The organism is Klebsiella sp. PL-2018 (assembly GCF_019048985.1).
Classification (GTDB): domain Bacteria; phylum Pseudomonadota; class Gammaproteobacteria; order Enterobacterales; family Enterobacteriaceae; genus Klebsiella; species Klebsiella michiganensis.
Window position 1 is genome coordinate 2,590,075 of the sequence record NZ_CP077673.1, and the last position, 56,794, is coordinate 2,646,868.

The window sequence follows — 56,794 nt, forward strand, 5'->3', positions numbered from 1 at the left end:
TTTTGCCGTTTTATCGTCGTCCTGGGTCATACGGTTCAGCTTCGGCGCCGTCATGAGCATCAGGATGGCGATAATGCCGGTGGCGACACCGATATGCAGGAACACGCGACCGTAAACTTCCAGCGACATCAGCGGGTCAGTCACGTTATCCGGCACCGCCATCATGTTCGCCACGTAGCCGCCGATCAGGTTGGCGCCAGCGGTAGTCAGGAACCAGCTACCCATAATGAAGCCCATCAGGCGCTGCGGAACCAGCTGTGCCACCATCGCCAGACCCAGACCGGAAATCATCAGTTCACCGATACTCTGCAGGCCGTAGCTGATCACCAGCCAGCTGACGTTTACGATGCCCGCATCGCTGGCGAACTTAGCGCCCAGCGGCAGGACAAGGAAGGCGCCGGAGCACAGGACCATACCAATAGCAAACTTCATCGGCATCGGCAGGGTATCGCCCATCTTGTTATAAATGGCGGCCAGAATCGGGCTACCGATAATGATCCAGAAAGGGTTCAGCGCCTGGTACTGCTCAGGCTCGAAAGCGATGCCCAGCAGAGAGTGTTCAACGTTGCGAATCGCAAAGAAGTTGAGGGAGGTTGGCATCTGGCTGTACAGAACGAAGAAGATAATCGCCTGCAGCATCAGGATGAAAGCGACGATCATTTTGCGACGGGCCGCGCCCTGCATCGCGAAGGCTTCTTTAGCGAAAATAACGATGATGCCCAGCGCAACCACGCCCAGCGCCATACGTGCAATACCCTGGTTGTGCAGCAGCCAGGTTGCAATCGCGATGAGAACCACCACGCCAACGATAGTCGCCAGCAGCTTGCCTATCTGCAGCGGGGCGAAGTCAGGCTTCGAGCCGTACTGTTTAACCCAGCGCTGGCAGAAAGTGAAGTTGACGATGGTGATCACCAGGCCGACAAAGCTCAGGGCGAAAGCGACGCTCCAGCCGAACTTCGCCGCCAGCCATGGCGTGGCCAGCATAGAGAAGAAAGAACCGATGTTGATGGACATGTAGTACATGGTAAATGCACCGTCCAGACGCGGGTCGTTCTTTTCATAGCAGGTTGAGAGCAGGGAAGAGGGGTTAGCCTTAAACAGGCCGTTACCGACGGCAATCGTCGCCATACCTATATATACGATGCCTGCATCGTGCCCTGACCACGCCACCAGGCCGTAGCCGATAGCCAGAACGATTGCGCCGAGCATGATGACGCGCTTAGTGCCAAGCACCTTGTCGCCCAGCCAGCCGCCAATCGCCACCAGACCGTAGACCAGGGCGCTAAAGGAGGAGAACAGAGTAATAGAGTCCGCTTCTGACATACCCAGCTGTTTAACCAGGTAAACGGCCATGATCCCTTGCAGGCCGTAGAAACCAAAACGTTCCCACAGCTCAATAGAGAAGATGAGATAGAACGAACGTGGTTGTTTGAAAGCGTTTAAACTTACGCTTTCTGTTGGTTTATTGTTTGCAGTCGACACAAATACCTCTTTTTTTACATCCCATATTAACGGGGGGTGTTCGGGGCGCAATCTTCTCAGACCGCCGCCTTTATAGTTATTCTGGAGGGAAAACGGCAGGTAATGTTCACTATCCTGCCCCTTCAGGCAATAGCTTTGCAATAATCTGTTACACATATTCCATGCGGCATAATACACCGCCTACTCAAATGTTATTCAGAGTTAAATTTCAAGGTTTAGCCAAAGGGAGAGTTTTTATCTGTTGGAATCCGAAGTTTTTCGCATAATGGCGATATGTTCGGCTGTATGCGCTTGCATCCAGTGATATAGCCCGTAATCCTAAAAATTGATGGGTTATTGTTTTGGTATTTAACTTAAGGGTATTTGAATCAGCAGGTTTGCACGCAAAAGCGTTAACATTAAATCAACAATAAATTGACCAGGTGATCTCGATCACAAATGTATAGAAATTTTGCCTCTAAAAAAAATGAATAAGCTGGCCGATGATTATATAACCGCATAATCACCCGCAACAGCGCGAAAATGATGGCGTGAATGTCGATGAAGGCGGGGGAAAAGCAGCGTCATCACCCTGATGGATAATGACGCGGTGCGTGTTCAGAGATCGACCTTCTCTTTGTACTCGCAAAGGTCTTCTATCAGGCAGGAGCCGCAGCGCGGTTTGCGGGCAATACAGGTATAACGACCGTGTAGGATTAACCAGTGATGGCAGTCGACTTTAAATTCCGCTGGAACCACCTTTAACAGCTTTTCTTCGACCTGTTCAACGTTCTTACCGGGCGCAAATTGTGTCCGATTGCAAACGCGGAAGATATGCGTATCGACGGCGATTGTCGGCCAGCCGAAGGCGGTGTTGAGTACCACGTTCGCGGTTTTACGGCCGACGCCGGGAAGCGCCTCAAGGGCCGCCCGATCTTCCGGCACTTCACCATTGTGCTGCTCAAGCAGGATACGACAGGTCTTGATGACGTTTTCTGCTTTGCTGTTAAACAGGCCAATAGTCTTGATATACGACTTCACGCCCTCAACGCCCAGCGCCAGCATGGCCGCCGGCGTGTTGGCGACCGGGTAGAGTTTTGCCGTCGCTTTGTTGACGCTGACGTCGGTGGCCTGCGCCGAGAGCAGGACGGCGATCAATAATTCAAACGGCGAGTGAAAATTCAGCTCCGTGGTGGGGTGCGGGTTGTTATCCCTGAGCCTGGTGAGGATCTCCAGGCGTTTACTCTTATTCATTCCAGGCTTTTCCCGTCACATCAGACGGCGCAACGACATCGGCTTGTACCGCTTTAGCTTTGCGCTGTTTGCTACGTTCATCGATAAGGTATTTTACCGCCAACATCATGCCGAGGCCAATAAATGCCCCCGGCGGCAGCATCGCCAGCAGAAACGGCGTATCGGTATGAAATACTTCAATGCGCAGAACTTTAGCCCAGCTGCCGAGCAGGCTATCGGCACCGTCAAACAGGGTACCGTTGCCGAGAATTTCACGCATTGAGCCGAGCACAAACATCGCGCAGGTTGCCCCCATACCGATGGAAAAACCATCCAGCGCCGACAGCGTCGGGCCTTTTTTCGCGGCAAAGGCCTCAGCGCGCCCAACCACGATACAGTTGGTGACAATCAGCGGGATAAAGATCCCCAGAGACTGATAGAGGCCGAACGCGTAGGCGTTGATCAGCATCTGCACGACGCTCACCACCGAAGCGATGATCATGACGTAAATCGGAATACGGATTTCCGCCGGCGTCCAGCGGCGCAGGCTGGAAATAGTCAGGTTCGTCAGGGTGAGCACCAGCGTCGTCGCCAGCCCAAGGCCAAGGGCGTTGGTGGCGGTCGAGGTCACGGCGAGTAGGGGACACATCCCCAGCAGCTGAACCAGCGCGGAGTTGTTTTTCCACAACCCCTGAACAATAACGTCTTTTACTTCGCTCATGATTTAGTCTCCACAGGGAGTGAATGCGGAAATCTGCGCGGGCAGCGTTTGTGCGTACAGGCCGGCGCGCTTGACGGCATTGACCACCGCGCGCGGGGTAATGGTGGCCCCGGTAAACTGGTCGAAGTCGCCGCCGTCTTTTTTCACGGCCCAGTGGCTGTCGTTTTGCCCATGAATCACTTTACCGGCAAAGAGGGTGATCCAGTCGGAAATTCTGAGTTCGATTTTATCGCCCAGCCCCGGCGTCTCATGATGTTCGGTGACGCGGGTACCCAGCACGGTACCTTTAAAATCGGCGGCCACCAGCAGCTGAATGGCCCCGGAATAGCCGTCCGGTGCGGTGGCTTCCATCACCGCAGCCACCGGTTTTTCGCCATCCTGAGCGATCCAAACCTTGTGCTGGCCTTTTCCCAGCGCCGGGGCGGTAACTTGATAACAGCTTTTCAGCAAGTCGTTGTTATAAAGATTAGCCGGCATAACCTGGTCAAATAAGGCTTTTTGCTGCTGGGCAGCCTGGTCTTCAATGGTGCTTTTGGTCAGCTCGTTAATCGCGGCCGTCAGCCCGGTAGACCCCGCCGCAAAGAGGGCCAGCGTGATGCCGTGTTTACGCATGCTTTGTAACATGTTCGGGTCCTCAGCGGTGGCCGTACGCGCGCGGGCGCGTATAGTAATCGATCAAGGGAACGGTAATATTGGCCAGCAGAACGGCAAAGGCCACGCCATCCGGATAGCCGCCAAAGCTGCGAATTAGCCATACCAGTAATCCCGCCAGCGCGCCGAAGATCAGGCGTCCGCGATTGGTGGTGGAGGCGGTTACCGGATCCGTCAGAATAAAGAACGCGCCCAGCATGGTGGCGCCGGACAGCAGATGAATCTGCGGCGAGGCGAGGCTTTCCGGGGAGAACAGCCATCCGAGGGTAGCGCAAACGGCAAGGCTCAGCAGAAAACTGACCGGAATATGCCAGCGAATGGCTTTCTGCCATAACAGGAACAGACCACCCGCCAGATACGCCACGTTAACCCACTGCCAGCCGAGGCCGGCGAGCGCGCCGCCGTAGACAGGATACTGGAGAATCTCTTCAACCGCGTGACCGGCATGAAGCGAGGTTTTGAAGGTATCCAGCGGCGTGGCCTGGCTGATACCGTCAATGCCCATTCGCAGGCTGTTCATGTCTCCACTGCTCGCCGTATGGCCTGTGAAAATCATCCGCAGCGCGTCGCTAAATCCGGGAACATTGGCGGCTATCTCATGCGGCGGGAGCCACGAAGTCATCTGGACCGGGAAGGAGATGAGCAGGACGACATAGCCGATCATCGCCGGGTTAAAAGGATTATGACCCAGACCACCGTAGAGCTGTTTAGCGATGATCACCGCGAACGCGGTCCCCAGCACCACCATCCACCAGGGAGCAAAAGGCGGAATACTGATGGCCAGCAGCAGGCCGGTCAGCAGCGCGGAGTTATCGGCGAGGATCGCGGGAATATTTTGTTTGCGCAGTTTAAGGATGGCCGCTTCGGCTCCCCACGCCGTGATGGCGGCAAGGATAATTTGCAGCACGGTACCCCAGCCGAAAAACCAGGTCTGAACCGCGATGCCGGGCACGGCGGCGAGCAGCACCAGCAGCATAATCCGCGAAGTCTGGCGCTGATTGTGGGTATAAGGGGAACTTGCGATTCTGAAAACCATTTAATCCTCGTTAACTGCCTGCCGGGATGCTTTCCGGGCCTGAACGCGGGCGATTGCTTCAGCGACTGCCGCTTTGCGGGCGTCATCATTGGCTGCCGACGGGGGAACTGCTTGTTGCTGTTGTTCTGCTTTACGCGCTTTAGCCCGGGCGATGGCGGCCTCAACGGCGGCCTTGCGCGGGTCAACGGCGGCGGGCTGCTCCGCTGGGGCGTCTTCTGCCAGAGCGGCCTGCTGTTGGGCTTTACGCGCTTTAGCCCGGGCGATGGCGGCCTCAACGGCGGCCTTGCGCGGGTCAACGGCGGCGGGCTGCTCCGCTGGGGCGTCTTCCGCAGGAACCGCCTGCTGTTGGGCTTTACGCGCTTTGGCCCGGGCGATGGCGGCCTCGACGGCGGCTTTGCGCGGGTCACTGGCGGCGGGCTGCTCTGCTGGGGCGTCTTCCGCAGGAACCGCCTGCTGTTCGACTTTGCGCGCTTTGGCTCGGGCGATGGCGGCCTCGACGGCGGCTTTGCGCGGGTCAACGGCGGCGTCAGATGACGGCCCGGCGACGTTGCTTTGTGCCTGTTGCTGAGCTTTGCGTGCCCGGGCCTCGGCCTTGCGGGCTTCGCGGGCGGCAATGGCTTCGCTGTTATCCGGTTTGGCGCCGGAGAGCACGATAATCGGCTGCGCCGCGTCACGCTGCTTTTCCCGTACCCGGGCAAGGGCGGCGTTAATCGCGTCCTGATCTTTCGCCGCGGGCTGGACCGCGGCCTGCTTATGCCGTTCCAGACGTGCGGCTTTATCGCGCTCAAGACGCGCCTGACGGGCCTCAAAGCGTAATTTCGCCTCCGCCGCGCGTTTCTCTTCCTGAGCAAGCGCGTAAATCTCCGCTTTTTCCTGGCGGAAGTACTGCACCAGCGGGATATTGCTTGGGCAGACCCAGGCGCAGGCGCCGCACTCAATGCAATCCGCCAGGTTATGGCTGGTGGCTTTGTCATGCTGCTGGCCTTTGCTGAACCAATAAAGCTGCTGCGGCAGAAGATCGGCCGGGCAGGCGTCCGCGCAGGCGCTGCAGCGGATGCAGCCTTTTTCCTCTTCCGGCTCGCCCACTTCGCTCGCCGACGGCGCCAGCAAGCAGTTGGTGATTTTCACGACCGGCACGTCGAGCCACGGTAGGGTGAAGCCCATCAGCGGCCCGCCCATAATCACCATAGGATCGCCGCTCGGACAGAAACCGGCATCGTTGAGCAGATGGCTGACCTGAGTGCCGAGGCGCGCCCAGACGTTGCCCGGACGCGAGATCGCTTCCCCGGTCAGGGTGACGACGCGCTCGGTCAGCGGCTCGCCGTCGATTACCGCGCGTTTCACCGCATAGGCGGTGCCGACGTTCTGCATCAGCACGCCGATGTCAGAGGAGCGTCCGCCGTGAGGCACCTGCTTGCCGGTGAGGATCTGCGTCAGCTGTTTCGCGCCGCCGGAGGGATATTTCGTGGGGATCACGCGCAGGGAAATACCGTGCGTGTCGGCTAATACCGCGCGCAGCATCGAAATCGCCTGCGGTTTATTATCCTCGATGCCGATCAGTACCTGAGCTGGCTGCAGAATATGGGCAAGGATGCGAATACCCTCGACGATCTGCGCCGCGCAATCCTGTATCAGACGGTCGTCGGCGGTAATATAGGGTTCGCACTCGGCGGCGTTGATAATGAGTGTGTCGATTTTGTCGCCGCCGCCGCGCAGCTTGGCGCCGGTCGGGAAACCCGCGCCGCCCAGTCCGGCCACGCCAAACTGGTGAATACGCTCAATCAGCGCTTCGCGGGATTTATTCTGGTAATCGTTCCAGCCATCGCGTTCAATCCAGCGGTCTTCGCCATCGGCATCAATAATCACGCTCATTTCCGCCAGCGCGGAAGGGTGGGCGGTAGAGTGGGGAGCAATGGCCGCCACCGTACCGGACGTCGGGGCGTGCACCGGCAGCATTCTGCCCCAGCCGCGCGTTAACGGCTGGCCGCGCAGGACGCGATCGCCAGGCTGAACGCAGAGCTCACCTTCCGCGCCAATATGCTGTTTTAGCGGAATGACAAAACGCTGCGGCAGTGAAACCTGACGCAGCGGGGTACCGTTGGACTGGGTTTTCATTTCTGGCGGATGGATGCCGCCGTTGAAGTCCCAGACTTTATCTTTGCGAAAAGCGGAAAATAACTTAAACATGTTGTTCCACGGGAATAATGCGTACCGGGATGGTCTGAAGATCCCATTTCCAGGTTTCTGTCGTCGGCGCCACCGGGCGCAGTTCAATACATTGCGTCGGACAAGGCGCGACGCAAAGATTACAGCCGGTACAGAGATCGCTCATCACCGTATGCATGGCGCGCGTGGCGCCGACGATGGCATCGACGGGACAGGCCTGAATGCATTTTGTGCAGCCGATGCAGTTCGCCTCGTCGATCACCGCCAGCATTCGCGCCGGTTCGGCTTCCTGCGCATCGCCGTCTGTCGGCTGCGGATCGACGTTCAATAGCTCGGCGATTTTCAGCATCACCGCTTCGCCGCCGGGGGCGCAGCAGTTGATTTTCTCGCCCTGGGTCCCCACCGCTTCAGCGTAGGGACGACAGCCAGGATAGCCGCACTGGCCGCACTGGCTCTGCGGAAGCAGGGCATCAATTTTTTCCACCACCGGGTCATCCTCCACCTCAAAGCGGCGGGAGGCGTACCCCAGAATTAAGCCGAAAATTAGCCCCAGCAGGCTAATGGCGACCACGGCTATCCAGACAGCGTTCATTACAACTTCACCAAACCACTAAAACCCATGAAAGCAAGGGACATTAAACCTGCGGTGACCAGCGCAATCGCGTTACCGCGAAACGGCGCGGGAACATCCGCTACCACCAGTCGCTCGCGAATGGAGGCGAAAAGCACCATAACCAGCGAAAAACCGACCGCGGCGGCAAAACCGTACAGCGCCGATTGCAGGAAATTATGCCCAAGGTTAATGTTGAGCAGCGCCACGCCGAGCACCGCGCAGTTGGTGGTGATCAGCGGCAGGAATATGCCCAGCAGGCGATACAGCGCCGGGCTGGTTTTACGCACGACCATTTCGGTAAACTGCACCACCACGGCGATGACCAGGATAAAGGCCAGCGTACGTAAATAGACCAGATCCAGCGGGATAAGGATCCAGGTATCAATTAACCAGGCGCAAATAGAGGCCAGCGTCATCACAAACGTGGTGGCGAGCCCCATCCCCATAGCGGCTTCCAGCTTTTTGGAAACCCCCATAAACGGGCACAGTCCAAGAAACTTCACCAGCACGAAGTTGTTAACCAGGACAGTGCCAACAAAGAGCAGTAAATAATCAGCCATCATTCGACCTGAAATAGAAAAAGCCGTCTATTATCGAATAAATCGATACCGGCGACAACAGGTTAACTGTGTGGTTATTACGGATTCACAAAGGTCCGCTTAACCCGTTGAGAACGCCTGAAATAGGGCGCAAGCAGCGCTGCGGCGAGGAGAGGGAATAGCAGCTGGCGCAGCGCGAGCGCGTCGGAAATCGGGGAAAAGGCAAAGGCTTTTACCGCCAGCAGAAGCGTGATCAGCAGCCAGATAATGTAGTGCTTCGGTACCCCTTTCCGCCGTTTAAAGAAGGCGATGGTCAACCACAGCGTGTAGTACCACATGGCGATCGCAAAGGCTAAGGAGGCGATCCACAGGGCGAGATGTTCGATACTCATCGCGCTCAGCAATGTGTAAGTCTGGGAAGACATCAGGGCATCAGCAAAAAACAGCAGCGACAATGAGGCGCTAAGCAGGGCTACCAGGAGCCATGCCAGCGGTGCCAGAAGCCATCCGCCAATACGTTCCACAGAGTCAGAAGACATTATTACTCCAAAATTCAACGCCAGTTATAAATAAAAGCAGGGCGGAAGTATAAGCAACTGGCGTGAATGATGACAGTCTTTATTGCACGTAGCGCCAGACGGACTTGGGCACTTCGCCGATGTTGAACAATTTGCCGCCAGAAACCAGCTCCGCCCGGCGATGGTCGGCCGCGCGATACATGTTGACGATCTCTTCGTTATCGGTCAGGGAATAGTTAAGGTGATCAAAAAGTTTTTCCAGACTTTCCAGCGAACTGATTTTACGAAATTTTAATAAGTAGTCCTGAACGGTCATTTGCGTATCCATTTTATAATCGGAATAAATTAAGTTGAATATACCCATACTGAGTAAACCTGTTCTCAACCGGCAGTTCCTTTCTAAGATAAACTGTATGCAATTATTTCGGTTGTAAATACCGGTGACAAGAACAGATGATGTTTCCGGCCTGGTAAAAAGAAATTTAAGAGTATTCCAGAACTGAATCAGGCGCCGGAAGGCGCCTGGGAGAGAAGATTAACGCTGTTCGCCTCGGCTGGCAATAACGTTTTGGTACCAGAAAAAACTCTTTTTCCGTTTACGCGCCAGATTTTGCTGGTGATCGACATAAACGAATCCGTATTGTTTTTTATAACCGTTCAGCCAGCTCAAAAGATCAATAAAGGACCAGGGGTAGTAGCCGCGCACGTCGGCGCCCTGTTCCAGCGCTTTTTCCAGCGCGGTAATATGGCTACTGAGATAGTCAATCCGCGGGTCGTCGACGATTTCGCCATTGATAATCGGGTCTATTGCCCCCAGGCCGTTTTCGGTGATGTAGATCGGAATATCACCGTAGCGCGCTTTAATCATCATGATCCCGTCGGTTAAGCCCTGAGGCCAAATTTCCCAGCCCCATTCGGTATAGGTGCTTTGCGGGTTGCGCACGAAGTGGAAGAGCCCATCCACGCCCGGCTCGCCGCCGGTCGGTACTTCAGGAGGCTGCGCCGACACGGTTTCACGGCGATAGTAGTTCAGGCCGATAAAGTCACAGCGGTTGTCACGCAGCAGCGCGTCGTCTCCCGGTTCAAAGACCGGAACCCCCCACAGCGCCCGGGTCTGCTGCAGTAGCTCTTCGGGATAGCCGCCTTTTAATACCGGATCGTAGAGCCAGTGGGTATGGATGGCGTCCGCCATCTCTGTCGCCCGCTTATCTTCCTCACTGTCGGTTAATGCGGTGTGCGGCTGCAGCACGTTGACAAACCCTATCTCCCCCGCCACGCCCATTTCACGAAACGCTTTCACGGCCAGCGCATGGGCGATAAAGACGTGATGGCAGGCCTGAATGGCGCGCGCCGGATCGCGCACCGCAGGAGGATGGAGGCCGTTAATGTAACCGTGGCCGATAAAGACGATAGTCTCGTTAAAGGTTGCCCACAGTTTGACCCGGGAGCCAAAACGTTGATAGCACAGGCGAGCGTACTCAGCGAAGGCTTCCGCGGTACTGCGCGCCTCCCAGCCGCCTTCATCCTGCAGCGCCTGGGGAAGATCCCAGTGGTACAGGGTAATCATCGGTTCAATGTTATGCGCCAGCAGTTCGTCAATCAGGTCGCTGTAGAATTGGACACCAGCCTCGTTCACTTCACCGCGGCCGCCAGGCAGCAGGCGGGGCCAGGAAATAGAAAAGCGATAGCTTTGCAAACCCATTTCCGCCATCAGCGCTACGTCTTCGCGAAAACGATGGTAGTGGTCAACGGCGACGTCACCGGTCGTCCCCTGATAGGTGGTGCCCGGAAGGTGAGAATAAATATCCCAGATAGAAGGGCCTTTGCCGTCGGCATCGTGACCGCCTTCAACCTGCCAGGCCGCGGTCGCGGCGCCCCATAAAAAGTGTTGCGGGAATTTGGACATGAAGAAACTCCTTATCGATTGATAAAGAGAGTGTAATAAAGGCGTATGCAACTATGCAACCGGTTTCAGAAACCGGTTGCATAGTTGCGAAGCGGGTCACTGTTTATTTCGACAGCGGCTTCGTCTGAACAGCATCAACGGCAGGCGGGGACTGGTAGTTATCAATATGATGAGCGATAACTAAAAGCAGGGCCGAAACGCCCAAAACAATCCAGCCAATAAGTTCTACAATACGGTTAAAAACGTTTTCCATAACTCTACGGCAAATGGTGAAACCAGACTGAAATGGTACTCAACGACTGAAGTAACGCAAGTGTTACATGATCTTAGCTGCGCAAATGGCGTAAAGCTGAGCAACCGGTGCAGGGGCAAACGCGTCGAAGATGCGTTCAGAATCGCGGTGTTAGTGCGGCTGCGACATTTCGTTAAGGGGGCAGAAAAATGAGTGACCCTATCCGGGTAGGTTTAATCGGGTACGGCTATGCGAGCAAAACCTTTCATGCGCCGCTGGTCAGCGGTACGCCGGGGATGACGCTGGCGGCGGTCTCGAGCAGCGATGAAACGAAAGTGCTGGCCGACTGGCCTGCGGTGAAGGTGGTGACCGCACCGCAGGCGCTCTTTAGCGACCCCGATATCGATCTGGTGGTGATCCCCACGCCCAATGATACCCATTTCCCGCTGGCGAAAGCTGCGCTGGAAGCGGGCAAGCATGTAGTGGTGGATAAACCGTTTACCGTGACGCTGTCACAGGCTCGCGAGCTTGAGGCCATTGCCAAAAGCGAGGGGCGACTGCTGTCCGTGTTCCATAACCGCCGCTGGGACAGCGATTTTCTGACGGTGAAGTCGCTGATTAACGAAGGCCTGTTAGGGGAAGTCGGCTATTTTGAGTCGCATTTCGACCGCTATCGACCGCAGGTACGGCAACGCTGGCGCGAGCAAGGTGGGCCGGGCAGCGGCATCTGGTACGATCTTGCCCCGCATCTGCTGGACCAGGTGGTAAATCTCTTCGGTCTGCCGGTGAGTATGCAGGTCGACCGGGCTCAGCTACGGCCTGGCTCCCAGTCCACAGACTATTTTCATGCGGTGTTGGCCTGGCCGCAGCGTCGCGTGGTGCTGCACGGAACCCTGGTGGCCGCGGCGGAAACGGCGCGCTTTATCATCCACGGTTCGCGGGGAAGCTATGTGAAATACGGCCTTGATCCGCAGGAAGAACGGCTGAAAAGCGGCGAGCGCCTGCCGCAGGAGGATTGGGGGTACGATATGCGCGACGGGCTGCTGACGCGTGCCGAAGGCGAGGAAATCACCGAGGAGTCGTGGCTGACGCTACCGGGCAACTATCCGGCCTATTACGCCGCCATTCGCGATGCGCTTAATGGCATCGGCGTTAACCCGGTTCCGGCAAGCCAGGCGATTCAGATTATGGAGCTGATTGAGCTTGGGCTGGAGTCGGCCAGGCATCGGGCGACGCTGTGCCTGTATTAGGCCGACCTGACGAAACGCGCTGGCCAGGCGCTGATTGAGCTTCCCCCCGTGCTGGCACGGGGGAGAAACATCAAGCCTGCTGCACGCGCTGGATCAGCGCCGCTTTTTCCTGGGCGCTTAAAAAGGCGAGCTCCAGACCGTTTCTCTGCGCCTGGCGAATTTGCTCGCGGCTTAAACCGGCAGCCGGGGCGGCGACGGTGTATTCGTGGATAATATCGACGCCCTGAACGGCAGGGTCGTCGGTATTGATGCAGGCCAGCACGCCGTGTTCAAGGAATGTTTTCAGCGGATGCTCGGCCAGGGATGGCACGGTGCTGGTCTGAATATTAGAGGTCAGGCAGGACTCAATCCCGATTCGCTGCGCGGCGAGATAATCCATCAGCGCCGGATCCTGCACCGCCTTCACGCCGTGGCCGATACGCTCGGCGCCCAGTTCGCGAATCGCCTGCCAGATGCTTTCCGGGCCAGCGGCTTCGCCCGCATGTACGGTGATGCGCCAGCCCGCATCGCGCGCGCGGCTGAAGTGATCCATAAACAGATTTCCCGGGAAGCCGAGCTCATCCCCGGCGAGGTCGAGGGCGGTGATGCCATCGCGATGGGCGAGCAGGGCCGCAAGCTCCTCTTCGCAGGCCGCTTCGCCAAAGGTGCGGCTCAGAATGCCGATCAGGCGGGCCTCAACGTTAAAGTCGCGGCTGCCTTCTTTAACGCCGGCGATCACCGCTTCGACTACGCCCGCGACCGGCAGCTGGTGGGTCATCGCCATATAGCGCGGAGAGAAACGCAGTTCAACGTAGTGCAGGCCGTTGCGAGCGGCATCTTCGAGGTTTTCATAAGCGACGCGGCGGCAGGCTTCCAGCGAGGCCAGCACCTTTACGCCCCAGTCAAGCTTAGCGAGGAAGCTGACCAGGTCAGGCTCATTGCTGGTGACCTGTACATGAGGACGTAAGGTGTCGAGGGTGTCTGCCGGAAGGGCGAGGTTGTACTGGCGGCCAAGATCGAGAATGGTTTGGGCCCGGATATTACCATCAAGGTGGCGATGGATGTCGGTTAATGGCAAAGTTAAATCAATCATGGTCGCACTCTTTTTTTAGTTAAAGTGCGCGTCATTGTACATCAGAACGATAAATGGTTAAAAGCGGAGAAAATTACCGAACAATACAAGGGAAAACGGTGAGGGAAGGGAAGATTGCCCTCTCAAAGGGAGCAATGACGAAATCGCTCATAGCAAAACGCTATTAATCATAGACAATCAGTATTTAATTTCGCGCCCGAGATTTTCTATAGTCTCAGGCGCTGGTTTTCCTGCAATGAATGGCAGGCAATTTTAAAAAGGACTCTGGGAATATGATCTTCACGTTAAAAAAAGTCGCGGTACCGCTGGTTGTCGCAGGCTCGCTGCTGCTGGCCGCCTGCAAACCTGGCGAGCAGGACCCCAACCACATCAAAGTGGGCATAAGCGCAGGCGTTGACCAGGAAGTCTGGGCGGTGGCGCAAAAAGTGGCTAAAGAGAAGTACAATCTCGACGTTGAGGTGGTGACGTTTAATGATTTCGTCCTGCCCAACGAGGCGCTGAACAATGGCGATCTTGATGCTAACGCTTTCCAGCATAAGCCCTATCTGGACAAACAGATCCAGGAGCGCGGCTATAAGCTGGTTCAGGTTGGCACCACGTTCGTTTATCCGATAGCGGCCTATTCGAAGAAAATCACGTCGGTCGCTCAGCTGCCCGATGGCGCGCAGGTGGCGGTCCCCAACGATCCAACTAACCTCGGCCGCTCTCTGCTGCTGCTACAAAAGCAGGGGCTGATTACGCTGAAGGACGGCGTGGGTCTGCTGCCCACCTCGCTGGATATTATTAACAACCCGAAAAAGCTAAAAATCGTCGAAATTGAAGCGCCGCAGCTCACCCGCGCGCTGGACGACCAGCAGATAACCATGGCGATTATCAATACCACCTTCTCAAGCCAGGTCGGGCTGTCGCCGTCGCGCAACGGCCTGTTCGTGGAAAGCAAAGATTCTCCTTACGTGAATATTTTCGCCAGTCGTATCGAAAATAAAGACAGCGAAAAGGTGAAAAACCTTGTGAAGGCCTACCAGAGCGATGAGGTGGCCGCGGCAGCAGAGCAGCTTTACAAAGGCGATGCGGTTAAGGGCTGGTAATCGTTGACGTTTTCAGGCCCGTGACGCGCGGGCTAGCGCATGTGATGCGGAAGGCAGCCGGTAGCCCACTACCGGCTTTTTTCTGGCTACTTTTGAATCAAATAGCGGATGGTTGGCCCATCCTGCTGAATGTCGAGCACGGTGTAGCCGTGGTTTTTGGCATCCAGCGGGATATTGTTAATCGACTGCGGACAGTCGCTGACCACTTCAAGTATCTCGCCTTTCTTCAGCGAAGGCATGGCTTCCAGCGTGGCGATGGCCGGATAGGGGCAGGGTTCGCCAACCATATCGAGGCGATAATCGGGGACCAGAGTTTTCATGCGCTTTCCTTAACGGTCGAGGGGGCGAGAGACTGGCGGCGGAAAAACCGTTTTTCCCAGCCAATCACCAGAATCAGCGCGATCAGCAGCAGGAGATAGGTCACCAGCAGGCCGCCGAATGGCCCGAAGGTCGCCAGCAGGTTGATTTTATCCCAGCTTGTGGCCAGCGCCGGAGAGAGCCCGTCCCAGTAGTAGGCGAGGATCGTTGAACCGATAACGTTGCCCAGCCCGACCCACCAGTAGTGCACCTGACCTTCCACCGCGCGGTACATCCAGCCGGTTTCGCAGCCGCCCGCCAGGACGATGCCAAAGCCAAACAGCAGGCCGCCGATAACCGCGTTGGGCCCCGCCCACATGATTTTCGGCTCCATACCCAGCTGCACGTAGCTGAAGATCCCAATAGCGCTGGCGGCCATGCCGAAAATAATCGCCTTCGCCATATTGGTACGTCCGGTGATCCACATATCGCGAAAGGCGGAGGTGAAGCAGATCTGCGCCCGCTCGATGAGCAGGCCAAATCCGACGCCAAACAGCAGCGCCAGGCCGAGCTTCGGCCGATCGGCCGCGGTGAGCAGGCCCCAGGCGATCATGGCGAAAAAGACCACCATGCCGAGACGGAACCGGCGCCGCGCCTGGTCAGGTTTTTGCGTCAGCGGCGAGGCCTGGGACACTTTCTGCATTTTTACCGGAATACGGAAGATGGGCAGTAAGGTAAAGCGCGCGCCGAACCAGGTTCCGATAGCGGTAGCGATGGCAAAGAACCAGGCGTGCAGGGAAAACTGTGGGATACCGGTAAAAAATGCGGCCAGATTGCAGCCCATAGCCAGACGGGCGCCGAAACCGGCGATGATTCCCCCGGCGACGGCCTGCAGAATGCGGATCCGGCTGCGGGGGAAGCGCAGCTTGACGTTATTTGCCCACAGCGCGGCGGCGAAACAGCCGCCGAACATGCCGATGATCATCATGCCGTCGATACGGGTGAGCGGGGTGCCTTCGAGATGAATGAGCTTATAGTAGCCCCACTCTTCGCTGTGCACGCCGACGAGCTGCAGCAATTGCCCACCCCAGCGGGTGAATTCGCCGGTGACGGCCCAGAAGGTGCCGGTAATGCCGAAGTAGTAGGTTGAGAGAATACCCGCGGCGATAACGGCGGGGACGGGCGACCAGAATTTAATCAGCCACGCCTGTTTGAACTGTTGCCATGTCATGAAGATGCCTCTGAACTCAGAAGGTATATTACCCGTAGCGGGTAGAAGAGGGGCGATAATACGCTGCTTATTAATGTAAAACGCTCGATGGGATCAAATTGAACGATAAAGAGAATATCAAAGGCCACGCTTGGGTGGCCTTTTACGCCTGCGGATCCGCGGTCAGATATTGATGACGGATATTGCGATTAATTAAAGCCCAGGCGAATAAGGTTTAGCGGGCAATATAAACCCTGATGTCCGTCTATTTCCACGCAGTCCGCCCGGCGGAGCTGCTCCGCCGTTTTACCCTCGGCGTGGATGGCTTTGATGACGCCCGTCGCGCCGCTGTCGGCCACCATAACCATGCTGCCGGTAGCGATAGCGTTACGGTTACGATCGTAGGTGTTCATATTTTTCCTCCTGGTGAATATTTTGACGGGAATTAAAAACGGCATTTAAATACACCTTTGTGAAATAGCGTTTTTTGAGTCTCGTCAAAATATCGTTTTATTGTACCGGGAGGACGGATGAGTGAGCGGATAGTCAGCGGTAGCTAAAACAGTTAGCGCAGCGAGCCCAGGGCGGCAATTAATCCCTGCATGCCTTTTTCCAGCTTTTCACGTGGGCAGCCGGCATTCAGGCGGACAAAACCCTTACCCTCATCGCCGTAGGTGTCTCCTGGCATAATGGCGACCTTCTGTTCCTCAATAAGTGCTTTTTGCAGGGCGCGATCGTCCACCGCCAGCGGGCGCAGGTCAATCCACGCCAGGTAAGTCGCCTGCGGCGGCTGCCAGTTTAGCTCGGGAAACGCCTGATTCAGTTCGCGTGCGATGTAGCGCATATTCTCCTGCAGATAGCCGCGCAGGGCATCCAGCCAGGCGGCGCCCTCGCGATAGGCGGCGATATGCGCCACCAGCGCCGGTACGGAAGGGGAAGAGAGGCCATCGCGGGCCTTAAGTGCGTGCAAATAGCTTTCGCGCGCCGCGGGATCGTCAATCAGCCCGTATGCGCCGGTAAACGCCGGAATGTTGAAGCTTTTCGATCCGGAGGTGAACAGCGCCCAGGGGCTGCGCGCTACCTCGCACCACGGGGTGTGCTGGTGTTCGTCCCACACCATGTCCATGTGGATCTCGTCGCTAATCACCTTCACGCCGTGCTTCTCGCACAGCCGCGCCATAGTTTCCAGCTCTTCGCGGGTCCATACCTTGCCGGTGGGGTTATGCGGACTGCACAGCAGCAGCACGGTATTACGCGGCTGAGCCAGTACCCGTTCCAGCTGCGCCATATCACAGCGCCACTGATGGTTGTCGAGGGAGAGCGGAACCGCCGCGACGCGCCGCTGGTTGCCTTCAATGGTTTTATAAAAGGCATCGTAGGCCGGAGTGTGTACCACAATACCGTCACCCGCTGCCGACCACTGACGAATCATCTCCGCCACCATATAGATAACCGATGGCCCGTAAACAATTGCTTCGCGGTCGATTGGACTATGAAAACGGCTGGCGAACCAGTGGCTCACCGCGCCGAGGAATTCATCGTTTTTCCAGCGGCTGTAGCCAAAAACGCCGTGGGCCAGGCGTTTGCTGACGGCATCGATGATGCAGGGGGCGGTGGCGAAATCCATGTCGGAGATCGTAAAGGGCAGCAGGTCGGCCGCGCCAAAACGGTCGGCGACGTAATCCCACTGGGTGCACCAGGTGCCGTGACGGTCGACCGGCGTTGAAAAATCAAACATCTGCACTTCCTTCATCATGTCCCCCTCCTGTACGGAGGGGGGCGGAGTCTATGCCTCGACGGTATTCATCAGGACAGCCATTTCATCTTTTACCGACTGCACCTGCGGGCCAATCACCACCTGCAGGTTGTGCTGGTTAAGCTGCACCACGCCGATGGCGCGATTCGCTTTCAGCGCGGCGCTGTCGACTTTGCTCATGTCGTTAACCGACAGACGCAGGCGGGTGATGCAGTTATCGAGCGAAACGATATTTTCCGCGCCGCCGAGCGCCGCCAGAATCGCCGGAACGTTGTAGCCTGATTTTCCGGTCACGCCGGTGACGGCCTTTTCGAAAGCGCTATTGGTTTCAATATCGCGTCCCGGGGTTTTCAGGTTAAAGCGGGTGATAGCGAAACGGAAGATGCCGTAGTAAACCGCAAACCAGATGGCCGCGACCACCGGTACCAGATACCACTTGGTTGACAGACCGTGCAGAATGCCGAACACCACAAAGTCGATAACGTTGCCGTCGGTGTTGCCGATAGTCACGCCCAGAATGGCCATCATGGTAAAGCCCAGTCCGGTGAGGAGCGCGTGGATAACGTACAGCACCGGGGCGACGAACAGGAATAAAAATTCCAGCGGCTCGGTCGTGCCGCCTACCACGCAGGCGATAACGCCGGAAATCAGCAGCCCCTTAATTTTATGGCGGTTTTCCGGGCGAGCGCAGTGGTACATCGCCAGCGCCGCTCCCGGCAGGCCGCCGAGGAAGGCCGGCATTTTGCCTTGCGAGAGGAAACGGGTCGCGCTTTCGGAGAAGCCGTGGGTGGTTGGGCAACTGAGCTGGGCCTGGAAAATCGTCAGCGCGCCGCTGACGCTATGGCCGCAAACGTCCATGGTTCCGCCCGCCTCGGTAAAGCGGATCAGCGCCACCAGAATATGGTGCAGGCCGAAAGGCAGCAGCAGGCGCTCTCCGGTACCGAAAATCATCGGTCCGAAATCTCCCGCGCTATTGATGACGTGGCCGAGGGCATTAATCCCCATGGCGAAGACGGGCCAGATCAGCGGAATGACCAGACCGACCAGGCCGAGAACCACGGTGGTGATAATCGGTACAAAGCGGGTGCCGCCAAAAAAGGCCAGCGCGTCGGGCAGGCGGATATTGTGAAAACGCTCATGCAGCATCCAGACGATGATCCCGGCGATCACCGCGCCGAGGATCCCGGTGTCGATCGATTGAATGCCGATAATATTCTGGATGTTGTTCGCTTTGAGGACGGCGGCATCGGTGGTCGGCAGAATGCCTTTGGCCGTCAGCCAGAAGTTAACCGCCAGATTCATCACGGCATAGCCGACAAAACCGGCAAACGCGGCGACGCCTTTGTTTTCCCGGGCCAGTCCTAGCGGAATGGCGATACAGAACATCACCGGCAGAAAGCTGAAGGCGAAGGAGCCGACTTTGCCCATCCAGATGAATACGGCCTGCAGCAGCGGCACGTCCAGCCACGGCAGGAGCGTCAGGACATCATGGCTGCTCAGAGAGCTGCCGATCCCCAGCATGATCCCGCAAAAGGAGAGCAACGCCACGGGTAACATGAAGGTTTTCCCTAACTGCTGGAAAAACTCCCACAGGGTAATTTTGGTTGCTGTTTTCGCCGTCATAACACGAATCCTGGTTCTTTAAGTTATCGGTAGGATGTAACGCCACGGAAAGATAAAACGTTTTACCAAATTTTAGTGCGATAAAAATCACATATTCCGGCGATAATAACGTTTATAAAGAGAGTATCTTGATAAAACGTTTTATCGACAGCCAAAGGGAGTCGGCCTGCAGTTATGGCTATCGCGAAAAAAATCACCATTAATGATGTCGCCCAGGCGGCAGGCGTGTCGGTCAGTACGGTATCGCTGGTGCTGAGCGGCAAGGGGCGTATTTCGTCGGCCACCGGCGAGCGCGTCAATCATGCCATTGAACAGCTGGGCTTCGTGCGCAACCGCCAGGCGGCGTCGCTGCGCGGCGGCCAGAGCGGCGTTATTGGCCTGATCGTCAGCGACTTATCGAAGCCTTTCTACGCGGAGATGACCGCCGGATTGACCGACGCGCTTGAGTCGCAGGGCAGAATGGTGTTTCTCACCCAGGGGGGGCACAGCGGTGAAAAAATGCTCCAGCGTTTTGATACCCTGGTGGCGCAAGGGGTCGACGGCGTGGTGATTGCCGGGGCGATCGACCAGGGAGCGGAGCTGCGCGATCGCGCGGCGCAAGCTGGAATGCCGCTGGTGTTTGCTTCCCGCGCCAGCTATCTCGACGATGTCGACCTGATCCGCCCGGATAATATGCAGGCTGCGCAGATTGTCACCGAGCACCTGATCCGCCGCGGCCATCAGCGCATTGCCTGGCTGGGAGGGCAGAGCTCGTCCCTGACGCGCGCCGAACGGGTAGGCGGCTACTGCGCCACCCTGCTGAAGTATGGCCTGCCGTTTCATAGCGAGTGGGTGCTGGAGTGCGAGTCGAGCCAGAAGCAGGCGGCAGAGGCGATGGCGGCGCTGCTGCGGCAAAACCCAACGATTAGCGCGGTGCTGTGCTACAACAGCGTGATTGCCACCGGGGCGTGGTTTGGGCTGATGCGCGCCGGGCGCCAGAGCGGCGAAGCTGGCGTCGAAAGCTATTTTGAACAGCGGGTCGCGCTGGCGGCCTTTGCGGAGTTACCCGAGGAGGCGCTGGACGATCTGCCGCTGACCTGGGTGACGACGCCCGCCCGGGAGCTGGGACAAAGCCTCGCGGAGTGTATTTTACGGCGTATGGAAGAGGGGCAGGGCGCGGCGAGAAACCAGATTATTTCTCCCCGGCTGATTACCCGAAAATAGCCCCTGGGCAGGGGCTATTTGCCGTTTATTGCTGCGGCGCGGCGGGTGGCACCACGTCTTGCGGCGCGTCATCTTGCGGCTGAGTTTCCTGCGGCGCTGCGGGTTCAGAGACGGCGGGAAGCGCTAAACCGAACATTCCGGCAAACTCATCCAGCGGCATTTTCTGTCCGTTCAGCGTAACCTGGCCGTCAGCGTACTGCAGACTTGAGGTAATGGCGTTATCTTCCATGGTGGTGATGCGGAACATCTGCCCCATCGCCGCCAGGCCTTTCACCTGCTGATCCGCAAGCTTAGCGGCGTCGGCGGGCTGATAGCCTTCCAGCCCGGCAATCTGGGTCATAAACGCCGTCGCCATATCCACCGGGATCACCAGTTTGCCGTCGAGCGATTTAACGCTACGATCCACTTCATCCGCCAGCGTCTGCGGCGGGGTGGTGGTCAGCGACGGGTCTTTGAGCAGAATCGAAAGATTCAGGGTGGTTTCCCCCTTCGCATTGCGCCAGCTCAGCGGCGAAATGGTCAGAGACGGGCTGCCTTTCAGCATCATCGGCAGCGCGCTAAAGAAGGTTTGCGTTAACGCCTGCTGATAGAGCTCAGGATTCTGCGCCAGCTGCGGATCCGCCATCAGCGCCTGCGCTTCAGCGTTGTATTTTTGGCTGAACTGATGGAAGGCTTCGCCATCGATATTGTCCAGCTTCAGCGTCAGCCGGCCGCTACCGATATCCTGATTTTGCAGCTTGAGGCTGTTGACCGTGTAGTCCAGCTGGCTGTTAATACCTTTACCGTCGGCAGTCAGCGACGAATTGCCGTCAATTTTCATCCCTTCGAACAGCGCCAGCTCTTTGCCTTCAACGCCAATCGCCAGCTTGTCCAGCGAGATAGCCTGTTTACCGATACGCTCGTTGAAGCTGGCCATTTCGGTAGAGCCGTCGGTTTTCAGGTTATTAAAGGTGAGCTGAACTTTCTGGTTGTACTCGTTAACCGCGTTAATCTGCCCGCTACCGGCTTCGCCGCTCAGGCTGAGGGTTTTCCCTTCGCGGTCAGCGTCCAGCTGGAACTGTCCGCCGCTGAAGGTCACCTTCTCATCGCCTTTCGCGTAATCAAGCGGGTTGAGCACAATAGCGGATGTGTTGTCGCCGCTATAAGCGATACGGGTATCAATGGTGAACGGCGTTTCGCCTTTAGCGATGTCGAACAGCGCCTTGCTGGCGTCGTTATTGGTCAGGGTGGTTTTGACGGACGCCATCGCCGGGGCGAGGTTAAAGGATTTGAGCGAAGCCAGCGGGAAAGGGCCGTGATCGACGACTTCATCAAACACCAGCGACTGTCCGGCGGCAAGCCAGCGGGGCGCCTTGCCGGCAGCAGGCTTCAGCACCAGCTGTAAATGGCTGCGGAACAGTCCGCGCTGATAGCCCTGATACGTCAGCTCCACGCCAGCCTGCGGCGCGCTGCTTTGCAGCTGAGCATTAGCCTGCTGCACCATGTCGGCAATGCGGCTTTCCAGCTGCTTCCCCGTATACCACGCGCCGCCCGTCCAGACGACGCCCAGCGCAATGATAACTCCTGCTGCGACCAGCGATTTTTTCATAGCATTTGTCCATAAATGAAACCAGGCGGATCGGGCCGCCTGGTTGTGTTGTCATGATGGGTGAAAGTCTAGCAACTGTGGCTAAAAAGTTCAGTAACTTACTGGAGCTTATTAAACACGCGCGCCACGCGGCCGCGGCCGCTGACCTGCACCGGTGATTCATTACAGCCGATAAACGCGGATTCACCCGGCTTCAGCGTCAGGCGCTGTTCGCCTTTGGCAATCGTCGCCTCACCCTCGACGCAGAACAGGATCGCCGCGCTCTGCTGGGCGATGGTTGACGCCTGCGCTGACAGGTCGTGCAGCGAGAAGGCAAAATCGTCAACCGGGATGGGGAAGTCCAGCTCCGCGCCGTGAATTACCGGCTGGGTCAGCAGTTGGCCCGCGGGTTTTGGCTCAAATTTGACGTTTGCCACCAGTTCCGGAATATCGATATATTTCGGCGTCAGGCCCGCGCGAAGCACGTTGTCAGAGTTGGCCATCACTTCCAGCGCCACGCCCTGCAGGTAGGCGTGCGGGGTTTCCGCAAACAGGAACATCGCCTCGCCGGGATTCAGTTTGACCACGTTGAGCAGCAGCGGAGAGAAGAGGCCGCTATCGTCCGGGTAGAACTCGGCGATCAGGCGGATAGTCTGCCAGGGCTCACCCTGCTCGCTGTCCAGCGCCGCCTGCAGCGCCCGTAAGGCGTGCGCTTTTTCATCGCCTTTCATATTCAGCAGGCTGGCGAACAGCTGGCTCAGATGCCCGGCGTCAGGCTGCGCAAGGAACTGGGCAATCGCCGGATGCGCATCGGCAACCGGCTGCAGCAGGGTGACGATTTCGGCAAACTCGCGGAAGGCGTTCATGGCGAGGAACGGCGTTAAGGCGAAAACCAGCTCCGGCTTGTGGTTCGGATCTTTATAGTTACGTTCGGCGGCATCAAGCGGGATCCCGGCAGCGTTCTCTTTGGCAAAACCGATTTCCGAGGCCTGCTTGTTAGGGTGCACCTGGATAGAGAGCGGCTGCGCGGCGCACAGAACTTTGAACAGGAACGGCAGTTCGCCAAAACGCTCGGCGACTTTCGCGCCAAGCAGGGTTGCTTTATCGCTTTCGATCGCGTCGCGCAGAGAGCGCGGCGCCCCGCTATTATCCACAATCTGCGAGCTGCTTTTGGGATGCGCGCCCATCCACAGCTCCGCCATCGGCAGGTTGTCCGGGTTAGCAATCCCATAAAGTTCGGTTAAGGCGGTATGGCTTCCCCAGGCGTAGTTTTGCACTGAGTTAATGAGCTTTTGCATTCTCAATCCCTGTTTCCACTTAATAGTCATGGCACTATTAAACCAGCAATCGACCGATAAGCAACCGGCGCGAAGAAAAAGTCGTCCTTGTCTCAGTTTTTGTTAAAAAATTGTGTAAAATCGATCGACTCGCTTTTCCACGGGCAAATGGAGTGTCTGCCTGAAATATAATCAGCTAAGCAGTAAGTGAGAGCACAATGTCGAATAAACCGTTTGTATATCAGGATCCTTTTCCACTGAAAAAGGACGATACCGAGTACTACCTCCTCAGCAGTGATTATGTCTCCGTCGCCGAATTCGCCGGCCAGGAAGTTCTGAAAGTTGAACCTCAGGCGCTAACTTTACTGGCACAACACGCTTTCCACGACGCCTCCTTTATGCTTCGCCCGGCGCACCAGCAGCAGGTGGCCGATATTCTCAACGACCCGGAAGCCAGCGAAAACGATAAGTACGTGGCGCTGCAGTTTCTGCGCAACTCGGATATCGCCGCCAAAGGCGTGCTGCCGACCTGCCAGGATACCGGTACCGCGATTATTACCGGCAAAAAAGGCCAGCGCGTGTGGACCGGCGGCGGCGATGAAGCCGCGCTGGCGCAGGGCGTTTATAACACCTATATCCAGGATAACCTGCGCTATTCGCAGAACGCGCCGCTGGATATGTATAAAGAGGTCAACACCGGCACTAACCTGCCTGCGCAGATCGATCTTTACGCCACCGACGGCGAGGAGTACAAATTCCTCTGCATCGCCAAAGGCGGCGGCTCGGCGAATAAAACCTACCTGTACCAGGAAACCAAAGCGTTAATTACCCCGGCGAAGCTGAAAAACTATCTCGTCGAAAAGATGCGCACTCTGGGAACCGCCGCCTGCCCGCCGTACCATATTGCTTTCGTCATTGGCGGCACCTCGGCGGAGTCCACCCTGAAAACCGTTAAGCTGGCCTCAACCAAGTACTACGACGGCCTGCCGACCGAAGGCAACGAACACGGCCAGGCCTTCCGCGATATTCAGCTGGAGCAGGAACTGCTGGTGGAGGCGCAAAACCTCGGTCTCGGCGCACAGTTCGGCGGCAAATACTTCGCCCACGATATCCGCGTCGTGCGCCTGCCGCGCCACGGCGCCTCCTGCCCGGTGGGCATGGGCGTCTCCTGTTCGGCGGATCGCAATATCAAAGCCAAAATCAACCGCCACGGTATCTGGATTGAGAAACTGGAGAGCAATCCGGGCAAATATATTCCCGAGCATCTTCGTCAGGCCGGCGAGGGCGAGGCGGTCAAGGTCAACCTCAACCAGCCGATGAGCGATATTCTGGCGCTGCTGTCGCAGTATCCGGTGTCGACCCGCCTGTCGCTGAGCGGGACGATTATCGTGGCCCGCGATATCGCCCACGCGAAGCTGAAAGAGCTTATCGACAGCGGTGAGGCGTTGCCGCAGTACGTCAAAGACCACCCGATCTACTACGCGGGCCCGGCGAAAACGCCCGACGGCTACGCGTCCGGCTCCCTTGGCCCGACGACCGCTGGCCGCATGGACTCCTACGTCGACCTGCTGCAGGCGCACGGGGCGAGTAAAATCATGTTAGCCAAAGGCAACCGCAGCCAGCAGGTGACCGATGCCTGTCATAAACACGGCGGTTTCTACCTCGGCAGCATCGGCGGCCCGGCGGCGGTACTGGCGCAGCAGAGTATCCGCAGCCTCGAGTGCGTGGCGTACCCGGAGCTGGGTATGGAAGCCATCTGGAAAATTGAAGTCGAAGACTTCCCGGCGTTTATCCTCGTGGATGACAAAGGCAACGACTTCTTCCAGCAAATCCAGAGCTCGCAGTGCGCCCGCTGCGTGAAATGATTTCAGCCGCCCTTCGGGGCGGTTTTTTTATGCCGCTTAGCGGCACGAACCACCAAAACAACTTATAAATCTGACCCATACTTTACCCTTTGAGCAGGTGAGCTTTGTCGCTATTACGCACGTTGAATCCAAGGAGACAGTCATGACAACGCATCGCAGTGAAAAAGACTCAATGGGCGCCATCGATGTGCCTGCCGACAAGCTATGGGGCGCGCAAACCCAGCGCTCGCTGGAGCATTTTCGTATTTCGACGGAAAAAATGCCGGCCGAGCTTATTTATGCGCTGGCGCTGACCAAGCGCGTAGCGGCGAAGGTGAATAACGATCTCGGCCTTCTGGCCGCGGAGAAAGCGCAAGCGATTATTCAGGCCGCGGACGAAGTGCTGGCAGGCAAACATCCGGACGAGTTTCCGCTGGCTATCTGGCAAACCGGCTCCGGCACGCAAAGCAACATGAATATGAATGAGGTACTGGCCAATCGCGCGAGTGAACTGCTGGGCGGGGCGCGCGGGATGGAGCGTAAGATTCACCCCAACGATGATGTCAACAAGAGCCAGAGCTCTAACGACGTGTTCCCGACGGCGATGCACGTGGCGGCGATGATTGCCCTGCGGGAGAAGCTGATCCCGCAGCTCAACGTGCTGAAGCAGACCCTGAACAATAAAGCCGTTGCCTTCAGCGATATTGTCAAAATAGGCCGCACCCATCTGCAGGATGCGACGCCGCTGACCCTCGGTCAGGAGATCTCCGGCTGGGTAGCCATGCTGGAGCACAATTTAAAACATCTCGACCATAGCCTGCCGCATCTGGCCGAGCTGGCGCTGGGCGGGACGGCGGTGGGAACCGGGCTCAATACCCATCCGGAATATGCGGTACGCGTCGCCGCCGAGCTGGCGGCCTTAAGCGGCCAGCCGTTTGTCACCGCGCCGAACAAGTTTGAAGCGCTGGCGACCGTTGATGCGCTGGTGCACGCGCACGGGGCGCTGAAAGGGCTGGCCGCTTCGCTGATGAAAATTGCCAACGATGTGCGCTGGCTGGCCTCCGGCCCGCGCTGTGGGATTGGCGAAATTGCGATCCCGGAAAATGAACCGGGTTCGTCGATTATGCCTGGCAAGGTGAACCCGACCCAGTGCGAAGCCCTGACCATGCTGTGCTGTCAGGTGATGGGCAACGATGTCGCGGTGAATATCGGCGGTGCATCGGGCAACTTTGAGCTCAACGTCTATCGCCCGATGGTGATCCACAACTTCCTGCAATCGGTGCGGCTGCTGGCTGACGGGATGGCGAGCTTTAACGAGCACTGCGCGGAAGGCATTGAACCGAACCGTGAACGCATCAGCCAGTTGCTGAATGAGTCGCTGATGCTGGTAACCGCGCTGAATACCCATATCGGCTATGACAAAGCGGCGGAAATTGCCAAAAAGGCCCATAAAGAGGGGTTAACCCTGAAAGCGTCGGCGCTGGCGCTCGGCTACCTGACGGAAGCCGAGTTTGACCGCTGGGTGCGCCCGGAAGAGATGGTGGGCAGTATGTCTACTCGCTAGCCAGCCACAGGTGCAGCCGCGGAATCAGTAGCCTGAGCGACTGCGCCTGCGGTTTGTAGCGATACTGCACGTTATCGGCGTCATAGTTCAGGAGTTCACCGAGGTCCGGCACGCTGACGCCCTTGGTGCCGGATATCAGCGCAATCATCGGTCCCGGACAGGCGTATTGCACCTGTTTTTGTTCCCCGCTGTACCAGACCCTGGCGATGGGCTGCACCTTCACCGGCCGCTTTATTTTCAGCTTTGCCCGCTGCGGCAGGGCGGCAATATCCTGATACTCTCGCTCCAGCTTGCTTTGCCACTGCTCGCGGGTCCACGGCGGAACCGCCCGGGGCGATTGAAGGCTTTTTTCCAGCTGCATGAGTACCCGATCGCGGGTGAGATTTTTAATCACGTGCTTATTGGCCCAGCCGAAGCGGATGGTGCTCGGATCGAGGAGGGGGGTTAGCGTGCGATAGGCGCTCAGCGTAATCAGCCCCGGCAGGTGGCGATGGACCCACTCAAACCGCGCGGCGGCAGGCAGGCCGGAATCCACGGTGATAATCTTCTCGAAGCGCGCTTTGAGGGCGTTGATATGGGTGATTTTGTCTAAGAGTTCAGCCTGTTCCCGGGCGTCAGTTTGCAGACAAATCGCGCCGGGTAAACGCACGGCGGCTTTGCTGCTGCGGGTTTCCGACTGCTGCTGGATAAACAGATGACTATAGTGCCTGAGCGCCATCTCCAGCGCGGTTTTGCCGGTGTGCTGAACCACGTTGATGCTTTCCAGCGGCTGGTGTTCAGCGTCTTTACTCACCGGCGGCAGCTCAAAGACGCGGGCGGCCAGCAGGCGGCACTGGCTCAGGGCGTGTTTTAGCGCCTGTAGTTCATGCTCGAGCTGGCGAAAGGTGTCGTTCAGACGTTCAACAAGGTCATAGCTGGCCATATTTCCCCACCTTAGTTACAACATACTTAGCGATTTTTTAACTATAGCAGGCCTCAGCATTTGCGCAAAGGCGTATCAGGCGGAGGTAAAATCCGGCAACTGATGATAGACCGGCCAGCTAAAGCAAAAACAGGCCCCGCCCAGCGAACTCGCTTCGCAATGCACTTCCCCGGCCATTGCCTGGGCGATGCTGTGGACGATAGCTAAACCGAGGCCACAGCCGCCGGTCGCGCGATCGCGGCTCGGGTCGAGGCGTACGAAAGGCTCGAACACTCGCTCACGTTCATCAGGCGCAATTCCGGGGCCATCATCTTCGACCCGCAGCGTCGCGCGCGAAGCCTGCAGCGTCAGGCTGATCTGAATACGCTGGTTACTGTAGCGCAGGGCATTATTCACCAGATTATCCAGCACCCGTTCCATTAAGCGCATATCCAGCGCGCCGTAATTCCCGGCCACGACGTCGGTTAGCGCAATCTCGCGCTGGGGATTAACCGTCTGAATATCTTCCACGTGATCGCGGATCCACGCCGGAAAATTGGGGGTCGTTAGCTTCAGTTCGTTCTGCGGGCGATCAAGCCGGGCGTAGGTCAGAAGTTCTTCAATCAGCGCCTCCAGCTGGCCGATATCGCGATTCAACGCCTGCGATTCGGCTTCGGTAAGGTTCTCGCTCATTTCCAGGCGATAGCGCAGACGCACCAGCGGGGTCCGCAGCTCATGGGCGATGCCATCGATCAGCTGTTTTTTGCTGGCGATAAGCGCGTTGATGTTATCGGCCATCTGATTAAACGCCACCCCCAGCCGCGCGAAGCTGGACATGCTGTCGAAATGAATGCGTTCAGTAAGATGTCCGTCGCCGAAGCGCTGGGCGGCGGTCTCAATACGCAGCATCTCCTGCCAGTGAGGACGCATCCAGATAAAGACCGGAAAGGCCAGCGAGATGGCGATAAAAGCCATCAGGGCCAGATCGAGCAGGCGCATCTCATGCAAAAAATAGAGATACGGCACCGGACCGACGGAGAGCACGTAGTGGCTGCGCGGGATCCGCTGGATAAAGGTGTACTGATCGTCGAGGGCGACGATATCCCCGGCGCGCAGATGCTGCATCGAGTTTTCCGAGAGCTTGAATTTGCTGATGGGCTCGATATGCAGATCGAAAGAGAGATTGAGGTCCAGCTCTTTGAGCGTTTTGCTCCAGTCGCGCGGCGGGATCTCCCGCAGCTCGCTGCGCATCAGATACAGCGAACTTTTCATCAGATCGTCCAGCGACTGACGCCCTGCGCGTTCGGCGGTGAATTTGTACACCAGGCCCACCATCATGGTCATGACCAGGAAGCAGACGAACAGCAGGAGGTAAAACTGCACAAACAGCTTTTTCATTAAATCTCACTCAAAATCAAAAGGTTAAATTCCTGCTTTTACCTGCAGGGGCACTGCGGGGGCATTTATCCAGGCGCAATCTACGTCAAAAGTCCTTGTTGCGTTTTATGCCCATTTGATTTGCTATGAAAGCAGGGTTCGCTGCGGCTGACAACATCCAGCACGCATAAGTATGATGGTGTGGGTTGAAGCCAAATCAGAGAAGAATGTAATGTACCTCGGTCGGCGCCGATGTGCGAAGCGTTCTCTGTTTTAATCCGTTTTATTCCACCCTCATCCCGCCAGGCTGAACAGGCGTACTTAAAGGAGAATAAAAGCATGCATCTTGAACGACACAGCATTGAACGCGTCGGATGGTTGAGGGCTGCTGTACTCGGGGCTAACGATGGTATTGTTTCGACAGCGAGCCTTGTTCTTGGCGTTGCGTCTGCTAATACGGGCTCTTCCGGGGTTTTACTTGCGGGCATTGCCGGGCTGGTCGCGGGGGCGATGTCGATGGCCGCGGGGGAATATGTTTCCGTCTCATCTCAGGCCGACACGGAAAACGCGGCTCTCGCTCAGGAAAAGAGGGAACTGGAAACAGATTATCAGGGAGAAGTACGCGAGCTGACTTTACTTTATGTGCAACGCGGACTCGAGCCAGAGCTTGCCCAAAAGGTTGCCGAACAACTCATGGTGAAAGATGCTCTGGACACGCATGCCCGCGAGGAGCTGGGACTGACGGATACCAATTCTGCGCGCCCCCTGCAGGCTGCCGTTTTCTCGGCGCTGAGTTTTTCCGCTGGCGCAACGTTGCCTTTAGTCGTTGCATGGCTTTCTCCAGCAACGCTGGTTTTTCTCTTTGTTATTCTCTCCTCCCTTTTTTCACTGGCCGCTCTTGGCTATATATCTTCAATTGTCAGCAGAGCCTCCCCTCTCAGGGCGATCGGCAGAATTACTTCCTGGAGCACCCTGGCGATGTTTTCGTCGATGGGAATAGGTCATCTTGCCGGGCAGGTATTGTTTTAATAGATTGCTTAACTCGCAGAAAAGAGAAATATCTGGCGTGTGGTGGGCTGAAAAATGAGTGATTTGTATCGCGTGCGCGGGACTTATTCCTAACCCATTGTCATTTTTCCAGGCGCACTTCTGGCGCGGAACGAACATTCACTCGCGCACAGGCAGTGGTCAGGGAGGCAAAAGATTTAAATCTTTAGTGCGGCAAGGATGGCGGTCTCCATTTTCTCCGGGGTGGTGAACGGCGCGAAACGCGTGAGAGGGGTGCCGTCGCGACCGATCAAGAACTTCGTGAAGTTCCATTTGATCCGCCCGCCCAGCACGCCGGGTAACTCATCTTTCAGGTAACGAAACAGCGGGTGCGCGCCGGCGCCGTTGACCTCCACTTTCTCGAACATCGGGAAGCTTACACCGTAATTGATCCGACAGGTCTGCTCGATGTCATCGACGCCGCCGGGCTCCTGCTTACCAAACTGGTTGCAGGGGAAACCAAGCACTATCAGCCCCTGGGCAGCGCATTTCGCGTAGAGCGCTTCCAGCCCTGCATATTGTGGCGTGAAGCCACAGTGGCTGGCGGTATTGACTACCAGAACGAGCTTGCCAGCATAGTCAGCCATTGAGATGGGCTGGCCGTGCAGGCTGGTGGCAGTCAATTGGTAAAAGGTAGTCATATCGTGTTCCTCAGTGCAGCGCCCGTTGCGCGTCTTTATCGCTGGATTGGTTCATAGACTGAAAGAACATTGAAAAGAGTCGTTCATCTCAGGATTGCTTTCCCAGGTCTGCCTTTCTGGCGCGATACCATGCGGCAAAATCAACGGAGACCATCGGCCGGGCATAAAAATATCCCTGAACCTCATCGCAGCCCAGGCTGCGTAAAATCTCAACCGTTTCGAGATCCTCGACGCCTTCGGCAAGGACGACGTAATCGAGCTGCTTGAGGAGCCTGATAACGTTGTGCACAATAATGCGGCTGGCTTTCTCATGGACTATATGCCTCACAATAGACCGGTCGAGTTTGATGATGTCCAGCGGGATTTGCCGCAGGTAATTAATGTTGCTGTATCCCGATCCAAAGTCATCCAGAGAAATTTTAAACCCGCGTTTTTTGAGCATGTCTAGTCCGTTCAGCGCGGCCGGACTTTCAAGCATCTTCTCAGTCTCCAGACACTCCACCCCCAGCAGGGCTGGGTCAAGACACGCCTCCCGCAGTTTCTGCTCAAGCTCCTCAGCGAAATCGGGTCGAGAAAAATCGCTGGCGGCGAGATTAATTGAGACGGGAAGAGAAAGCCCCCGATCCCGCCAGTCACTCAGTTGCGCGATAGTATGATCGATAACCCAGGCCGAGAGTTCGCGCATCAGGCTAGTCTTTTCGACCAGCGGAATAAATTCACCCGGCAGCACTTCGCCATTGATAGGATGCTTCCATCTTATCAAGGCTTCAGCGCCCGTCACGTCTCCCGTCGTCAGCGAAATTTTTGGCTGAAAGACCAGATATAACCCCTGGTTTCCCTGCAGCGTTTGCCTGAGTTCGGTGAGCAGGCTGAAATCTCGCTTCTTGCGGATGTCCAGTGCGTCATTATAGGTCGTAAAACGGTGCCCCTGGCTTATCGCTTCATGCAGTGCGCTCACCGCGCGCCGCAGAATTTCATTTGGCGTCATGTCGCTATCGCAAATACCGGAGTCACCCATGTGAATATTCAAATCCAGGGGAACGTCCGGGCCGATCCTGGCCTGGGTTCCCTGAAGCCGTAGTGCTATACCCTCCAATGACAGCGCCATGGGTTCCGGGGTGAAAAAGGCAAAGCGTCCCACCGCCACGGCGTAAAGTTTGCTCGCCATGGGCAGGCGCGCCTGCAGCGCGACGGTCATGTCACGAAGCAAATTCTCTACCGCCAGCATCCCCAATGAGCGGGCCATCTCGTAGGCAAATGGCATATCAATGCAGTCAATAATGACCAGCCTGAAAGTACCCTCCGCCGACACCTCAATGTCCTTGAGCAGGCGCTGCCGATTGGGTAAAAGCGTGACGACGTCGATATACCCCACTGAGTGCCAGGAGGCTAAGAAATCCGATATCAGCTCGGCCAGCGCCTTAAAAATAGCGATCTGCTCATCTGAAAGTACCCTGGGTTGCGTATCTAAGATACTCAAGGTACCCACGGTCACTCCGTCGCGGGTTTTCAGCGGGCATCCTGCATAAAAGCGAATGAATGGCGCTTCTCTGACCGCCCGATCGCGATGAAAGATCGGGTGCTGATGCGTATCAGGACAAAGGAAAGTCTCACCCTGTTTCAGGGTCTGTTCGCAAAATGCTCCGCCCAGGCTGGTGTCAGTGGGGGCGATATTCTGAGCGGATTTGATGTACTGCTTTTCATCGTCAAGGATTGACACAAAACTCATTGGCATTTTTAGCAACTGGCAGACCAGATGAGTGTATTTTTTTAACGCTTCGTCTCGCCCTTCGTCCGCGTTTTTTAACAGGTCAATCGCCGCGCGTCTTTTGCTTTCATCGCTGCTGAGATCGTTCAACATATAGATGCTCCCGTGCAGTAGATATTGCGGTCATCCCAACCCACTGAAGGTGTGAATCTCTATACTCACGACGGGTGTCGATACTGGCCAGGCGCCAGCGCTATCACTCCACAGTAGAATGTTTTCCGTTGATTGTCTGCAAAGAGTATCACCCGCCCGGCAAGTCGTGAGGCGGGCCGCGCGGTGAAGCGCGGGTTTTGCGTGGGAAAAGCAATTTCACCCCCTATTTTAAAAATAATTAACAGGAGGTTGAATTGGCTCTGACGGCTAACTCCGCACAAACAGCTATTCCATCGCCACATGCCTGAATTAGTTGTCCCAGGCGTGCGGGGCGAACAGGTAACCTTTATTGCGTACCGTTTTGATACGATATGGCTCAGTCGCATTATCGAGAAGCTTTTTACGCAGCCGCGAGATGGCGACATCGACGCTGCGGTCCATACCATCGTAGCTGACTCCGCGCAGATTTTTTAATAACGCGTCCCGATCCATAATTTGTCCAGCATGGGTCGCTAACTCCCACAGGAGATCGAAATCCGCAGTGGATAAGGCGACGCTTTCGCCGCCGAGCATCACCTGTCTATTCACCGGGTCGATACTCAGGGAGCCAAAAGCGATCGCTTTATGCGGGGTGAGCGAGGAGGGGACGCTGCCGTCCGGCACGGCGATATGCTGGCGCAAATGCAGGCGCAGGCGAGCTAACAGCACCGCGGGCGGCGTGGTTTTCAGGATATAATCGCTGGCGCCCATTTCGAGTGAGAGAATATGGTTCATATCGCTGTCCAGTGAAGTGAGCAATACGATTGGCCCCTGCCACTGGCCGCGTAAATCGCGGCACAGCGTCATACCGTCTTTACCCGGCAGCATGATATCCAGCAGCACCAGGTCCGGCTTTTCGCGCGCGATAACCTCTTCCGCCCGATCGCCGCGCGGTTCTACCACCACGTCCATATCGTGTTTGCCAAGGTAGGCCGCAATCAGTGCGCCGACCTCAGCATCATCCTCAACGAAAACAATTTTATTCATATTGTGTATGCTTGCACTCATCTTTTAATCGCTTGAATCTCTTTACCTGCATCGCGGCTGAGGTGGCGCATTCAGTATCTGAAGTCAGGTGCCTATTCATTCGCTACCGCCATTGTAAACCATCCGGACATTAATATGAGCTATATATTAGCCATGAAATTCGCTATGATTCCCGGAGCTGCGGTTCAGGACTATTTTTTGCGGAGCCAGACAATGATTCAGATACGAACAGAAGCATTGCGCATTAAGGGAACAGGGTGCGGCACAATGTGGGCACGGGCTGTCAGGACAGCGCGTGCCCACATAGAAAATAAGTACCGGTACGCTAGCGCGAATGATGGGGAAGCCTTATTGCGGCCTCTTTTGCCTGGCGCCGTAGGGGCACAAGGCGAACTTGCAGAGGCTTCTTCGATTGCAGATGAGCAGCATAGGGTTCTGATTACCGGGGCATTCAATATTCTTTGAAAATGTTGACCATAAATTTTCCGTATAGGGGAATGCATGAATAACCTGTAAATCGCCGGGCACACCATTAATGAAAACTTCATTTTGTGTGATGTTAATAACCGAACCAATGCTCAAAAAATAATCCCCACTATACCAAATAATTAATTTCAGATTTTTGGCACTTGCCGCAACTGAAAAACCTGTTCCTGTTACAGGACATACAAGGCTATTTTCAATATTCCACTGCATGCTTGACGCTCTCCGGTAATTTACGAGCATTTTCGCGTTGATGAATATATTTTGATTAAGTTCATGGCCATTTTTACTTTGCGTGAAGCAGGTCCGAACATGGAGATTCCTTTAACTGGTTCTTATGCTGATTAATATAAAATAATAACAATTAGATGAGTGTCTAATACTAGTAATGATAATAGCAACAAGTAAAAGATTCGAAAAACTGGCATGAGCTGAACTAAATGGCTGCATTGAGGATTGTGAATAGAATAAAATTCTGTTCTGGATATCAGGAACAGATCGAAAGATTGTGAAATCATATAATTACGATCATATCTACTACCGCGCCTGTTATTAACGGCAAAGTATGCTTCCTTATGAAATCGGTTTTATATTGATGTAAATCAAAATAATTGGTTTTATTTAGCCATTTTGCTAAAAAATGGCTATGTGCGCTTATTCAGGATTTGCGCAAAAAGAATAATTTCAAAATAACCTCTTATGATAAAAATCAACCATATCAATTAACCACTTTCACTCTATTTTGCCAGTATTGATTTGAATCATTTAGTGCAAAACAATAGCTGCACTGAAGCGGTGCGGTTATTGAGCTGGGCATTTTGTAAATGCCCGCCAGGCAAGCGCGCCAGACTTTAAAATCTGTGTAAATACGTGAGGAAGAGATGCGCCGAAAATAGGCTAATTTGATTTGTATCTAAAAATACGAAAAATAATGTGTTATACGTATAACTCAATAATCAGAAAAAACATTCTCTTTTTGATTTAATGAATGTATTTAGCCGAAGAGTTTTTAAGGCAGCAAAAACGGCCATCTAATAACGCGCTCCGCTTGCCAGGGATATCATCCTTGCGAACGGTTATCGCCAGGAGCGGATATTCGGCATAGGGGGGGCGGCAGTGATGAGACCGCTAAAAAATAGGTCTTTTGCTTCTACACGGTATCGGCCGCTCTTGCGCGTTTATAATTGTCGGCGCTTCCGTTATGCTGCGGGGTCTTGTTGTTTAAATGTTAAGGCAAAAGGAATGGGGTTGTTGATAAAAGCGCTGCTCGGCGCGCTGGTCGTTGTCCTGATTGGCGTGCTGTCTAAAACGAAGAACTACTATATCGCCGGGTTGATTCCGCTCTTTCCGACTTTCGCCCTGATCGCGAACTATATCGTTGCCAGCGAGCGGGGGATCGAAGCGCTGCGAACCACCATCGTATTCGGGATGTGGTCGATCATTCCGTACTTTATCTATTTGCTCTCGCTATGGTATTTCACCGGCGTTATGCGCCTGCCGTTCGCTCTGGCAGGCGCAGTGGGGTGCTGGAGCCTCTGCGCGTGGCTGTTAATTATCGGCTGGAGCCGTTTCCACTAGCGCAGATGGCGGCCGCCGTCGACGGCAAATGAGCGACCGGTCACGTAGCGGCTGCTGAACAGGTATTCGATCAGGTCGCTAATCTCTTTTTCACCTGGCGCGATTTTCATCAGCGATTTATCAAGCGCCTGCTTGCGGTATTCCGCGTCATCGCCTTCGTTAAATAAAATCAGCGAAGGGGCGATAGCATTGACCTTAATTTCCGGCGCCAGCTTGCGGGCGAACGAGCGGCTCATATTATCCAGCGCCGCTTTGCTGGCGGCGTAGGCAATGTGTTTGTCGCTGCCGCGCTCCACAACGTAGTCGGTGATATGGATAATGTCGCTGGCCGCATGGCCGTGGCCGCGCAGCAGGCTCTCCAGGGCATGGTTGAGCAAGTAGGGGGCGTTGACGTGAATTTGCATCATGCTGGCGAGCACCGTGGTTAACGGCACCCCGGGCTTTTCCGCCATCCAGCCGCTGGCGTTATGGATGATGGCGCGCAGACCGCTGCCGGCGTGCGCCTTCACCTCTTCGGCGAACGCCAGAATGCTATCGTCAGTGCTGAAATCCGCGTGCAGACAAACGGCGCCCGCTTCACGTAGCGCGTCGATGGCGGGATACCAGGTGCGGTAGCTGATAATAACGGGCTGCTGCCGGGCCAGAAAATGGCGGGCCAGGGCGAGGCCGATACGACGGCCCCCGCCGGTAATCAGGATTGGACGAGGCTGGATGTCAGCCATGGGTATCTCCTTTGAGTTCAGCGGCAGGGTAACCGCTTACCCTACCAACATCCACGTTGCCGGTACGGCGGCAACCAGCAAAAAACCAATTAATGCCAGGTCACGGCGTTTGAGCGGGCGATCGTGCTGGTGTGTACGACGGGCATACAGGAAAACCAGAAGACCCGGAGCGTAAAGTATCACTGACAACAATAAATGCACAGGGCCGGACGCATATAATAACCATAAGCCATAAATACAGGCACCGACACCGACGGCTTTGTGTAGCGGGCGCTCAGCAATCTTCAGCAAAAATGCGCCGACGAGAAAGTAGGGCACCAGGATCATCTCAGAGGCGATGGTCAGCAGCGTGTTGTAATCTGAGCCGGTAAGCCAAATCAATACCAGCGAAGCCTGTACGCTGACGTTGGTGAGCCACAGCGAAGCCGACGGGGCATTGTTTTTATTGGTCCGGGCAAACAGGCGCGGGAAGGCTTTATGCGTTGCTGCCAGATAGGGCACCTCCGCCGCCATAATGGTCCAGCTCAGATACGCGCCGCAGACGGAAATAATCAGCCCGGCGGCAATAACAATCTCCCCCCATGAGCCCATCATGTTGACCATCAGCCCGGCCATTGAGGGGTTGCGTATTTCCGCCAGCTCGCTACGCGGCACGACGCCTAACGAGAGAAGCGTCACCAGCAGATAGACCGCCAGCGCGGAGAGTACTGCCAGCAGCGTCGCGCGGCCAACATCCTGTTTATTACGCGCGCGTGCGGAAACAACCACCGCGCCTTCGACGCCGATAAAAACCCACAGGGTGATCAGCATGGTGTTTTTCACCTGCTCCCATACCGGTACGCCCAGCGCCAGGCCGCTGAAATCCAGGCGGAATGTCTCCATACGAAACGCGATGGCGGCCAGCGCGATAAACGCGCCGAGGGGCAGCAGTTTGGCCAGCGTCGCGGCCAGGTTGATACCCGCGGCCGTTTGTACACCGCGCAGCACCAGGAAATGGACAATCCACAGCAGGACGGAGGCGCCGACGATGGATTGCCAGGTGTTGCCGTCGCCAAACAGGCGCAGCTCGGGGGTATCGGTAAAGAAGCTTAGCGCAGAGAAGACGATAACCAGATAGGAGACATTGGCAACAACCGCGCACAGCCAGTAGCCCCAGGCGGAGCAGAAGCCTATCAACTCGCCAAAGCCTTCCCGGGCGTAGGTAAAAATACCGCCGTCGAGTTCGGGGCGAATGCGGGTGAGCAGCAGCATGGCAAAGGCGAGGAACAGGATCCCCACGCCGGTGATACCCCAGCCGATAAGCAGTGCGGAAGGGCTGGCGACGGCTGCCATATTTTGCGGCAGGCTGAATACGCCTGCACCCAGCATTGAGCTGAGAACCAGCGCGGTCAGGGCGCTAAGGCCCAGTTTCTTTTCCATTGCATTCCCGAGGTGACAATCATCAAACTAAGAATATTTATTTGGCGAAATCGCATAAAAATGGAGGATTGCGCTAAGGCGCGGGATTTTACGGAGTGTTTTGTATGCATGCAATGGCGAGAAATGAAAAAAAGAAAAAAGGCGGCAGATCGCCGCCTTTTTGTTCAGCTCAGACGCCGTTATTTATACAGGTCGGCGCTGATGGTGATGTTGCCACCGCGCTCCTGCCACTGGCGGGTAATATGGTAGTACTTCGCGCCTTTCTTCGCCGCGCGCTTAGCCGTCTGGTAGGAGATTTCCGTCATGTTACCGTAGTTACCGGTGAACTTGATGCTGTCGTATGGCACCATCTGCGCGGCGGTGATTTTGTTCACTTCCTCGACTTTGGTACCGTCCGGCAGAGTGACGGTGTAACGCCCGCCTTTAGATGATTGCGTTTCAAAGAAGCGGCCTACGCCGGTGCCGGAACCGACCGCTGCGGTGGTCGCTACGCCCGGGATCTCCACTTTCTTCGCGGCTTCTCCGCCTTCAGCCAGCGCAGCGCGACCGGCTTCTGAATCTGCCGGGATAGCGTCCGGGCTTTGCAGAACGCGTTTTTTGGCATCGGCTTTGTAGATATAGGCGGTGATGCGCTGGTTGCCGCCCTGGTTGGCATCAACCTGGCGCACGATAAAGAAGGAGGCGGCGCCCTTGGCCTTAGCGGCTTTGGTGATGGCGTCGTTAACTTCCGGCTGGCTGCGGTAGAAGCCCTGTACGGTGACGGTATCAAACGGCTCCAGCTCGACGGCCTGGTCCTTCGGTAATTCCATTACGCCGTTAATCACACGATTTTTCGGCGCGTCGGCCTGCGGGGCATTTTCTTTATAAAAATCGGCCGTTACGCGCAGGTTGCCGCCGCTGCCAAAATCAGACGTGTCGACAACATAAAAGGATGCTGCGCCTTCTTTGTCCGCTTTACGGGAAACGGCCTGCACCGCGTCGCCAATGGCGTTAAAACGGCCGGTAACAACTACGCGATCGTAGGGCTTCAGCGCTGCCGCCTGCTCCGGAGTCAGCTCGGTCGCTGCATGGGCAGACAACGCGGTTGTAGCCAGAAGAGCAGACGCCAGGAGTGAGTTCTTAAGCTTCATAAAAATAATCCTTTGCCTTGCGCAAACCATGTACTGGTATTGTTGTTGACTGAAAACATTTGATTATTGCATTTATCGTGAGTGACTGTCTGCGTCAATTTTCAGTTGTCGCCCTAAACGTATACTGCAGAAATATAACATTTTTCGATATGTTGAAAAAACAGCCGCTTGACCAGCAAAATCGATAATCGATATCACTTTCATAAGTTAACGTAATGTTAATGCGATGATCAAGACGGCGATAAATGGTGAATTAACCCCTCTGCCAAGCGGATTATCAGGCGCTGGCATAAAAATAAGGTAAATATTGCTGCCTGGCACGGTTAGCCGTGCGTTTTACCAATAAAATCAAAATTTCTGTTTTATTGCTGTAGATCACAATCGGTATTTTCAGTAGGTTATAAAAAGTTTGTTACTGTTTTATTTTTTCAGACATATGTTGGAAGGCACGTTCATCCGCCTTCGCGACGGTCGTTTGTAAGAAAAGTAAACCATCATCAAAAACCGATGGAAGGGAAAACTATGCGTATTGGTGTACCAAAAGAGAGACTAGCCCTGGAAACCCGGGCCGCCGCCACGCCGAAAACGGTGGAGCAGCTGCTGAAACTCGGGTTCAGCGTCGCGGTAGAAAGCGGCGCAGGTAAGCTGGCCAGTTTCGACGACGAGGCCTTCGTTCAGGCTGGAGCGGAGATCGTTAGCGGCGATGACGTCTGGCAGTCCGACGTCATTCTGAAAGTGAACGCGCCCGATGACGAAGAGATCCTGCTGCTTAATCCCGGCACGACGCTCATCAGCTTCATCTGGCCGGCGCAAAATCCGCAGCTGATGGAAAAACTGGCGGCGCGTAATATCAACGTGATGGCGATGGATTCAGTGCCGCGTATTTCGCGCGCTCAGTCGCTGGATGCGTTAAGTTCGATGGCTAACATCGCCGGCTATCGCGCGATCGTTGAAGCCGCCCACGAGTTTGGCCGCTTCTTCACCGGGCAGATCACCGCGGCAGGTAAGGTTCCTCCCGCGAAGGTGATGGTTATCGGAGCCGGGGTTGCCGGTCTGGCGGCCATCGGTGCGGCTAACAGCCTCGGCGCAATCGTCCGCGCGTTTGATACCCGTCCGGAAGTGAAAGAACAGGTGCAGAGTATGGGCGCCGAGTTCCTTGAGTTGGATTTTAAAGAGGAAGCGGGCAGCGGCGACGGCTATGCCAAAGTCATGTCTGAAGCCTTTATCAAAGCCGAGATGGCGCTCTTTGCCGCGCAGGCCAAAGATGTCGACATCATCGTTACCACCGCGCTGATTCCGGGTAAACCGGCGCCGAAACTGATTACCCGCGAGATGGTTGACTCCATGAAGTCCGGCAGCGTGGTGGTTGACCTGGCGTCGCAAAACGGCGGCAACTGTGAATACACCGTGCCGGGCCAGGTGGTTACCACCGCCAACGGCGTGAAGATTATCGGTTATACCGATCTCCCGGGTCGTCTGCCGACGCAGTCCTCACAGCTGTATGGCACCAACCTGGTTAACCTGCTTAAGCTGCTGTGCAAAGAGAAAGACGGCAATGTCGTTATCGATTTTGATGATGTCGTTATCCGCGGCGTTACCGTGGTTCGCGAGGGTGAAATCACCTGGCCCGCTCCACCCATTCAGGTATCTGCTCAGCCGCAGGCGGCAGCGAAAAAGGTTGAAGCGCCAAAAGCAGAGGCGAAACCGAACTCGCCGCTGCGCAAGTATGCGCTGATGGCGCTGGCGATTATTCTGTTTGGCTGGCTGGCAAGCGTGGCACCGAAAGAGTTCCTCGGCCACTTTACCGTTTTCGCGCTCTCCTGCGTGGTCGGTTACTACGTCGTATGGAACGTCTCCCATGCGCTGCATACGCCGCTGATGTCGGTCACTAACGCGATTTCCGGCATTATCGTGGTAGGGGCATTGTTACAGATAGGCCACGGCGGCTGGGTCAGCTTCCTGAGCTTTATCGCGGTGCTGATCGCCAGCATTAATATTTTTGGTGGTTTCACCGTCACTCAGCGCATGCTGAAAATGTTCCGCAAAGGATAAGGGGTAACAAATGTCTGGTGGATTAGTTACAGCTGCATACATTGTTGCCGCGATTCTGTTTATTTTTAGCCTGGCGGGGCTTTCCAAACACGAAACCTCCCAGCAGGGGAACTACTACGGCATTGCCGGGATGGCGATTGCGCTGGTGGCGACCATTCTGGGGCCGGATAGCAGCAACGTCGCGTGGATCCTGCTGGCGATGGTTATCGGCGGCGCGATCGGTATTCGTCTGGCGAAGAAAGTTGAAATGACCGAGATGCCGGAGCTGGTGGCGATTCTGCACAGCTTCGTGGGCCTGGCGGCGGTACTGGTTGGCTTTAACAGCTATCTGCAGCATGAAACCGGTATGGAACAGATTCTGGTCAATATTCATTTGACCGAAGTGTTCCTCGGTATCTTCATCGGCGCGGTGACCTTTACGGGTTCCGTTGTGGCGTTTGGCAAGCTGTGCGGCAAGATGTCTTCTAAGCCGCTGATGCTGCCGAACCGTCATAAGCTAAACCTGGCGGCGCTGGTCGTTTCTTTCCTGCTGCTGATCGTTTTCGTGCGTACCGACAGCATCGGCATGCAGGTACTGTGCCTGCTGGTGATGACCGTGATTGCCCTGGCGTTTGGCTGGCACCTGGTGGCCTCCATCGGCGGCGCGGATATGCCGGTCGTGGTATCAATGCTGAACTCCTACTCCGGCTGGGCGGCAGCGGCGGCGGGCTTTATGCTCAGCAACGACCTGCTGATCGTAACCGGTGCGCTGGTAGGTTCTTCCGGTGCAATTCTGTCCTACATCATGTGTAAGGCGATGAACCGTTCGTTCTTCAGCGTGATTGCCGGCGGTTTTGGTTCTGACGGCACGGCGTCCACAGGAGATGAAGAAGTGGGCGAGCACCGTGAAATCAGCGCCGAAGAAACCGCTGAGATGCTGAAAGGTTCTCAGTCGGTCATCATCACCCCGGGCTACGGCATGGCGGTTGCGCAGGCCCAGTATCCGGTCGCAGAAATCACTGAGAGGCTGCGCGCGCGCGGAATCAAAGTGCGTTTCGGTATCCATCCGGTTGCCGGGCGTCTGCCGGGCCATATGAACGTCCTGCTGGCAGAAGCGAAAGTCCCGTATGACATCGTGCTGGAAATGGATGAGATCAACGATGATTTCTCCGATACCGACACCGTACTGGTCATCGGCGCTAACGACACGGTGAACCCGGCCGCGCAGGACGATCCGGGCAGCCCGATCGCCGGTATGCCGGTGCTGGAAGTGTGGAAAGCGCAGAACGTCATTGTATTTAAACGTTCAATGAACACCGGCTACGCTGGCGTACAAAACCCGCTGTTCTTTAAAGAGAACACCCACATGCTGTTTGGCGATGCCAAAGCCAGCGTCGATGCGATTCTGAAAGCGTTGTAAGGCCTGGTCGTTTAAAACCAGTGCTTCTTAAGCCGTCTCTTCTGAGACGGCTTTTTTATATAGGTAACGAAGGGGTTATTTGCTCATAAAATAATCAGGCGAAGGTGTTACAATAGGCCGTTTTTCACCCAAACTGAGGATATTATGGATACCGAGTTAACCCCCACGCAACTGGCCATCGAATTTCTGCGCCGTGACCCCGCTGCTTTAACCCCCGCGCAGTATCTGAAAAAGCTGAAATTGCTGGAACTTGAGTTCGCCGACTTAATGGCGCTTTCGTCCATGGAGCTTAAAGAAGAGATCGATCACGCCTGGCGCTTAGGTATCCACTAACGATTTCGTTACCCACAAAGCTGTTGAAATCGGGGCCAAATGGCCCTTTATTTTTGTTAATGGGATGCAAAAAAATCCCCCGCGCGGGCGGGGGATGACGTCTTATTACCACGAATGAAGTCAACGAACTAATCGTCTTCTTCGTCGTCCAGCTCAACCGGCGTTTGGTACTGGTCCGGCTTCAGCGCCAGCAGGTCGCAGCGCAGGTGGTCAATAACCTGTTCAGCGGTATTGCCGAGGAAGGCTGCCGAGAGTCCGGTTCGACCAATCGTACCCAGTACCACGATCCCCGCCTGAAGATGCTCTGACAGGTCGGGAATGACCTCCTCAGGTAACCCTTTTTCAACGTGGGTGCGGCCTTCATCGATGCCGAATTTTTGCCGCAGCGCTTTCATGGCCAGCAGATGCTGACCGCGAATGGCGTCGTTATAGACGCTGGGGTCAAAATCAGGGAGCTCAATCGCGATATTGATGGGCGTGACGGGATAGGCGCCCACCAGGTGCACCTCTGTATGGTTTACCTGTTCCGCCAGCTCAATGGTTTCTCTGACCAGTTTTTCATTGAGCGCGTTGTGGTAGTTCTCTTCACTGGCGAGATTGACCGCCACCAGCGCTTTACCGCCTTCCGGCCACGGCTGATCTTTGACCATCCAGACCGGGCATGGGCATTTACGCAGCAGGTGCCAGTCCGTTGGGGTGAAAATCACCGCTTCCAGCTTGTCGTGCTGGTGCGCCATCTTCAGCACTAAATCATGCTTGTCGCTGATGATTTCCTGAATAATGGCTTCGAAGGGACGATTGTGCCACACCACTTTAATATCAATGGGCACGCCGGACTCTATATAGAATTTTGCCTGCTCGCGGATCCAGGCGGTACGCTGCCCGATGACGCCCTGACGCATGGCCGTGCGTTCGTCGGGGGAGAGCAGGGTGGTCATTTCATAAGAAAAATCATAGATCGGCAAAAAGGCTTTGATGCGGCCACCAATCCGTTGGTGCAGATACACCGCGCGCCGCAATGCAGGCTGGTCGTCCTGATTGGGGTCGATTACTACCAGCATGTTCTGATACTTCGCCATACAGGGTCTCCTTACAACTGTAACTACAGTCTGTATTAAAAAGATAACCTATATGGATGAAATGAAACAGGGGATGAGCCTGGCCAGATCAACAAATTAGAAAAAAATTCGCGATCCGGCCGGATACGGGAGGACTATCAGGCGACGTTGCGGGCCTGGCCAGCAAGCTGCGCCAGCAGGTCGCTGTTTTCGATGGTGATATATTTGCCTTTAACCGCCAGCATACCGCTTTTCTGGAAACGTCCCAGCAGGCGGCTGATGGTTTCTACCGTCAGGCCCAGATAGTTGCCGATATCGCCACGGGTCATGGTGAGGCGGAACTCACGCGGCGAGAAGCCGCGCTGCGCGAAACGGCGGGACAGATTGTAGATAAAGGCCGCCAGGCGCTCCTCTGCGTTCTTTTTGGAAAGCAGCAGGATCATATCCTGATCGCCTTTGATCTCGCCGCTCATCAGACGCATCATCTGCTGACGCAGGTTCGGCATCTTACCGGAGAGGTCGTCCAGCGTTTCAAACGGAATCTCGCAGACCATTGAGGTTTCCAGCGCCTGGGCAAAGCTCGGGTGGTGGGCGGTGCCGATGGCGTCAAAGCCGACCAAATCGCCGGCCAGATGAAAACCGGTGATCTGCTCATCGCCCTGTTCGGTGATGGTGTAGCTTTTAATGGTGCCAGAACGAATTGCATACAGCGATTTCAGCTCATCACCGGCTTTGAACAAGGTCTGTCCTTTCTGGATAGGCTTTTTCCGCTCGATGATGTTATCAAGCTGGTCAAGCTCATGCTCGTTCAGAGTAAAAGGGATGCAAAGCTGGCTAATGCTGCAATCCTGGCAATGGATTGCACAACCGCCAGACTGAATGCGTCGTATAATTCGCTTTTCCGGGATCATAAGTCTGCTCAGGCTTTAATTGATATTGGTCAATTTTAACATCTTTTTGGTGAGCAGGTAAGTCTCGAACCCCTGAAACACGTAATATTAAAAGGGTAAATCAGTTACCTATTTTATCTCATTGATTATGAATAAGTTATCTGGCGATGTTGGATTGTAAAATTACCGGAAGATTCCAGAAAAGGCACTTACGGTCAAAGGAGCAGATAGCCTTCGTGACGCAATAGCCACTCTTTTCGCTGCACGCCGCCGGCGTAACCCGTCATGGTGCCGTTACGCCCGATCACCCGGTGGCAGGGCACCACAATACTGACAGGATTTGAACCGTTGGCGGCACCCACGGCGCGCGCCGCGCCCGGACGTCCCAGCGCCTCCGCGAGCTGACCGTAGTGCATGACCTGGCCGCAGGGGATGGTGCGCAGCGTTTGCCAGACTTCCCGCTGAAACGGCGTCCCGCCGGTGGCGGTAGGTAAGGTGTCGATAACGGCGAGATCGCCCGCGAAGTAATCGCTAAGCTTACGGCTCAGGTTACCGGGATTACGCGAATCAACGCGTTGGTAGCCTTCACGGCGATAATGCACATCCAGCAGTTGTTCCATGCGGTCGCGGTGCTGATCCCACTCAACGGCCCGCAGGTTAAACTGCTCATCGCAAATCACCCACAGCGGCCCCAGCGGGGTGTCAATTTTATCTTGCAACAGCGTGAGCATCGGTCCTCCTTCAGCGAGGTTATTTTGGCAGGGCATCACCATAGCACGACGCGATGTGGGCAAACCATACTCCGAAAAGGTCAACAAACAGGGTCAGCATGGACTATTAATTATGAGGTGAGGAAAGCGATGTTTATTTTTACATTCACTCGCAGACGCGTTGGCAAGGCGATTTTGCTACCTTTATCCGGCGGCGAATTCACCGGCAACCATCCGGCGCGGCAGATAAACAGACTGGCTTTCCTTGAGTCCATGATTTCCCGGCGTTTCTGCGCGGGTTTTTACCAACAAAGGTGGTGATATGCAATATATGATGACTGGCGTTGTAATTGTGATTATCAGCGGCTTAGTAATTCATCTGATCGCTTTGGCGATTGAAGGACTGTATAAAGTCATCAGTAACCGCACGACCTGGCGTTAACGTTTTTGTGGCCTTCCCTGGCCTGTCGCGACGTTAAGGTAATCGCGGATAAATACCCGGTCCGATGGGCAGCCCCACGAGGTACCAGCCAACCAGCAGCAGTAGCCAGACGGCAAGGAATATTAATGGATAAGGCAAGACCAGCGAGTAGTAGGTTCCAAGCTTAGCGTCGGGCCGGTAGCGCTGTAAGAAGCCGAGAAATAGCGGCACAAACGGCGATACCGGCGCCAGCGGCAGCACCGATGAGTCGGCGATGCGAAACAGAATCTGCGCGAATGCCGGGTGAAAGCCCAGCAGCATAAACATCGGCACGAAAATCGGCGCCAGAATCGACCAGATTGCCGAACCGCTGGCGATAAACATACACAAAAAGGCGGATAGCAGCGCCAGGCCGACAAACGCCGGTACGCCGTTCATTCCCGCGCTCTCCAGCAGATCCGTCAAGCCGACGGCCATAAATTTCCCCATATTGCTCCAGTTGAACATGGCGACGAACTGGGCCAGCGGGAAGACCATCACGATAAAACCTGCCATCTCTTTCATCGGCTCAATCATCAGCTGAGGCAGATCGGCCTGGCGGCGAATTTTGCCGGTGGCGATGCCGTAGGCCAGTGAAACGACGAAGAAGAAAAAGATAATGAGCGGGACGATCCCTTTTATAAACGGCGAAGGCATCACGGTATGCTTGATGGGATCGCGCAGGATACCGTTTTCCGGCACGACCATCAGCGCGATCGCCGCCACGAATAACAGCGCGGCCACGCCGGCCACGCGCAGGCCGAAGCGCTGTTCCGGCGTCAACGTCTGCAGCGTTTCATCGCTGTTGCCTTGCCATTGCCCTAACCGCGGTTCCACCAGTTTATCGGTAATCAATCCGCCAACCAGAGTGAGAACGATCACTGAGGTTGCCATAAAATACCAGTTATCAATCACGCTGACGTGGAGCGAGGCGTCAAGGGTTTTTGCCGCTTCGGTGCTGATGCCAGAGAGCAGGACATCGGTGGTGACGATGAGCAGATTGGCCGTGAAGCCGCAGCCGACGCCGGCGATGGCCGCCAGCAGCCCGGCAACCGGGTGGCGGCCGACGGCGAGGAACATCAGGGCGCCCAGCGGCGGCATAATCACCAGCGCGGCATCGGAAGAGATGTGGCTAAAGAAGGCGATAAAAAGCACCATATAGCTGGCGTAACGGGCGCTAACGTGGGATGACATTTTCACCATCAGCGAAGGCAGCAGGCCCACTCGTTCCGCAAAACCGGCCCCCAGCACCAGAGCCAGAATGGCCCCCAGCGGCGCGAAACCGCTGAAGTTCTTAATGACGTTCGGCAAAAACCAGTGCAATCCTTCAACGCTAAGCAAATTTTTCACCACCACTCGCGAGCCGTCGGTGGGGTTCTGTACCCCGACGTTCAGCGCCGACAGGATGGCGGTGGCGACCATTAACGCCACAATCAGATAGATAAACAGTAAAAACGGATGCGGGACCTTGTTACCTATTTTTTCAACCCAGCCATAAAGCTTACCGGTGGGGGAAGGCGACGGTATGGATGACATACTCATGGGCGTTCCTCAGTTGTCGTTGTTGTGTTGGTTGTCTCTTTACCCCAGGGCGTGTCAGCCGTTGTTTTTTTGGCGATTACCGCGTTGCCGTACTCCATCCACGGGGCTTTTATTATTTTAAAATCGACGGCTTGACCTCCTGTGGAATGGGGCACCGGTAGGGCCTTTCGGCTAAGACCTGCGCCAGTTCCTGCTGGCTGGCGGTCAGTAACGCCCTGTCGCTGAACAGACGAATGGCCGTCGCGCCCAGCACTTTCCCCGCCAGCAGCATCCCTTTGTGGGCGATGGAGGTTCTGCCCTGGCTCACCAGTTGCCAGGAGTGCAGCGGCGTCCCGACGGCAAAACAGGGGCTGAAGCACTGGGCCACGGGGGCCTTCCAACTCACGTCGCCGACGTCGGTAGAGCCCGCAAGGATGTTGTCCGTTGCCGCCCACGGCGCCACTTCATCGATCAGGCGCGTTTCGCGGTGGCGGCGGGCGAACGCTTTCCCGTCCTCGCCGCCGGTGTCGGCAATGTTTTTCAGGCTGTTATTGATATCGTTCGCGCTCAAGGTTGCGCGAATTTCGGCGGCGAATGCGCGCTCTTCCGCGTTCCAGGGCGGCGTGCCGTAATGGCAAACCGCCTGATACATCGCCGCTTCCAGCGTGCGGTTGGGCAGATAGCTGGAACAGGCTTTTTCGAAGCGAGAGCTGACGCGGGTCTCGGTCATCAACGCCGCGCCCTGGGCGATTTTCTCGATCCGGGCGAAGATTTGCTGCGCGTCGGCCATTTCCGGCGCGCGAATGAGATACAGCACCTCCGCCTGCGCCTGAACAACGTTGGGAGAGACGCCGCCGGTATCGGTGATGGCGTAGTGCACCCGCGCTTTTTCGATAATATGTTCGTTAAGGAAGTTGCTGCCGGTGGTCATCAGCGTCACGGCATCCAGCGCGCTGCGGCCCAAATGCGGCGAGTTTGCCGCGTGCGCCGCGGTGCCGGTAAACCGCCACGCCGCCTGAATGTTGGCAAGGGTGCGGGTGCTGAACATCCCGGCCCAGGCTTCCGGATGCCAGGTCAGAGCGGCATCGATGTCATCGAATAACCCCTCGCGGACCATGAAGGTTTTCCCCGAGCCGCCTTCCTCGCCGGGACAGCCATAGAAGCGAAGCGTGCCGGCGCCGCCCTGTTGCTGCAGCCAGTTCCTGGCGGCGACCGCGGCGGCGAACGCCGCCGTACCAAGCAGATTATGCCCGCACCCGTGGCCGTTTTCTCCCGGCGTCGAAGACGCGGGTTCCGCGCAGTGGGCCTGCTGGCTGAGCCCCGCCAGGGCGTCAAATTCGCCGAGGAGGGCAATCACCGGTTGGCCCGCGCCGAAGCTGGCGATAAAGGCGTTGGGGATCCCGCCGGCATTGCGGGTCAATTGAAAGCCTTCCGCTTCCAGCGCATCGGCCAAACGCGCAGCGGACCAGAATTCCTGAAAGCGGGTTTCCGGATGGTCCCAGATATCATCGGCAATGGCGCAAAAATCGTTGCGCCGCCCCTCAATAACGTCATCGACAAATTGATAAACGTGTTCCATTACACACCTCGCTGCCAGGGAAAGTTCAGGGCGACGCGTGCCAACGTTTCGACGGCCAGGGTCATCACGTTCTCGTCGAAATCGAATTTTTCATTGTGGTGACCGGCGCTCAGTTCCGTGCCGAATATCATGTATGAGGCGAGACCGCCGCGCTCCTGGACCCGGGCCATCATCAGAGTGGCATCCTCGGAACCCGCCGGGGCAGCGATACGATCGACAGCCTGTTTAACGCCGGGGACCTGGGCCGTCTGCTGGCGCAGATAGTCCACCCACGCCGGCGACGGGGCGCTGGAGGTGGCCGCGCCCATCAGCTGCAGCTGGTAACTGGCTTCATACATGGTCGCCGCGCCGGCGATCGCCTGTTTAGCCCGCTCAAAGACGTACTGGTTAATGGCATCGGTTTCGCCACGGGTTTCGACTTTTAATAGCGCGGAGGAGGGAACCACGTTACGTCCGGTACCGGCCTGCATGACGCCGACGTTAACCCTTGATGCCCCGGCGCTGTGCGGCGCGATGGCGTGCAGGGCAAGGGCGGCCTGGGCCGCTGCCAGTAGCGCGTTACGGCCATCTTCCGGTTTACCACCAGCGTGGGCGGCGACGCCGCTGAACTGCACATCGAATTTGGTGGTGGCCATAAAGTTATCGCCGCCGCAGACGACGGTGCCGGCAGGGACACCGGTACCGATATGAATGGCGGTAAAGTAATCCACCTCATCAAGCACGCCCGCCGCGACCATGGCGCGCGCGCCGCGGGTACCTTCTTCCGCCGGCTGGAAAATCAGCACCATCGTCCCGTTGAGCTGCGCGGCATACTCCTTCAGAACGTGCGCCAGACCCAGCCCGATTGCGGTGTGACCATCGTGGCCGCAGGCATGCATCATGCCGTCGTTGCAGGAGGCAAAACGATCGCGATGCGGACGGTGACTATCGTCATGCTGCTCGTTGAGATCGAGCGCATCCATGTCGACGCGAAACGCCAGCGTCGGCCCCGGCCGCCCGGTATCGAGGGTCGCCACCACTCCGGCGAAGCCGCCTTCAAACGCCGGTAGCCAGCGTTCAGACGCACCCTGCGCGCGGGCGCGCTGGAACGCCTGCGCCAGGGTCTCTTCATCAGGCAGGCCCATACGGCTATCGGCATCGATAACGTCGCGCCCCAGCGCCAGCTGATAACCCAGACCGTCTAATACTTCCGCCACTTTGCTGGCGGTGCGGAACTCCAGCCAGCCGGATTCCGCATGCAGGTGAAAATCGCGACGCCATTCGGTCATTTTTGGCGCCAGCTGGTTGATGAAATCATAAAGTTGCGGCATAACCTTTCCCGTTATAAGCAAAAACTGTGATGGTGTTCACGAAGTGATAGCCTTTACTTATCACTCATCACTTTCATGCACTCTCATCCTTAACCTGCCACAGCACGATCGATTACAGTAGATGTCATTTTCTTCTGTCTGATAAACACTGGTTATCACTCACAACATGTCATTTCAGATTAAATTTCACCACATTCGCGCCTTCGTTGAGGTCGCGCGCGAAGGAAGTATTCGCGGCGCCAGCCGGGCGTTGGCGATTTCGCAGCCGGCGTTGACCAAAGCGATTAAAGAGCTGGAAGAGGGGCTCTCCGCGCAGCTGTTTGTGCGCCGTAGCCAGGGGGTGGCGCTGACCGAAAATGGCGAAAGCTTTTATCAACATGCGAGCCTGATCCTGGAAGAGCTGCGGGTGGCGCAGGATGAATTGCTGCAACGTCAGGGCGAGCAGGCCGGGCAGATTAATATCGGCCTTGGCGCCAGCGTAGCGCGATCGCTGATGCCTTCGGTTATTTGCCGCTTTCATCAGCAGCATCCGCTGGTGAAGGTGCGGATTATGGAAGGACAGCTGCTGGCGATGATTAATGAACTGCGTCAGGGTGAGCTGGATTTCACCATCAATACTTACTATCCCGGCCCCTACGATCATGAATTCAGCTTTGAGAAGCTATTTGAGAAACCCTTCGCGGTATTCGCCCGCGCCGGTCACCCGGCGGCACACGTCACTTCACTGACCGAGCTGCTCGATCACCACTGGACGATGCCGACGCCGCGCGGTAGCTACTTCAAACAGCTGCAGGAGATGTTTAACCAGGCCGGACTGGCGCCAAAGGTGGATATCGTTTGTGAGACCTTCTCTTCGTGCATTAGCCTGGTGGTGAAAAGCGATTTTCTCAGCATTCTGCCGGTCGAACTTGGCAACGACCCGATGATGGCGGATAAGCTGGTGATGATCCCCATTCGAGAAGCGTTACCCAAAGCCACCTATTTTCTGATTCAGCGCCGCGATACGCGGCAAACGCCCTTAACCGCGTCATTAATCACGCTGTTTCGTCGTCAGAGCCGACAACTATTTCCATAATCGCGCAGAGGTGGCTAAACGCGTTGAGGAGGCGCCGCGAGACGGCTATAGTAACCACCCGGTAGTAGCTGGAGGAGCGCGCATGAACCTTGACGACAAATCCCTATTTCTTGGCGCCATGGAGGACGTTCAGCCTCTGAAACATAATCACGACGTTCACTGGCACCCCGCGCGCAATACTCGCGCCGCGCTGCGGATTGATCCCCTGCAGCTGGATAACTTTCTGACCACCGGCTATCTCGATATTGTGCCGCTGGCAACCGCCCTTGAGTTTAAGCGGGAAGGTCTGCAAAGTGGCGTCCTGGAGAAGCTCCGGCGCGGCAAATACGGCCAGCAGGCAAGCCTCAATCTGCTGCGCCAGCCGGTGGAGAAGTGCCGACAGAATCTGTTTGCTTTTGTGGTCCAGGCGCAAAAAGAGGGGCTGCGTAATGTGCTGATCGTGCATGGCAAAGGGCGCGACGATAACGCGCACGCCAATATTATTCGCAGCTACCTGGCGCGCTGGCTGGTGGAACTCCCGGAAGTCCAGGCGTTCTGCGCGGCGTTACCGCACCACGGCGGCAGCGGCGCCTGCTACGTGGCCCTGCGGAAATCGGCGGAGGCAAAGCAGGAAAACTGGGAGCGCCACGCCAAGCATAGCCGCTAGCGCATCAACAGCGTCAGTTCCCGGGCTGCTTTCTGTAGCTCGGGTAACACCCGCTCCAGCATCTCGTGCGTGGAGACCTGCCCGGCGTGTACGCCGACGTTCAGCGCCGCCTGAATCTGCCCCTGAGGGTTAAAGAGCGGCACCGCCAGCGAGCGCAGCCCCATCTCGAGCTCCTGATCGTTAAGCGCGTAGCCCTGCTGGTGCACGCGCTTAAGTTCGGTACGCAGCTTTGCAACCGAATCAACGGTTTGCGGGGTATAGCGAATCATCGTGACCCGGCCCAGCATATCGTTCAGCTTCTCCTCCGGCTGATAGCTCAGCAGCACGCGTCCCATGGAGGTCGCCCAGGCGGGCAGGCGGCTGCCGATGTCGAGATCGATGGTCATAATGCGCGAACTCGACGCGCGAGCGATATAAAGAATGTCGTCGCCGTCGAGAGTGGCGATGGAGCAGGACTCATTGAGCATTTCGCTTAAATGCTTCAGCACCGGCTGCGCCGAACGCGCCAGCGGCGTGGAGGCAAGCCAGGCGTGGCCCAGCGCCAGAATTTTCGGTCGCAGCTGGAAATTTTTACCATCTTCGGCGTAAACAAAGCCCAGTTTGCTCAGCGTATACAGGCAGCGGCGCACCGCCGCGCGCGGAATGCCGGTCTTTTGGCTGATCTGCGAAATTGAGAGCAGCGGGCGCTGCGGAGTAAACGCCTGGATCACCTCCAGCCCGCGCGCCAGCGAAGCCATAAAGTTCGGATCGCCCTTAAACGGATCGCTATCGCCCGTCAGTAAATCATCTGGATGCTTCTCCATTTTCTTCTCCGTATTTGCCGTCGATCACATTCTTTCGCTAAACATACACGATGTTCGATTATCGCACCATATTTCGATTATCGCCCTTGACCAGCATCGTTAAGCGGGTCACATTTTGTGCGAACAACGAATAAAAGTGCGATTACCGCACATACAGGAGCGACCTGATGATTGATAAAAGCGTGTCGACGCTACGTGATGCCATCGCCGGGATCCACGACGGGGCGACCATAATGATTGGCGGTTTTGGCCCCGCCGGGCAGCCGACGTACCTGATAGATGCTCTGATAGAACAGGGGGCCCGTGATTTAACCATTATCAATAACAATGCGGGCAATGGCGAAGTCGGCCTGGCGGCGCTGCTGAAGGCCGGTCGGGTGCGAAAAATGATCTGTTCGTTCCCACGTCAGGTTGATTCGCAGATTTTCGATGACCTTTATCGCCGCGGTAAAGTTGAGCTGGAGCTGGTACCGCAGGGCAACCTCGCGGCGCGGATCCAGGCGGCAGGCGCGGGCCTCGGCGCGGTGTTTACCCCCACCGGCTACGGCACGCCGCTGGCGGAGGGGAAAGAGACCCGCGAAATCGACGGGCGTCATTACGTGCTCGAATACCCCATCAGGGCCGACTTCGCGTTGATCAAAGCCCACCAGGGCGACCGCTGGGGAAACCTGGTTTATCGCAAAGCGGCGCGCAACTTCGGCCCGATTATGGCGACCGCCGCGAAAACCACCATTGTAGAAGTTTCGCAGCTGGTGCCCTTGGGCGATCTCGACCCGGAAAGCATCATTACCCCGGGCATTTTTGTGCAGCGCGTCTACTCCCTGGAAAACCTGATTGCCGCTAAAAGCGCCTGAGGAACTCTTAATGCAAAAACTGACTCGCGATGAGATGGCCCAGCGCGTGGCCCGCGATATTCCCGAAGGCGCTTACGTCAATCTGGGGATCGGCTTGCCCACCCGCATCGCCAACTATCTTCCTGCCGATAAAGAAATCTTCCTGCACAGCGAAAACGGCCTGCTGGGGATGGGGCCGAAACCGCTGCCGGGGGAAGAGGATCCGGAGCTGATTAACGCCGGGAAAGAGTATGTGACTCTGCTCAACGGCGGCTGCTACTTTCACCACGGCGACTCCTTCGCCATGATGCGCGGCGGGCACCTCGATATCTGCGTGCTTGGCGCTTACCAGGTTTCCGCCAGCGGCGATCTGGCGAACTGGAGTACCGGCGCGCCCGACGCCATTCCTGCCGTCGGCGGAGCGATGGATCTGGCCATTGGCGCTCGTCAGGTCTTCGTGATGATGGATCACCTGACCCGCGACGGGGAGTGCAAGCTGGTAGAGCACTGCACCTATCCGCTGACCGGCGTCGGCTGCGTGAGCCGTATCTACACCGACCTGGCGGTCATCGATATCAGCGAAAGCGGCCCGGTGGTGCGGGAAATCTTTAACGGCCTCTCTTTTGAGGAACTGCAGCGCATCACGCCGGTGGCGCTGACTTTTGCACAACTGGCGGAAAGCGCGTAAGGAACCTATGATGAATCAGGCATTTATCTGTGATGCGGTGCGGACGCCGTTCGGCCGCTTTGGCGGTACCCTGGCCACCCTGCGCGCCGACGATCTGGCGGCGCTGCCGCTGAAAGCGCTGCTGGAGCGCAACCCGGGACTCGATCCGGCGCGTATTGACGATGTGATTTACGGCTGCGCTAACCAGGCGGGGGAAGATAACCGCAACGTCGCGCGCATGGCGCTGCTGCTGGCCGGTCTGCCGGAAAGCGTACCGGGCAGTACCGTAAACCGCCTGTGCGGTTCCAGCCTTGATGCGATCGGTATCGCAGCGCGCGCGATTAAAAGCGGCGAAACTCAGCTGATGATCGCCGGCGGCGTGGAGAGCATGTCGCGCGCGCCTTTTGTGATGGGTAAGGCCGAAAGCGCCTTTAGCCGCACGATGCGGATGGAAGATACCACCATCGGCTGGCGCTTCATTAACCCGCAGATGAAAGCGCTGTACGGCGTGGATTCGATGCCGGAAACGGCGGAAAACGTGGCGGACGATTTCGCCATTTCGCGGGAGGACCAGGATGCATTTGCGCTGCGTAGCCAGCTGCGTACGGCGGCGGCGCAGGAGGCCGGACGCTTTGCCGACGAGCTGATCGCCGTCTCGGTGCCGCAGCGTAAGGGCGAACCGCTACTCTTTAGCCGCGATGAGCACCCGCGCAGCACCACGGCGGAGGCGCTGGCCAGGCTGCGCGGCGTGGTGCGCGCCGACGGTACGGTGACGGCAGGTAATGCTTCCGGAGTCAACGACGGCGCCTGCGCGCTGCTGCTTGCCAGCGAGCAGGCGCTGGCCGCCAATGATTTACAGCCGCTCGCCCGCGTGGTGGGCGTCGCGACGGCTGGGGTGGCGCCGCGTATTATGGGATTTGGCCCGGCGCCGGCGGTACGTAAGGTGCTGGCGCAAACCGGGCTAACGCTTGGGCAGATGGACGTCATTGAACTGAATGAGGCCTTTGCCGCTCAGGCGCTGGCGGTAACGCGCGATCTGGGTCTGCCCGACGATGCGGCGCACGTCAACCCTAACGGCGGCGCGATAGCCCTCGGACATCCGCTTGGCGCCTCCGGCGGCCGTCTGGCAATGACCGCGGCGTACCAGCTGCGCCGTACCGGCGGGCGCTATGCGCTGTGCACCATGTGTATCGGCGTCGGTCAGGGGATCGCGCTGATTATAGAACGCGTTTAAGGAGCCATAATGAGTTTGTTGACCCCGATGATGCGCACCAGTCCGCTGACCGCCTTGTTCAGCGATGCGCAGCGGGTACAGGGGATGCTGGATTTTGAAGCCGCGCTGGCTCGCGCTCAGGTCGAATGCGGCCTCGTGCCGCAGGCGGCGCTTAATCCCATTATCGAGAGTTGCCGGCACGAAAACATCGACTTTGCCGCGCTGGGGCAGGCCGCCGCCAGCGCCGGGAATCTGGCGATCCCGCTGGTCAAACAGCTGACCGCGCGCGTTAAACAACGGGATGACGCGGCGGCGCGCTACGTACACTGGGGGGCGACCAGCCAGGATGCTATCGACACCGGCTTTATCCTGCAGCTGCGCGGCGCGCTGGCGGAAACGGACTCCCTTCTGCAGCAACTGCTCGACGCGTTAGCCCATCAGGCGGCGCGCTATCAGGATACGGTGATGCCCGGGCGTACCTGGATGCAGCATGCGCTGCCGGTCACCTTCGGTCTGAAACTGACCGGGACGCTGGATGCGCTGCTGCGCTGGCAGGTGCGTCTGCGAGAGATGCGCTCAAGGGTGCTGGCGCTGCAGTTTGGCGGCGCGGCGGGCACCCTCGATTCCCTTAAAACGCAGGCGCCGCGGATCGCCGGCGCGCTGGCGAAAACCCTCGACCTGCAGCTTCCGGACGCGCCGTGGCACAGCCAGCGCGACCGGCTGCTGGAGGTGGGGGCATGGTACGCGGGCGTCTGCGGCACGCTGGGTAAATTCGCCAATGATTTTTCTCTGCTGATGCAAACCGAGGTTGCAGAGGTGGGTGAACCGGTCGCCGAAGGGCGCGGCGGATCGTCTACCATGCCGCACAAACGCAATCCCATCTCCTGCGCCGCTATTTTGACCGCCGCCCAGCGTACGCCCGGGCTGGTGGCAACGCTCTATGCCGGGCAGATCCAGCAGCACGAGCGGGCGCTGGGCGGCTGGCAGGCGGAGTGGGAAACGCTGCCGGAGCTGATAACCCTCGTTGGCGGCGCGCTGGCGCAGAGCGAAACGCTGGTCCGCGACATGCAGGTCTTCCCGCATAAGATGCGCGCCGACCTCGATATCACCCATGGCCTGATTATGGCCGAGGCCGTCACTCTGGCGCTGGCGGAGTTTGTCGGCAAAGCCGAGGCTCATCACCGGGTTGAGGCGCTGTGTCGCCAGGCGCTGGATGCGTCACGTTCGCTGTTA

At 56.7% G+C, this 56,794-nt stretch carries 52 protein-coding genes and 1 pseudogene (2 of these 53 running past the window's edge); 16 read left to right on the top strand and 37 right to left on the bottom strand.

Going from position 1 to position 56,794, the window contains the following annotated elements:
* The 12 genes from dtpA to blr form a co-directional block, all read right to left on the bottom strand.
* Positions 1–1,482: the 5' portion of a dipeptide/tripeptide permease DtpA gene (gene dtpA / locus MKleb_RS11995; protein WP_032748929.1), read on the bottom strand. 24 nt of this gene lie to the left of the window's left edge; 1,482 of the gene's 1,506 nt are visible here — the first part of the coding sequence; its start codon is at positions 1,480–1,482; its stop codon lies beyond the left edge, outside the window.
* Positions 1,483–2,079: 597 nt separating this feature from the next.
* Complete coding sequence (nth, locus tag MKleb_RS12000; RefSeq protein ID WP_004851438.1) at positions 2,080–2,715, bottom strand: endonuclease III; 636 nt, start codon at positions 2,713–2,715, stop codon at positions 2,080–2,082.
* Positions 2,708–3,415, bottom strand: coding sequence for an electron transport complex subunit E (locus tag MKleb_RS12005; protein WP_025105829.1), 708 nt, complete (start codon positions 3,413–3,415; stop codon positions 2,708–2,710). The genes nth and MKleb_RS12005 overlap by 8 nt, the downstream gene beginning before the upstream one ends.
* Before the next feature lie 3 nt (positions 3,416–3,418).
* The gene (gene rsxG / locus MKleb_RS12010; protein WP_004851434.1) at positions 3,419–4,039 is read right to left on the bottom strand and encodes an electron transport complex subunit RsxG; all 621 of its coding nucleotides are present in this window, start codon (positions 4,037–4,039) and stop codon (positions 3,419–3,421) included.
* Positions 4,040–4,049: 10 nt separating this feature from the next.
* Positions 4,050–5,102, bottom strand: coding sequence for an electron transport complex subunit RsxD (rsxD, locus tag MKleb_RS12015; protein ID WP_025105828.1), 1,053 nt, complete (start codon positions 5,100–5,102; stop codon positions 4,050–4,052).
* A complete protein-coding gene (rsxC, locus tag MKleb_RS12020) occupies positions 5,103–7,289 on the bottom strand; it encodes an electron transport complex subunit RsxC (protein WP_217076703.1) in 2,187 nt (728 codons plus the stop codon). It abuts the gene before it with no gap.
* Positions 7,282–7,860, bottom strand: a complete 579-nt coding sequence (rsxB, locus tag MKleb_RS12025) for an electron transport complex subunit RsxB (protein ID WP_025105826.1) — start codon at positions 7,858–7,860, stop codon at positions 7,282–7,284. The genes rsxC and rsxB overlap by 8 nt, the downstream gene beginning before the upstream one ends.
* Entirely contained in the window at positions 7,860–8,441 is a 582-nt protein-coding gene (gene rsxA, locus MKleb_RS12030) for an electron transport complex subunit RsxA (protein WP_004102633.1), read from the bottom strand. Before rsxA ends, rsxB begins: the two co-directional genes overlap by 1 nt.
* A 77-nt stretch (positions 8,442–8,518) precedes the next feature.
* On the bottom strand, positions 8,519–8,959 hold the full coding sequence (locus MKleb_RS12035; RefSeq protein WP_004851426.1) for a DUF2569 domain-containing protein: 441 nt from the start codon (positions 8,957–8,959) through the stop codon (positions 8,519–8,521).
* A gap of 79 nt (positions 8,960–9,038) precedes the next feature.
* Positions 9,039–9,254: a transcription modulator YdgT gene (gene ydgT / locus MKleb_RS12040; protein WP_004134363.1), complete on the bottom strand. Its 216-nt coding sequence runs from the start codon at positions 9,252–9,254 to the stop codon at positions 9,039–9,041.
* Positions 9,255–9,473: 219 nt separating this feature from the next.
* Positions 9,474–10,844: a GH1 family beta-glucosidase gene (locus MKleb_RS12045; protein WP_025105825.1), complete on the bottom strand. Its 1,371-nt coding sequence runs from the start codon at positions 10,842–10,844 to the stop codon at positions 9,474–9,476.
* A gap of 103 nt (positions 10,845–10,947) precedes the next feature.
* Positions 10,948–11,097 carry a division septum protein Blr gene (gene blr, locus MKleb_RS12050; protein ID WP_014229585.1) on the bottom strand — a complete coding sequence of 50 codons (150 nt, stop codon included), beginning with the start codon at positions 11,095–11,097 and terminating at the stop codon, positions 10,948–10,950.
* Between the two features lie 188 nt (positions 11,098–11,285).
* On the opposite strand from blr, the gene MKleb_RS12055 reads away from it, so the two are divergent.
* Positions 11,286–12,326 carry an oxidoreductase gene (locus MKleb_RS12055; protein ID WP_217076705.1) on the top strand — a complete coding sequence of 347 codons (1,041 nt, stop codon included), beginning with the start codon at positions 11,286–11,288 and terminating at the stop codon, positions 12,324–12,326.
* A 70-nt stretch (positions 12,327–12,396) separates the two neighbouring features.
* Here the strand turns inward: MKleb_RS12055 and add are convergent, their stop codons facing one another.
* Positions 12,397–13,398, bottom strand: a complete 1,002-nt coding sequence (gene add, locus MKleb_RS12060) for an adenosine deaminase (protein ID WP_025105823.1) — start codon at positions 13,396–13,398, stop codon at positions 12,397–12,399.
* Positions 13,399–13,670: 272 nt separating this feature from the next.
* On the opposite strand from add, the gene metQ reads away from it, so the two are divergent.
* On the top strand, positions 13,671–14,486 hold the full coding sequence (gene metQ / locus MKleb_RS12065; protein WP_004851417.1) for a methionine ABC transporter substrate-binding lipoprotein MetQ: 816 nt from the start codon (positions 13,671–13,673) through the stop codon (positions 14,484–14,486).
* Between the two features lie 86 nt (positions 14,487–14,572).
* On the opposite strand, the gene yedF is transcribed toward metQ, so the two are convergent.
* The 5 genes from yedF to malX all read right to left on the bottom strand — a co-directional run bounded on the left by yedF (position 14,573) and on the right by malX (position 19,372).
* Complete coding sequence (yedF, locus tag MKleb_RS12070; protein ID WP_004102619.1) at positions 14,573–14,806, bottom strand: sulfurtransferase-like selenium metabolism protein YedF; 234 nt, start codon at positions 14,804–14,806, stop codon at positions 14,573–14,575.
* Complete coding sequence (gene yedE / locus MKleb_RS12075; RefSeq protein WP_025105821.1) at positions 14,803–16,014, bottom strand: selenium metabolism membrane protein YedE/FdhT; 1,212 nt, start codon at positions 16,012–16,014, stop codon at positions 14,803–14,805. Before yedE ends, yedF begins: the two co-directional genes overlap by 4 nt.
* Positions 16,015–16,202: 188 nt before the next feature.
* Positions 16,203–16,406, bottom strand: coding sequence for a putative selenium delivery protein YdfZ (ydfZ, locus tag MKleb_RS12080; RefSeq protein ID WP_004851411.1), 204 nt, complete (start codon positions 16,404–16,406; stop codon positions 16,203–16,205).
* 152 nt (positions 16,407–16,558) lie between these two features.
* On the bottom strand, positions 16,559–17,731 hold the full coding sequence (locus tag MKleb_RS12085; protein ID WP_217076755.1) for a MalY/PatB family protein: 1,173 nt from the start codon (positions 17,729–17,731) through the stop codon (positions 16,559–16,561).
* A 48-nt stretch (positions 17,732–17,779) separates the two neighbouring features.
* On the bottom strand, positions 17,780–19,372 hold the full coding sequence (gene malX / locus MKleb_RS12090) for a maltose/glucose-specific PTS transporter subunit IIBC (protein ID WP_004119586.1): 1,593 nt from the start codon (positions 19,370–19,372) through the stop codon (positions 17,780–17,782).
* A gap of 174 nt (positions 19,373–19,546) precedes the next feature.
* Here malX and MKleb_RS12095 point away from each other — a divergent pair, with 174 nt between their 5' ends.
* Positions 19,547–20,575, top strand: a complete 1,029-nt coding sequence (locus tag MKleb_RS12095; protein WP_004851407.1) for a Mal regulon transcriptional regulator MalI — start codon at positions 19,547–19,549, stop codon at positions 20,573–20,575.
* Positions 20,576–20,600: 25 nt separating this feature from the next.
* On the opposite strand, the gene MKleb_RS12100 is transcribed toward MKleb_RS12095, so the two are convergent.
* Together MKleb_RS12100 and manA are read right to left on the bottom strand one after the other, a co-directional pair.
* On the bottom strand, positions 20,601–22,163 hold the full coding sequence (locus MKleb_RS12100) for a YdgA family protein (protein ID WP_014838654.1): 1,563 nt from the start codon (positions 22,161–22,163) through the stop codon (positions 20,601–20,603).
* Positions 22,164–22,261: 98 nt separating this feature from the next.
* A complete protein-coding gene (manA, locus tag MKleb_RS12105) occupies positions 22,262–23,440 on the bottom strand; it encodes a mannose-6-phosphate isomerase (RefSeq protein ID WP_025105820.1) in 1,179 nt (392 codons plus the stop codon).
* 197 nt (positions 23,441–23,637) lie between these two features.
* On the opposite strand from manA, the gene fumA reads away from it, so the two are divergent.
* Positions 23,638–25,284, top strand: coding sequence for a class I fumarate hydratase FumA (gene fumA, locus MKleb_RS12110; RefSeq protein WP_025105819.1), 1,647 nt, complete (start codon positions 23,638–23,640; stop codon positions 25,282–25,284).
* A 142-nt stretch (positions 25,285–25,426) separates the two neighbouring features.
* Positions 25,427–26,827: a class II fumarate hydratase gene (gene fumC / locus MKleb_RS12115; protein ID WP_217076707.1), complete on the top strand. Its 1,401-nt coding sequence runs from the start codon at positions 25,427–25,429 to the stop codon at positions 26,825–26,827.
* Here the strand turns inward: fumC and tus are convergent.
* The 3 genes and pseudogenes from tus to MKleb_RS29910 all read right to left on the bottom strand — a co-directional run.
* Positions 26,817–27,749 carry a DNA replication terminus site-binding protein gene (gene tus / locus MKleb_RS12120; protein WP_014229577.1) on the bottom strand — a complete coding sequence of 311 codons (933 nt, stop codon included), beginning with the start codon at positions 27,747–27,749 and terminating at the stop codon, positions 26,817–26,819. The two genes, fumC and tus, sit on opposite strands and share 11 nt — an antisense overlap.
* 75 nt (positions 27,750–27,824) lie before the next feature.
* On the bottom strand, positions 27,825–29,126 hold the full coding sequence (gene rstB / locus MKleb_RS12125; protein WP_025105817.1) for a two-component system sensor histidine kinase RstB: 1,302 nt from the start codon (positions 29,124–29,126) through the stop codon (positions 27,825–27,827).
* Between the two features lie 109 nt (positions 29,127–29,235).
* Positions 29,236–29,313, bottom strand: a pseudogene (locus tag MKleb_RS29910) (hypothetical protein); the annotation flags it as partial.
* Positions 29,314–29,444: 131 nt separating this feature from the next.
* Here MKleb_RS29910 and MKleb_RS12130 point away from each other — a divergent pair.
* The gene (locus MKleb_RS12130) at positions 29,445–30,134 is read left to right on the top strand and encodes a VIT1/CCC1 transporter family protein (protein ID WP_025105816.1); all 690 of its coding nucleotides are present in this window, start codon (positions 29,445–29,447) and stop codon (positions 30,132–30,134) included.
* A gap of 176 nt (positions 30,135–30,310) precedes the next feature.
* Here the strand turns inward: MKleb_RS12130 and MKleb_RS12135 are convergent, their stop codons facing one another.
* The 4 genes from MKleb_RS12135 to iraM all read right to left on the bottom strand — a co-directional run bounded on the left by MKleb_RS12135 (position 30,311) and on the right by iraM (position 34,376).
* Complete coding sequence (locus tag MKleb_RS12135; protein ID WP_217076709.1) at positions 30,311–30,793, bottom strand: glutathione peroxidase; 483 nt, start codon at positions 30,791–30,793, stop codon at positions 30,311–30,313.
* An 88-nt stretch (positions 30,794–30,881) separates the two neighbouring features.
* Positions 30,882–32,654 (bottom strand): sensor domain-containing phosphodiesterase, encoded by a 1,773-nt coding sequence (locus MKleb_RS12140; RefSeq protein WP_064374893.1) that lies wholly within the window; start codon positions 32,652–32,654, stop codon positions 30,882–30,884.
* A 309-nt stretch (positions 32,655–32,963) separates the two neighbouring features.
* Positions 32,964–33,680: a two-component system response regulator RstA gene (gene rstA, locus MKleb_RS12145; RefSeq protein ID WP_004851385.1), complete on the bottom strand. Its 717-nt coding sequence runs from the start codon at positions 33,678–33,680 to the stop codon at positions 32,964–32,966.
* A gap of 348 nt (positions 33,681–34,028) precedes the next feature.
* On the bottom strand, positions 34,029–34,376 hold the full coding sequence (gene iraM, locus MKleb_RS12150; protein WP_014229571.1) for an anti-adapter protein IraM: 348 nt from the start codon (positions 34,374–34,376) through the stop codon (positions 34,029–34,031).
* 1,029 nt (positions 34,377–35,405) lie between these two features.
* Here iraM and MKleb_RS12155 point away from each other — a divergent pair.
* Positions 35,406–35,741, top strand: coding sequence for a GlpM family protein (locus MKleb_RS12155; protein WP_014229570.1), 336 nt, complete (start codon positions 35,406–35,408; stop codon positions 35,739–35,741).
* Here MKleb_RS12155 and folM read toward each other — a convergent pair.
* From folM to ydgH, 3 genes are all read right to left on the bottom strand, one after another.
* Positions 35,738–36,463, bottom strand: a complete 726-nt coding sequence (gene folM / locus MKleb_RS12160; protein ID WP_014838648.1) for a dihydromonapterin reductase — start codon at positions 36,461–36,463, stop codon at positions 35,738–35,740. The two genes, MKleb_RS12155 and folM, sit on opposite strands and share 4 nt — an antisense overlap.
* Before the next feature lie 36 nt (positions 36,464–36,499).
* Positions 36,500–37,882, bottom strand: a complete 1,383-nt coding sequence (locus tag MKleb_RS12165) for an amino acid permease (protein WP_014229568.1) — start codon at positions 37,880–37,882, stop codon at positions 36,500–36,502.
* Between the two features lie 179 nt (positions 37,883–38,061).
* The gene (gene ydgH / locus MKleb_RS12170) at positions 38,062–39,012 is read right to left on the bottom strand and encodes a DUF1471 family protein YdgH (RefSeq protein WP_014229567.1); all 951 of its coding nucleotides are present in this window, start codon (positions 39,010–39,012) and stop codon (positions 38,062–38,064) included.
* A 522-nt stretch (positions 39,013–39,534) separates the two neighbouring features.
* Here ydgH and pntA point away from each other — a divergent pair.
* From pntA to MKleb_RS12190, 3 genes are all read left to right on the top strand, one after another.
* The gene (pntA, locus tag MKleb_RS12180; RefSeq protein ID WP_025105811.1) at positions 39,535–41,064 is read left to right on the top strand and encodes a Re/Si-specific NAD(P)(+) transhydrogenase subunit alpha; all 1,530 of its coding nucleotides are present in this window, start codon (positions 39,535–39,537) and stop codon (positions 41,062–41,064) included.
* A 10-nt stretch (positions 41,065–41,074) separates the two neighbouring features.
* Positions 41,075–42,463 (top strand): Re/Si-specific NAD(P)(+) transhydrogenase subunit beta, encoded by a 1,389-nt coding sequence (gene pntB / locus MKleb_RS12185; RefSeq protein ID WP_014229565.1) that lies wholly within the window; start codon positions 41,075–41,077, stop codon positions 42,461–42,463.
* Between the two features lie 144 nt (positions 42,464–42,607).
* Complete coding sequence (locus MKleb_RS12190; RefSeq protein WP_004102581.1) at positions 42,608–42,796, top strand: YdiH family protein; 189 nt, start codon at positions 42,608–42,610, stop codon at positions 42,794–42,796.
* 128 nt (positions 42,797–42,924) lie between these two features.
* On the opposite strand, the gene uspE is transcribed toward MKleb_RS12190, so the two are convergent.
* From uspE to MKleb_RS12220, 6 genes are all read right to left on the bottom strand, one after another.
* A complete protein-coding gene (uspE, locus tag MKleb_RS12195) occupies positions 42,925–43,875 on the bottom strand; it encodes a universal stress protein UspE (protein WP_004851366.1) in 951 nt (316 codons plus the stop codon).
* A gap of 137 nt (positions 43,876–44,012) precedes the next feature.
* Entirely contained in the window at positions 44,013–44,765 is a 753-nt protein-coding gene (fnr, locus tag MKleb_RS12200) for a fumarate/nitrate reduction transcriptional regulator Fnr (RefSeq protein WP_004851364.1), read from the bottom strand.
* A 194-nt stretch (positions 44,766–44,959) separates the two neighbouring features.
* Complete coding sequence (gene ogt, locus MKleb_RS12205) at positions 44,960–45,475, bottom strand: methylated-DNA--[protein]-cysteine S-methyltransferase (protein ID WP_014229564.1); 516 nt, start codon at positions 45,473–45,475, stop codon at positions 44,960–44,962.
* A 454-nt stretch (positions 45,476–45,929) separates the two neighbouring features.
* Positions 45,930–47,456, bottom strand: a complete 1,527-nt coding sequence (abgT, locus tag MKleb_RS12210) for a p-aminobenzoyl-glutamate transporter (protein ID WP_025105810.1) — start codon at positions 47,454–47,456, stop codon at positions 45,930–45,932.
* A 112-nt stretch (positions 47,457–47,568) separates the two neighbouring features.
* The gene (locus tag MKleb_RS12215; RefSeq protein WP_025105809.1) at positions 47,569–49,014 is read right to left on the bottom strand and encodes a M20 family metallopeptidase; all 1,446 of its coding nucleotides are present in this window, start codon (positions 49,012–49,014) and stop codon (positions 47,569–47,571) included.
* On the bottom strand, positions 49,014–50,324 hold the full coding sequence (locus MKleb_RS12220) for a M20 family metallo-hydrolase (RefSeq protein ID WP_025105808.1): 1,311 nt from the start codon (positions 50,322–50,324) through the stop codon (positions 49,014–49,016). The genes MKleb_RS12215 and MKleb_RS12220 overlap by 1 nt, the downstream gene beginning before the upstream one ends.
* A 166-nt stretch (positions 50,325–50,490) precedes the next feature.
* Here MKleb_RS12220 and MKleb_RS12225 point away from each other — a divergent pair, with 166 nt between their 5' ends.
* Positions 50,491–51,399, top strand: coding sequence for a LysR family transcriptional regulator (locus tag MKleb_RS12225; RefSeq protein WP_014229560.1), 909 nt, complete (start codon positions 50,491–50,493; stop codon positions 51,397–51,399).
* 82 nt (positions 51,400–51,481) lie between these two features.
* Positions 51,482–52,045, top strand: a complete 564-nt coding sequence (gene smrA, locus MKleb_RS12230; protein ID WP_025105807.1) for a DNA endonuclease SmrA — start codon at positions 51,482–51,484, stop codon at positions 52,043–52,045.
* On the opposite strand, the gene MKleb_RS12235 is transcribed toward smrA, so the two are convergent.
* Positions 52,042–52,848, bottom strand: a complete 807-nt coding sequence (locus MKleb_RS12235; protein WP_004851343.1) for an IclR family transcriptional regulator domain-containing protein — start codon at positions 52,846–52,848, stop codon at positions 52,042–52,044. The genes smrA and MKleb_RS12235 overlap by 4 nt on opposite strands.
* Positions 52,849–53,015: 167 nt before the next feature.
* On the opposite strand from MKleb_RS12235, the gene MKleb_RS12240 reads away from it, so the two are divergent.
* The 4 genes in view from MKleb_RS12240 to MKleb_RS12255 are tightly spaced (at most 10 nt apart) and all read left to right on the top strand, a layout consistent with a single transcriptional unit that may run on beyond the window.
* Entirely contained in the window at positions 53,016–53,702 is a 687-nt protein-coding gene (locus MKleb_RS12240) for a 3-oxoacid CoA-transferase subunit A (RefSeq protein ID WP_014229558.1), read from the top strand.
* A 10-nt stretch (positions 53,703–53,712) separates the two neighbouring features.
* Complete coding sequence (locus tag MKleb_RS12245; RefSeq protein WP_014229557.1) at positions 53,713–54,369, top strand: 3-oxoacid CoA-transferase subunit B; 657 nt, start codon at positions 53,713–53,715, stop codon at positions 54,367–54,369.
* A 10-nt stretch (positions 54,370–54,379) separates the two neighbouring features.
* Positions 54,380–55,582 carry a 3-oxoadipyl-CoA thiolase gene (gene pcaF, locus MKleb_RS12250; protein ID WP_004851337.1) on the top strand — a complete coding sequence of 401 codons (1,203 nt, stop codon included), beginning with the start codon at positions 54,380–54,382 and terminating at the stop codon, positions 55,580–55,582.
* Between the two features lie 9 nt (positions 55,583–55,591).
* On the top strand, positions 55,592–56,794 hold the 5' portion of the coding sequence (locus MKleb_RS12255) for a 3-carboxy-cis,cis-muconate cycloisomerase (RefSeq protein WP_025105806.1). It continues 150 nt past the right edge of the window; 1,203 of the gene's 1,353 nt are visible here — the first part of the coding sequence; its start codon is at positions 55,592–55,594; its stop codon lies beyond the right edge, outside the window.

Excerpts from the sequence above, each read along its gene's own strand:
- nth (WP_004851438.1), bottom strand. The coding sequence starts at position 2,715 with ATGAATAAGAGTAAACGCCTGGAGATCCTCACCAGGCTCAGGGATAAC.
- MKleb_RS12005 (WP_025105829.1), bottom strand. The coding sequence starts at position 3,415 with ATGAGCGAAGTAAAAGACGTTATTGTTCAGGGGTTGTGGAAAAACAAC.
- rsxG (WP_004851434.1), bottom strand. The coding sequence starts at position 4,039 with ATGTTACAAAGCATGCGTAAACACGGCATCACGCTGGCCCTCTTTGCG.
- rsxD (WP_025105828.1), bottom strand. The coding sequence starts at position 5,102 with ATGGTTTTCAGAATCGCAAGTTCCCCTTATACCCACAATCAGCGCCAG.
- rsxC (WP_217076703.1), bottom strand. The coding sequence starts at position 7,289 with ATGTTTAAGTTATTTTCCGCTTTTCGCAAAGATAAAGTCTGGGACTTC.
- rsxB (WP_025105826.1), bottom strand. The coding sequence starts at position 7,860 with ATGAACGCTGTCTGGATAGCCGTGGTCGCCATTAGCCTGCTGGGGCTA.
- rsxA (WP_004102633.1), bottom strand. The coding sequence starts at position 8,441 with ATGGCTGATTATTTACTGCTCTTTGTTGGCACTGTCCTGGTTAACAAC.
- MKleb_RS12035 (WP_004851426.1), bottom strand. The coding sequence starts at position 8,959 with ATGTCTTCTGACTCTGTGGAACGTATTGGCGGATGGCTTCTGGCACCG.
- ydgT (WP_004134363.1), bottom strand. The coding sequence starts at position 9,254 with ATGACCGTTCAGGACTACTTATTAAAATTTCGTAAAATCAGTTCGCTG.
- MKleb_RS12045 (WP_025105825.1), bottom strand. The coding sequence starts at position 10,844 with ATGTCCAAATTCCCGCAACACTTTTTATGGGGCGCCGCGACCGCGGCC.
- blr (WP_014229585.1), bottom strand. The coding sequence starts at position 11,097 with ATGGAAAACGTTTTTAACCGTATTGTAGAACTTATTGGCTGGATTGTT.
- MKleb_RS12055 (WP_217076705.1), top strand. The coding sequence starts at position 11,286 with ATGAGTGACCCTATCCGGGTAGGTTTAATCGGGTACGGCTATGCGAGC.
- add (WP_025105823.1), bottom strand. The coding sequence starts at position 13,398 with ATGATTGATTTAACTTTGCCATTAACCGACATCCATCGCCACCTTGAT.
- metQ (WP_004851417.1), top strand. The coding sequence starts at position 13,671 with ATGATCTTCACGTTAAAAAAAGTCGCGGTACCGCTGGTTGTCGCAGGC.
- yedF (WP_004102619.1), bottom strand. The coding sequence starts at position 14,806 with ATGAAAACTCTGGTCCCCGATTATCGCCTCGATATGGTTGGCGAACCC.
- yedE (WP_025105821.1), bottom strand. The coding sequence starts at position 16,014 with ATGACATGGCAACAGTTCAAACAGGCGTGGCTGATTAAATTCTGGTCG.
- ydfZ (WP_004851411.1), bottom strand. The coding sequence starts at position 16,406 with ATGAACACCTACGATCGTAACCGTAACGCTATCGCTACCGGCAGCATG.
- MKleb_RS12085 (WP_217076755.1), bottom strand. The coding sequence starts at position 17,731 with ATGTTTGATTTTTCAACGCCGGTCGACCGTCACGGCACCTGGTGCACC.
- malX (WP_004119586.1), bottom strand. The coding sequence starts at position 19,372 with ATGACGGCGAAAACAGCAACCAAAATTACCCTGTGGGAGTTTTTCCAG.
- MKleb_RS12095 (WP_004851407.1), top strand. The coding sequence starts at position 19,547 with ATGGCTATCGCGAAAAAAATCACCATTAATGATGTCGCCCAGGCGGCA.
- MKleb_RS12100 (WP_014838654.1), bottom strand. The coding sequence starts at position 22,163 with ATGAAAAAATCGCTGGTCGCAGCAGGAGTTATCATTGCGCTGGGCGTC.
- manA (WP_025105820.1), bottom strand. The coding sequence starts at position 23,440 with ATGCAAAAGCTCATTAACTCAGTGCAAAACTACGCCTGGGGAAGCCAT.
- fumA (WP_025105819.1), top strand. The coding sequence starts at position 23,638 with ATGTCGAATAAACCGTTTGTATATCAGGATCCTTTTCCACTGAAAAAG.
- fumC (WP_217076707.1), top strand. The coding sequence starts at position 25,427 with ATGACAACGCATCGCAGTGAAAAAGACTCAATGGGCGCCATCGATGTG.
- tus (WP_014229577.1), bottom strand. The coding sequence starts at position 27,749 with ATGGCCAGCTATGACCTTGTTGAACGTCTGAACGACACCTTTCGCCAG.
- rstB (WP_025105817.1), bottom strand. The coding sequence starts at position 29,126 with ATGAAAAAGCTGTTTGTGCAGTTTTACCTCCTGCTGTTCGTCTGCTTC.
- MKleb_RS12130 (WP_025105816.1), top strand. The coding sequence starts at position 29,445 with ATGCATCTTGAACGACACAGCATTGAACGCGTCGGATGGTTGAGGGCT.
- MKleb_RS12135 (WP_217076709.1), bottom strand. The coding sequence starts at position 30,793 with ATGACTACCTTTTACCAATTGACTGCCACCAGCCTGCACGGCCAGCCC.
- MKleb_RS12140 (WP_064374893.1), bottom strand. The coding sequence starts at position 32,654 with ATGTTGAACGATCTCAGCAGCGATGAAAGCAAAAGACGCGCGGCGATT.
- rstA (WP_004851385.1), bottom strand. The coding sequence starts at position 33,680 with ATGAATAAAATTGTTTTCGTTGAGGATGATGCTGAGGTCGGCGCACTG.
- iraM (WP_014229571.1), bottom strand. The coding sequence starts at position 34,376 with ATGCAGTGGAATATTGAAAATAGCCTTGTATGTCCTGTAACAGGAACA.
- MKleb_RS12155 (WP_014229570.1), top strand. The coding sequence starts at position 35,406 with ATGGGGTTGTTGATAAAAGCGCTGCTCGGCGCGCTGGTCGTTGTCCTG.
- folM (WP_014838648.1), bottom strand. The coding sequence starts at position 36,463 with ATGGCTGACATCCAGCCTCGTCCAATCCTGATTACCGGCGGGGGCCGT.
- MKleb_RS12165 (WP_014229568.1), bottom strand. The coding sequence starts at position 37,882 with ATGGAAAAGAAACTGGGCCTTAGCGCCCTGACCGCGCTGGTTCTCAGC.
- ydgH (WP_014229567.1), bottom strand. The coding sequence starts at position 39,012 with ATGAAGCTTAAGAACTCACTCCTGGCGTCTGCTCTTCTGGCTACAACC.
- pntA (WP_025105811.1), top strand. The coding sequence starts at position 39,535 with ATGCGTATTGGTGTACCAAAAGAGAGACTAGCCCTGGAAACCCGGGCC.
- pntB (WP_014229565.1), top strand. The coding sequence starts at position 41,075 with ATGTCTGGTGGATTAGTTACAGCTGCATACATTGTTGCCGCGATTCTG.
- MKleb_RS12190 (WP_004102581.1), top strand. The coding sequence starts at position 42,608 with ATGGATACCGAGTTAACCCCCACGCAACTGGCCATCGAATTTCTGCGC.
- uspE (WP_004851366.1), bottom strand. The coding sequence starts at position 43,875 with ATGGCGAAGTATCAGAACATGCTGGTAGTAATCGACCCCAATCAGGAC.
- fnr (WP_004851364.1), bottom strand. The coding sequence starts at position 44,765 with ATGATCCCGGAAAAGCGAATTATACGACGCATTCAGTCTGGCGGTTGT.
- ogt (WP_014229564.1), bottom strand. The coding sequence starts at position 45,475 with ATGCTCACGCTGTTGCAAGATAAAATTGACACCCCGCTGGGGCCGCTG.
- abgT (WP_025105810.1), bottom strand. The coding sequence starts at position 47,456 with ATGAGTATGTCATCCATACCGTCGCCTTCCCCCACCGGTAAGCTTTAT.
- MKleb_RS12215 (WP_025105809.1), bottom strand. The coding sequence starts at position 49,014 with ATGGAACACGTTTATCAATTTGTCGATGACGTTATTGAGGGGCGGCGC.
- MKleb_RS12220 (WP_025105808.1), bottom strand. The coding sequence starts at position 50,324 with ATGCCGCAACTTTATGATTTCATCAACCAGCTGGCGCCAAAAATGACC.
- MKleb_RS12225 (WP_014229560.1), top strand. The coding sequence starts at position 50,491 with ATGTCATTTCAGATTAAATTTCACCACATTCGCGCCTTCGTTGAGGTC.
- smrA (WP_025105807.1), top strand. The coding sequence starts at position 51,482 with ATGAACCTTGACGACAAATCCCTATTTCTTGGCGCCATGGAGGACGTT.
- MKleb_RS12235 (WP_004851343.1), bottom strand. The coding sequence starts at position 52,848 with ATGGAGAAGCATCCAGATGATTTACTGACGGGCGATAGCGATCCGTTT.
- MKleb_RS12240 (WP_014229558.1), top strand. The coding sequence starts at position 53,016 with ATGATTGATAAAAGCGTGTCGACGCTACGTGATGCCATCGCCGGGATC.
- MKleb_RS12245 (WP_014229557.1), top strand. The coding sequence starts at position 53,713 with ATGCAAAAACTGACTCGCGATGAGATGGCCCAGCGCGTGGCCCGCGAT.
- pcaF (WP_004851337.1), top strand. The coding sequence starts at position 54,380 with ATGAATCAGGCATTTATCTGTGATGCGGTGCGGACGCCGTTCGGCCGC.